General features: G+C 71.6%; 55 protein-coding genes (2 of these 55 only partly in view). 37 read left to right on the forward strand and 18 right to left on the reverse strand.

The genetic code is table 11. From position 1 onward, the window contains the following. Positions 1-2,309 carry the 3' portion of an FG-GAP-like repeat-containing protein gene (locus ABD205_RS18485; protein ID WP_344047368.1) on the forward strand. Its footprint begins 733 nt before the window's first position, so 2,309 of the gene's 3,042 nt are visible here — the last part of the coding sequence; the start codon falls outside the window, past its left edge; it ends in the stop codon at positions 2,307-2,309. A 7-nt stretch (positions 2,310-2,316) separates the two neighbouring features. Here the strand turns inward: ABD205_RS18485 and ABD205_RS18490 are convergent, their stop codons facing one another. Further along, positions 2,317-3,075 carry a TIGR03089 family protein gene (locus tag ABD205_RS18490; RefSeq protein WP_344047370.1) on the reverse strand — a complete coding sequence of 253 codons (759 nt, stop codon included), beginning with the start codon at positions 3,073-3,075 and terminating at the stop codon, positions 2,317-2,319. A gap of 51 nt (positions 3,076-3,126) precedes the next feature. Here ABD205_RS18490 and ABD205_RS18495 point away from each other — a divergent pair, with 51 nt between their 5' ends. Beyond that, entirely contained in the window at positions 3,127-4,227 is a 1,101-nt protein-coding gene (locus tag ABD205_RS18495) for a mannose-1-phosphate guanylyltransferase (RefSeq protein WP_344047372.1), read from the forward strand. 165 nt (positions 4,228-4,392) lie between these two features. On the opposite strand, the gene ABD205_RS18500 is transcribed toward ABD205_RS18495, so the two are convergent. The 3 genes from ABD205_RS18500 to cofD are packed head-to-tail and all read right to left on the reverse strand — an operon-like array spanning position 4,393 to position 7,197. Next, positions 4,393-5,154: a DUF3105 domain-containing protein gene (locus ABD205_RS18500; protein WP_344047374.1), complete on the reverse strand. Its 762-nt coding sequence runs from the start codon at positions 5,152-5,154 to the stop codon at positions 4,393-4,395. 49 nt (positions 5,155-5,203) lie between these two features. After that, complete coding sequence (locus ABD205_RS18505; RefSeq protein ID WP_344047376.1) at positions 5,204-6,172, reverse strand: coenzyme F420-0:L-glutamate ligase; 969 nt, start codon at positions 6,170-6,172, stop codon at positions 5,204-5,206. Continuing rightward, positions 6,169-7,197: a 2-phospho-L-lactate transferase gene (gene cofD, locus ABD205_RS18510; RefSeq protein WP_344047378.1), complete on the reverse strand. Its 1,029-nt coding sequence runs from the start codon at positions 7,195-7,197 to the stop codon at positions 6,169-6,171. Before cofD ends, ABD205_RS18505 begins: the two co-directional genes overlap by 4 nt. A gap of 225 nt (positions 7,198-7,422) precedes the next feature. Here cofD and ABD205_RS18515 point away from each other — a divergent pair, with 225 nt between their 5' ends. From ABD205_RS18515 to ABD205_RS18525, 3 genes are all read left to right on the forward strand, one after another. Then, entirely contained in the window at positions 7,423-7,677 is a 255-nt protein-coding gene (locus ABD205_RS18515; protein ID WP_344047379.1) for a WhiB family transcriptional regulator, read from the forward strand. 194 nt (positions 7,678-7,871) lie between these two features. Further along, entirely contained in the window at positions 7,872-10,751 is a 2,880-nt protein-coding gene (locus ABD205_RS18520) for a glycosyltransferase (RefSeq protein ID WP_344047380.1), read from the forward strand. Continuing rightward, complete coding sequence (locus tag ABD205_RS18525; RefSeq protein WP_344047382.1) at positions 10,748-12,145, forward strand: DUF5719 family protein; 1,398 nt, start codon at positions 10,748-10,750, stop codon at positions 12,143-12,145. The genes ABD205_RS18520 and ABD205_RS18525 overlap by 4 nt, the downstream gene beginning before the upstream one ends. Positions 12,146-12,155: 10 nt before the next feature. On the opposite strand, the gene ABD205_RS18530 is transcribed toward ABD205_RS18525, so the two are convergent. Then, positions 12,156-12,617 carry a metallopeptidase family protein gene (locus ABD205_RS18530; protein WP_344047383.1) on the reverse strand — a complete coding sequence of 154 codons (462 nt, stop codon included), beginning with the start codon at positions 12,615-12,617 and terminating at the stop codon, positions 12,156-12,158. A gap of 50 nt (positions 12,618-12,667) precedes the next feature. On the opposite strand from ABD205_RS18530, the gene ABD205_RS18535 reads away from it, so the two are divergent. The 15 genes from ABD205_RS18535 (at position 12,668) to secA (ending at position 30,475) form a co-directional block, all read left to right on the forward strand. Next, on the forward strand, positions 12,668-13,027 hold the full coding sequence (locus ABD205_RS18535) for a DUF3499 domain-containing protein (protein ID WP_344047385.1): 360 nt from the start codon (positions 12,668-12,670) through the stop codon (positions 13,025-13,027). 43 nt (positions 13,028-13,070) lie between these two features. Then, entirely contained in the window at positions 13,071-14,456 is a 1,386-nt protein-coding gene (locus ABD205_RS18540) for a phosphomannomutase/phosphoglucomutase (RefSeq protein WP_344047387.1), read from the forward strand. Between the two features lies 1 nt (position 14,457). Continuing rightward, the gene (locus ABD205_RS18545) at positions 14,458-14,664 is read left to right on the forward strand and encodes a Trm112 family protein (RefSeq protein WP_344047389.1); all 207 of its coding nucleotides are present in this window, start codon (positions 14,458-14,460) and stop codon (positions 14,662-14,664) included. Positions 14,665-14,675: 11 nt separating this feature from the next. Then, positions 14,676-15,704: an SIS domain-containing protein gene (locus ABD205_RS18550; RefSeq protein WP_344047391.1), complete on the forward strand. Its 1,029-nt coding sequence runs from the start codon at positions 14,676-14,678 to the stop codon at positions 15,702-15,704. Between the two features lie 58 nt (positions 15,705-15,762). Continuing rightward, a complete protein-coding gene (locus ABD205_RS18555) occupies positions 15,763-16,857 on the forward strand; it encodes an acyltransferase family protein (RefSeq protein ID WP_344047393.1) in 1,095 nt (364 codons plus the stop codon). A gap of 80 nt (positions 16,858-16,937) precedes the next feature. Beyond that, positions 16,938-17,891, forward strand: a complete 954-nt coding sequence (locus ABD205_RS18560) for a DUF808 domain-containing protein (protein WP_344047395.1) — start codon at positions 16,938-16,940, stop codon at positions 17,889-17,891. Between the two features lie 124 nt (positions 17,892-18,015). Continuing rightward, positions 18,016-19,443, forward strand: a complete 1,428-nt coding sequence (ahcY, locus tag ABD205_RS18565) for an adenosylhomocysteinase (RefSeq protein WP_344047397.1) — start codon at positions 18,016-18,018, stop codon at positions 19,441-19,443. Between the two features lie 96 nt (positions 19,444-19,539). Further along, the gene (mtrA, locus tag ABD205_RS18570) at positions 19,540-20,241 is read left to right on the forward strand and encodes an MtrAB system response regulator MtrA (RefSeq protein WP_344047399.1); all 702 of its coding nucleotides are present in this window, start codon (positions 19,540-19,542) and stop codon (positions 20,239-20,241) included. Positions 20,242-20,257: 16 nt separating this feature from the next. Continuing rightward, entirely contained in the window at positions 20,258-21,865 is a 1,608-nt protein-coding gene (gene mtrB / locus ABD205_RS18575) for an MtrAB system histidine kinase MtrB (RefSeq protein WP_344047401.1), read from the forward strand. Beyond that, on the forward strand, positions 21,862-23,610 hold the full coding sequence (locus tag ABD205_RS18580; RefSeq protein ID WP_344047403.1) for an LpqB family beta-propeller domain-containing protein: 1,749 nt from the start codon (positions 21,862-21,864) through the stop codon (positions 23,608-23,610). Before mtrB ends, ABD205_RS18580 begins: the two co-directional genes overlap by 4 nt. Before the next feature lie 66 nt (positions 23,611-23,676). Beyond that, positions 23,677-24,441, forward strand: coding sequence for a ComF family protein (locus tag ABD205_RS18585; RefSeq protein WP_344047405.1), 765 nt, complete (start codon positions 23,677-23,679; stop codon positions 24,439-24,441). Between the two features lie 426 nt (positions 24,442-24,867). After that, positions 24,868-25,497 (forward strand): ribosome hibernation-promoting factor, HPF/YfiA family, encoded by a 630-nt coding sequence (hpf, locus tag ABD205_RS18590; RefSeq protein ID WP_344047407.1) that lies wholly within the window; start codon positions 24,868-24,870, stop codon positions 25,495-25,497. 112 nt (positions 25,498-25,609) lie between these two features. Beyond that, positions 25,610-26,293: a response regulator gene (locus ABD205_RS18595; protein WP_344047409.1), complete on the forward strand. Its 684-nt coding sequence runs from the start codon at positions 25,610-25,612 to the stop codon at positions 26,291-26,293. A gap of 32 nt (positions 26,294-26,325) precedes the next feature. After that, positions 26,326-27,531 (forward strand): winged helix-turn-helix domain-containing protein, encoded by a 1,206-nt coding sequence (locus ABD205_RS18600; RefSeq protein WP_344047411.1) that lies wholly within the window; start codon positions 26,326-26,328, stop codon positions 27,529-27,531. A 67-nt stretch (positions 27,532-27,598) separates the two neighbouring features. After that, positions 27,599-30,475 (forward strand): preprotein translocase subunit SecA, encoded by a 2,877-nt coding sequence (secA, locus tag ABD205_RS18605; protein ID WP_344047413.1) that lies wholly within the window; start codon positions 27,599-27,601, stop codon positions 30,473-30,475. 129 nt (positions 30,476-30,604) lie between these two features. Here secA and ABD205_RS18610 read toward each other — a convergent pair whose 3' ends face one another. Next, a complete protein-coding gene (locus ABD205_RS18610) occupies positions 30,605-31,117 on the reverse strand; it encodes an Rv3235 family protein (RefSeq protein WP_344047415.1) in 513 nt (170 codons plus the stop codon). Next, a complete protein-coding gene (locus ABD205_RS18615; protein WP_344047417.1) occupies positions 31,114-31,695 on the reverse strand; it encodes a LysM peptidoglycan-binding domain-containing protein in 582 nt (193 codons plus the stop codon). Before ABD205_RS18615 ends, ABD205_RS18610 begins: the two co-directional genes overlap by 4 nt. 195 nt (positions 31,696-31,890) lie before the next feature. Here ABD205_RS18615 and ABD205_RS18620 point away from each other — a divergent pair, with 195 nt between their 5' ends. Together ABD205_RS18620 and ABD205_RS18625 are read left to right on the forward strand one after the other, a co-directional pair. Continuing rightward, positions 31,891-33,378, forward strand: a complete 1,488-nt coding sequence (locus ABD205_RS18620; RefSeq protein WP_344047419.1) for a hypothetical protein — start codon at positions 31,891-31,893, stop codon at positions 33,376-33,378. Further along, complete coding sequence (locus ABD205_RS18625; RefSeq protein WP_344047421.1) at positions 33,375-33,911, forward strand: hypothetical protein; 537 nt, start codon at positions 33,375-33,377, stop codon at positions 33,909-33,911. The genes ABD205_RS18620 and ABD205_RS18625 overlap by 4 nt, the downstream gene beginning before the upstream one ends. Positions 33,912-33,929: 18 nt before the next feature. On the opposite strand, the gene ABD205_RS18630 is transcribed toward ABD205_RS18625, so the two are convergent. The 4 genes from ABD205_RS18630 to ABD205_RS18645 are packed head-to-tail and all read right to left on the reverse strand — an operon-like array spanning position 33,930 to position 37,232. Then, on the reverse strand, positions 33,930-34,271 hold the full coding sequence (locus ABD205_RS18630; RefSeq protein ID WP_344047423.1) for a sec-independent translocase: 342 nt from the start codon (positions 34,269-34,271) through the stop codon (positions 33,930-33,932). A 3-nt stretch (positions 34,272-34,274) separates the two neighbouring features. Further along, a complete protein-coding gene (locus tag ABD205_RS18635) occupies positions 34,275-35,429 on the reverse strand; it encodes an Mrp/NBP35 family ATP-binding protein (RefSeq protein ID WP_344047425.1) in 1,155 nt (384 codons plus the stop codon). Positions 35,430-35,440: 11 nt separating this feature from the next. Next, positions 35,441-35,980, reverse strand: a complete 540-nt coding sequence (locus ABD205_RS18640) for a DUF1003 domain-containing protein (RefSeq protein ID WP_344047427.1) — start codon at positions 35,978-35,980, stop codon at positions 35,441-35,443. Further along, positions 35,973-37,232 carry a magnesium transporter MgtE N-terminal domain-containing protein gene (locus tag ABD205_RS18645; RefSeq protein ID WP_344047429.1) on the reverse strand — a complete coding sequence of 420 codons (1,260 nt, stop codon included), beginning with the start codon at positions 37,230-37,232 and terminating at the stop codon, positions 35,973-35,975. The genes ABD205_RS18640 and ABD205_RS18645 overlap by 8 nt, the downstream gene beginning before the upstream one ends. Before the next feature lie 144 nt (positions 37,233-37,376). On the opposite strand from ABD205_RS18645, the gene ABD205_RS18650 reads away from it, so the two are divergent. Further along, complete coding sequence (locus tag ABD205_RS18650; RefSeq protein ID WP_344047431.1) at positions 37,377-38,450, forward strand: endonuclease/exonuclease/phosphatase family protein; 1,074 nt, start codon at positions 37,377-37,379, stop codon at positions 38,448-38,450. A gap of 27 nt (positions 38,451-38,477) precedes the next feature. On the opposite strand, the gene ABD205_RS18655 is transcribed toward ABD205_RS18650, so the two are convergent. Further along, entirely contained in the window at positions 38,478-39,608 is a 1,131-nt protein-coding gene (locus ABD205_RS18655; protein WP_344047433.1) for an exonuclease/endonuclease/phosphatase family protein, read from the reverse strand. A 352-nt stretch (positions 39,609-39,960) separates the two neighbouring features. Between ABD205_RS18655 and ABD205_RS18660 the strand changes: the two genes are divergently transcribed. From ABD205_RS18660 to ABD205_RS18690, 7 genes are all read left to right on the forward strand, one after another. After that, a complete protein-coding gene (locus ABD205_RS18660; protein ID WP_344047435.1) occupies positions 39,961-41,175 on the forward strand; it encodes an acyl-CoA dehydrogenase family protein in 1,215 nt (404 codons plus the stop codon). A 39-nt stretch (positions 41,176-41,214) separates the two neighbouring features. Then, positions 41,215-42,231, forward strand: a complete 1,017-nt coding sequence (locus tag ABD205_RS18665) for a hypothetical protein (RefSeq protein WP_344047437.1) — start codon at positions 41,215-41,217, stop codon at positions 42,229-42,231. Further along, positions 42,228-43,331, forward strand: coding sequence for a hypothetical protein (locus ABD205_RS18670; protein WP_344047439.1), 1,104 nt, complete (start codon positions 42,228-42,230; stop codon positions 43,329-43,331). Before ABD205_RS18665 ends, ABD205_RS18670 begins: the two co-directional genes overlap by 4 nt. Positions 43,332-43,337: 6 nt before the next feature. Continuing rightward, positions 43,338-44,462, forward strand: coding sequence for a hypothetical protein (locus ABD205_RS18675; RefSeq protein WP_344047440.1), 1,125 nt, complete (start codon positions 43,338-43,340; stop codon positions 44,460-44,462). Further along, the gene (locus ABD205_RS18680; protein WP_344047442.1) at positions 44,459-45,376 is read left to right on the forward strand and encodes a glycosyltransferase family 2 protein; all 918 of its coding nucleotides are present in this window, start codon (positions 44,459-44,461) and stop codon (positions 45,374-45,376) included. The genes ABD205_RS18675 and ABD205_RS18680 overlap by 4 nt, the downstream gene beginning before the upstream one ends. A gap of 85 nt (positions 45,377-45,461) precedes the next feature. After that, on the forward strand, positions 45,462-46,496 hold the full coding sequence (locus tag ABD205_RS18685) for a MaoC family dehydratase (protein WP_344047444.1): 1,035 nt from the start codon (positions 45,462-45,464) through the stop codon (positions 46,494-46,496). Between the two features lie 53 nt (positions 46,497-46,549). Continuing rightward, positions 46,550-46,714, forward strand: coding sequence for a DUF5302 domain-containing protein (locus tag ABD205_RS18690; protein ID WP_344047446.1), 165 nt, complete (start codon positions 46,550-46,552; stop codon positions 46,712-46,714). A 6-nt stretch (positions 46,715-46,720) separates the two neighbouring features. Here ABD205_RS18690 and ABD205_RS18695 read toward each other — a convergent pair whose 3' ends face one another. Next, positions 46,721-47,896 (reverse strand): MFS transporter, encoded by a 1,176-nt coding sequence (locus tag ABD205_RS18695; RefSeq protein WP_344047448.1) that lies wholly within the window; start codon positions 47,894-47,896, stop codon positions 46,721-46,723. 51 nt (positions 47,897-47,947) lie between these two features. Between ABD205_RS18695 and ABD205_RS18700 the strand changes: the two genes are divergently transcribed. The 4 genes from ABD205_RS18700 to ABD205_RS18715 are packed head-to-tail and all read left to right on the forward strand — an operon-like array spanning position 47,948 to position 50,681. Further along, positions 47,948-48,505, forward strand: coding sequence for a histidine phosphatase family protein (locus tag ABD205_RS18700; RefSeq protein ID WP_344047450.1), 558 nt, complete (start codon positions 47,948-47,950; stop codon positions 48,503-48,505). A 42-nt stretch (positions 48,506-48,547) separates the two neighbouring features. Further along, the gene (locus ABD205_RS18705; RefSeq protein ID WP_344047452.1) at positions 48,548-49,183 is read left to right on the forward strand and encodes a DUF6758 family protein; all 636 of its coding nucleotides are present in this window, start codon (positions 48,548-48,550) and stop codon (positions 49,181-49,183) included. A 26-nt stretch (positions 49,184-49,209) separates the two neighbouring features. Beyond that, entirely contained in the window at positions 49,210-50,085 is an 876-nt protein-coding gene (locus ABD205_RS18710; protein WP_344047454.1) for a PHP domain-containing protein, read from the forward strand. Beyond that, on the forward strand, positions 50,082-50,681 hold the full coding sequence (locus ABD205_RS18715; RefSeq protein WP_344047456.1) for a MarC family protein: 600 nt from the start codon (positions 50,082-50,084) through the stop codon (positions 50,679-50,681). The genes ABD205_RS18710 and ABD205_RS18715 overlap by 4 nt, the downstream gene beginning before the upstream one ends. Here the strand turns inward: ABD205_RS18715 and ABD205_RS18720 are convergent, their stop codons facing one another. Then, positions 50,682-51,440 carry an SDR family NAD(P)-dependent oxidoreductase gene (locus ABD205_RS18720; RefSeq protein WP_344047458.1) on the reverse strand — a complete coding sequence of 253 codons (759 nt, stop codon included), beginning with the start codon at positions 51,438-51,440 and terminating at the stop codon, positions 50,682-50,684. Between the two features lie 49 nt (positions 51,441-51,489). Between ABD205_RS18720 and ABD205_RS18725 the strand changes: the two genes are divergently transcribed. Next, complete coding sequence (locus ABD205_RS18725; RefSeq protein ID WP_344047460.1) at positions 51,490-52,266, forward strand: ParA family protein; 777 nt, start codon at positions 51,490-51,492, stop codon at positions 52,264-52,266. Positions 52,267-52,344: 78 nt separating this feature from the next. Here ABD205_RS18725 and ABD205_RS18730 read toward each other — a convergent pair whose 3' ends face one another. Further along, a complete protein-coding gene (locus tag ABD205_RS18730; protein WP_344047461.1) occupies positions 52,345-53,832 on the reverse strand; it encodes a DEAD/DEAH box helicase in 1,488 nt (495 codons plus the stop codon). A gap of 167 nt (positions 53,833-53,999) precedes the next feature. Here ABD205_RS18730 and ABD205_RS18735 point away from each other — a divergent pair, with 167 nt between their 5' ends. Continuing rightward, positions 54,000-54,692, forward strand: coding sequence for a ferritin-like fold-containing protein (locus ABD205_RS18735; protein WP_344047462.1), 693 nt, complete (start codon positions 54,000-54,002; stop codon positions 54,690-54,692). 94 nt (positions 54,693-54,786) lie between these two features. Here the strand turns inward: ABD205_RS18735 and ABD205_RS18740 are convergent, their stop codons facing one another. From ABD205_RS18740 to ABD205_RS18750, 3 genes are all read right to left on the reverse strand, one after another. Continuing rightward, positions 54,787-55,101: a hypothetical protein gene (locus tag ABD205_RS18740; RefSeq protein ID WP_344047463.1), complete on the reverse strand. Its 315-nt coding sequence runs from the start codon at positions 55,099-55,101 to the stop codon at positions 54,787-54,789. Positions 55,102-55,214: 113 nt separating this feature from the next. Next, the gene (locus ABD205_RS18745; protein ID WP_344047464.1) at positions 55,215-55,436 is read right to left on the reverse strand and encodes a DUF3107 domain-containing protein; all 222 of its coding nucleotides are present in this window, start codon (positions 55,434-55,436) and stop codon (positions 55,215-55,217) included. 29 nt (positions 55,437-55,465) lie between these two features. Beyond that, on the reverse strand, positions 55,466-56,101 hold the full coding sequence (locus ABD205_RS18750) for a TetR/AcrR family transcriptional regulator (RefSeq protein ID WP_425573074.1): 636 nt from the start codon (positions 56,099-56,101) through the stop codon (positions 55,466-55,468). Positions 56,102-56,241: 140 nt separating this feature from the next. Between ABD205_RS18750 and moeZ the strand changes: the two genes are divergently transcribed. Beyond that, positions 56,242-57,384 carry the 5' portion of an adenylyltransferase/sulfurtransferase MoeZ gene (moeZ, locus tag ABD205_RS18755; protein WP_344047466.1) on the forward strand. 72 nt of this gene lie beyond the right edge of the window, so 1,143 of the gene's 1,215 nt are visible here — the first part of the coding sequence; it begins with the start codon at positions 56,242-56,244; its stop codon lies off the right edge, out of view.

Below are 57,384 nucleotides of genomic sequence, written 5' to 3' on the forward strand. Positions count from 1 at the left end.
CGGACATCGACACCAGCAAGCTCCCGGTCATCCCCGACGCGGCTCCCGACGGCTCCGGTGACCTGGTGGACGGACGCACGGCGGTTCCGGCCGACCCGTCGAGCGACGTGCCTGTCGTGCCGGCCGACCCGGCCGCGAGCTCCGCCGCCACGACCGCCGACACGACGGGGGACACGACCGGCGACACGACCGGGGACACCGAGGGCGGGCTGACCCTGGCGGCCTCGCCGATCGTCGCGACGAAGCCCTACATCTACAGCCGCGCGCAGTGGGGCGCGAACGAGAAGATCCGCGAGCAGACGGCTCCGTCCTACGGCACCGTGCACGGCGGCTTCGTGCACCACACGGTCAACGCCAACGACTACACCGCCGCTGAGGTCCCCGCGATCATCCGGAGCATCTACACGTACCACGTCAAGAGCCGCGGCTGGCGCGACATCGGCTACAACTTCCTCGTCGACCGGTTCGGCCGGATCTGGGAGGGACGGTACGGCGGCGTCGACCGCAACGTCATCGGCGCCCACACCGAGAACTACAACCAGGACTCCTTCGGCGCCTCGGCGATCGGCAACTTCGACATCGCCGCCCCGCCGCAGCCCGTCGTCGGCGCGTTCGGTGCGCTGTTCGGATGGAAGCTCGCCATCAACGGGGTCTCCGCCGCGGCTCGCAACGTGAAGATCGGCAACCGGGTCTTCGCCTACTCGATCATGGGCCACCGCGACACCAAGTCGACGGCGTGCCCGGGCCGCTACCTCTATGCACGCATCCCCGACATCCGGACGATCGCCGCCGCGGCCCAGCGCCCGCTGTCCTACGCCAAGCGCAACACGAGCCTGGCCGGCACCGCGCACCCCGACATCATCGCCCGGCGCACGAGCGACAAGCGCGGCGTCATCATCCCGACGACGGGCTTCAGCGGCTTCACGGGCCGCACCAGCCTCACGGTCAAGGCGAGCAACACGCCCGTCCTCTCGCCCGACCTGACCGGTGACGGCCGCGCCGACCTGATGCTCGTGACGCGCAGCGGCAAGTCGGTGGTCCGGCCCGGCAACGGTGCCGGCGGCTTCGGCAAGGGCATCGCCCCGTCGACGCAGCAGGCGGGCCGGGACCTGATCACGGCCCTGGGCGACGTGAACGGCGACAGGCGCAACGACCTGCTCTCCCGCGACCCGAGCACCGGCAAGGTCGTGATCTGGCTCGGTCGAGGCAACGGCACGTTCGCCAAGCAGGGCCTCAAGGCCAGCTTCAAGGGCTACAACCTCGTCACCGCGGGCGACGTCGACGGTGACCACAGGGTCGACCTGCTCGCCCGCGACACGCACGGCATCCTCTGGCTCCTCCGTGGCAAGGGCAACGGCGGCTTCCCGAGCCGGCGCGCGCTCGGCACCGGCTGGCAGGCGTACGACGCCATCGTCGCGGGCGACTTCACCAAGGACGGCGTCGCCGACCTGATGGTGCGCGTCGCCGGGAGCAAGCTCGGCTACGTCCGCCCCAACCTCGGCGCCGGCGTCTTCGGCGCCCCGATCGGGCCGTACAACGCACTGCGCACCGTCGGCCGCGTGCTCGACGCCGCGAACGTGATGGGCGACTCCACGCCCGACGTCCTCGCCGCGACCGGCTCCCGCCTGGACGTCCTGCAGCGCGGCTCGGGCACCGACCTCGGTGTCCCGGTCGTCACGAACCTCGACCTGACGGCGGCCAACCTGGTGCTCAACGTCGGTGACTGGAACCGCGACGGGCACGGCGACGTGGTCTACCGCGAGACCTCCGGAGCGCTGTACCTGACGCTCGGCAACGGTGCCGGCTCGTTCAACGGTCGCTACTCGCTCGGCACCGGCTGGGGCACGGTCACGATGCTGGCCGCGGCGGGCGACATGAACGGCGACGGGGCGATGGACCTGATCGGGCTGCAGGGCGGCTCCATGAAGCTGTGGGCCGGCAACGGCGCCACCGGCCTGGGCGCCACGACGGTGATGTACGGCGCCGTCCCCGGGCAGGCCCAGACCGGCGCCGGCGCCTGGGACGCGAACGCGACCAACGACGTCCTCGTCCGCAACGGCAACGCGCTCCAGCTCTACCCGGGCAACGGGCCGGCCGGACTGTCGGCGCCGCGGACCATCGCGGTGGACCTGGCGCCGTACGACTGGGTGATCGGCGTGGGCGCACTCGACATCACCGGCCACCCCGACCTGATCGCACGCAACCGCTCGAACGGTGCGCTCTACGCGCTCCAGGGCAACGCCGACGGCAGCCTCCAGGCGCCCAAGCTGCTCGGGAGCGGGTTCGGAGGTTACGACCTGGCCGGCTGAGCCGGTCTCAGGAGTCCTCGGCCCCCACGCGTGGGAAGCGGTCCGTGACCTGCTCGGCGACAGCGATCGCCTCGAGTCGGTCGGGACCGGCGTGGACGACCAGGACGACCGAGCCGCCCGTTGCGAGCGGCCCGGTGACGGAGGAGAGCCCCGGTGGGGAAGCCGGGTTCACCTCCGAGAGGAGGCGGTCGCCGCCGAGGGACCCGAGAGGGATCCCGGCGGCGGCCGCCTCCCACAGCTCGTCCTGGGTCTGCCGGACCGTGCCCAGGGCGACGGCAGGGTCCTCGCCGGCGGGCGCGTCCCACGGCACGAACGAGTCGGGCTGGGACCAGATCTCGATCCCGACGTCGTGCACGTCGGGCGGCAGCGGTTCCGCGAACCGGACGCCGAACGGCAGCAGCGAGCAGGCGAGGACCGGCCTCTCCGCGGCGTACGACGACCACGCGGCCAGCCCGTCGGGGCCCGTCACCACGGCGTCCGGCCGCCCGCCGTCGGCCGGCTCGTCGGTCACGACGAGCCCCGTGCTCCACGCCGCGCCGAGGAAGACGACCGTCAGCCAGTGGGCAGGCAGGTCGATCCGGAGGGTGTCGCCGCGCTCGAGCCCGAGCTCGTCGACGAGCAGCGATCCCGCCTTGGCGACCCAGTTGGCGTAGGTCGCGACCGACAGCTCGGTCCGCTCGCCGGTCGCCTCGTCGTAGAACGTGACGAGCGGACGGCCGGGATCGTGGCGCAGCAGGCGGGTGAGCACCTCGGTGAAGACGGTCACGGCCCGACCATACGGGCCGGGCCGCGCCGGGCCATCGCCTACCCTGTGCCTGTGATCGGCAAGCTCAACATCGACAACTTCTGGGCCGTCATCCCGGCCGGCGGCGCAGGCACTCGCCTGTGGCCGCTGTCGCGCTCGACGACCCCCAAGTTCCTGCGGGACCTCACCGGAAGCGGCCGCTCCCTGCTGCAGGAGACGCACGACCGCCTCGTCCCGCTGGTGGGCGATCGCTTCCTGGTCGTCACGGGCGCCGCACACGAGGAGGCTGTCCTCGAGCAGCTCCCGGGACTGGTCGGTGGGGGAGTGCTCGCCGAGCCGAACCCGCGCGACTCGATGGCCGCCATCGGCCTCGCCGCCGCGGTGCTCGAGCTGCGCGACCCCGATGCGGTGATGGGCTCCTTCGCGGCCGATCACGTGATCACGCGCGCCAAGAAGTTCACCGAGGCGGTGCACACCGCGGCCGCCGTGGCCCGTGAGGGCTGGCTGGTGACGATCGGCGTCCAGCCGACGTTCGCCTCCTCCGCCTACGGCTACGTCCACGAGGCAGGTCCCCTGGAGGGCCACCCGGGCGTCGGTGTGGTCGACAGCTTCGTGGAGAAGCCGGCGGCCGACGTCGCGCAGGGCTACCTCGCGTCCGGTGGCTACCGGTGGAACGCCGGCATGTTCGTCGTGCGGCCGACGGTGCTGCTCGACCTGCTGGCGACCTGGCACCCGCAGTTCGCGGAGCGACTGCGTGAGATCGCTGCCAAGCCCGAGTCCATCGCGGACGTCTGGCCGACCCTGCCGAAGATCGCCCTGGACAACGCCGTCGCCGAGCCCGCGGCCGCCGTCGGGCGGGTCGCCGTCGTGCCGGCCGAGTTCGGCTGGGACGACGTGGGGGACTTCGACTCGCTCGCCACGCTGCTCGACGCCGCGCTCACGGTCGACAACGAGGGCCCGACGGTGCTCGGCGACCACCATCTGGTGAAGGCGATCGAGAGCAGCGGCCTGGTGGTGCCCAACAGCGGCCGCGTGATCGCGGTCGTCGGGGTCGAGGACATCGTCGTGGTCGACACCCCCGACGCCGTACTCGTCACCACCCGCGAGCGGGCCCAGCAGGTCAAGCAGCTCGTCGCCGGCCTGCAGAAGGACGGCGCCGTCGACCTCACCTGACGCCCGCCGAGACGTCAATCCGTCGGGTCCGAGACGTCAATCCGTCGGGTCCGAGAGGTCAATCCGTCGGGTCCGAGACGTCAATCCAAAATGGCCGAGAGGCCAATCCGTTCATTCGACACGGACGGATTGACCTCTCGGACCCGACGGATTGACGTCTCGGCGTCACATGGCGGCGGGCTCGGGGGAGTCCGTGTAGGGGTACTTCGTCATGAAGTCCTTCAGGGCCGCGCCCGACACGGTGCTGCAGTACTGGAAGACGCCGACCTGCTTGGACGTGTCGGTCTGGCCGTTGCCGCCCGCGGACCAGTGCGAGATCGCGATGTGCTTGCCCGCGGGGAACTTCTTGCCGCCCTCGTCCGTCGGCAGCCACGGCACGATCTTCAGCTTGTAACGGAAGTTCGAGGCCCCGGGGAACTTGTTGCCGATCGCGCGCAGCTGCGCGATCTCCTTGCTGTCCTTGTTGGCCGTCTCGTCGTACCAGACGATCGTGTAGCCGTGCTCGAGGTTGTGCACCAGCGCCTCGAGCTCCGGACGCTCGCTCCACGCGTAGAACTTCTTCTCCATCGCGACCGGCGCGACGCCCGCCTCGTTCCAGTGGGCGCCGAACGCCGGGGGAGCGGTCGTGTAGTCCACCGGAGTGCCCGTCGGCACGTGCTGCTGGTTGCCGTCGGCGGGCTTGGTGGTGATCTTGGTGCACGCGGACGCCGGTGCGCCCACCTGGGCGAGGTCGACGCCGTTGAACTGGCGCTCGTCCCACCAGTCCTTGATCGGTCGGAAGGCGGCGGCCCCCACGATCAGGATGGCGATGGCGGCGCAGACACCGACGATCGCGAAGCCACGGCGGCTCTCGGCGCCCTTCTGCTTCTTGCGGATGTCGTCGATGACAGCCCGACGGTCGTTCTGGGCGGCGGTCTTCTTGGCCACGATCTCGGCGTTCCTCGGTGCAGGTCGGGTAGTGCAGGTCGCGCAGAGTCTACGGAGTCGGCGGGCACATGAGTGAAAGACCGTCCGATCGGGCGCTCAGCACCCACCCGAAAGCGAAGGCCAGAGCCCGCAGTGCCGCGTCGTCGCCGGCCGGGACGAGCAGCCCGTCGCCGTCGGGTCGCGGCGCGACGCCCGTCACCTCGGCGACCGCCTCGGCCAGCTCCTCGCGACTCGCCGGAGCGCCGAACGGCGCGCGGTCCACGGGTCGCCCGGCAAGAGCGCGTACGACGGCCTCGCGGGCGCCGTACCCGAACAGGTCGGCCCCCTCGGGTCGCACGAGCGTCGCCGCGCCCGGGCCGTGCTCGCCCACCGGGAGCACGAGGTCCGCGCGCCCCCGGATGACTGCGAACGGGCGACTGCTCAGCTTGCCCTGAGCCAGCTCGGCCGTCGAGGCGATCTCGTCGGCGACGGCCGGAGCGGTCACCAACAGGGGATTGCCGTGGGCGTCGGTCCGACCCGCGAACGACTGCAGGACGGTCAGCCCGGCGGCGCCGATCGCGATGTCGGTCTGGCCGTCGCGCCAGGCCCGGCCGGCCGTGTCGGTGACCACGACGCCGACGTTCGCGCCGGTGTGCTCGTGGAGTGCGACCCGGATCCGGCGGGCCGAGGCGTCGGGGTCCTCGGGGAGCAGCAGCACGGTCCCGGCGGCGACGTTGGAGGCGTCGATGCCGGCGGCGGCCATCGTCAGGCCCAGCAGGTTGCGCACGATCGTGGTCGGGCCGCGCCGGGCGACCACCCGCTGCGTCTGGCCGGGCAGCTCGGCGTCCCGCGTCGAGCTGCGAGCCCGGCCCTCGGCCTTGCTGACGACCTTGCTGGTGACCGCCACGACGTCGCCGTCACGCAGGCGACGGCCGGTGTCGGCCGAGTCGGTCGCGCCGAGTGCATCGAGGAGTGCCGTCGCGACGTCGTCGCCCACGCCGATCTCGCCGACGCCGTCCGGCGCCCAGACGGTGATCACGGCGCCGGCTCGCCGTCGGCGACGAGGCCGATCGCGGCGGCCGCCATCGCGGCGGTCGCGTCGCGGTCGCTCATCCACAGCGGCACCGCGATGGCGGGCAGCCCTGCCTCGGCCAGGCGCGCCACGGCCTCGGTGTCGTCGGCGTCGACGAGCCAGCCGTCGAGCACGCCTCCGGAGGAGCGCGCCCCGTAGTGGAGGCCCACGCCGGCCGCGCTGACCTCGACGCCGATGGAGGTGAGCATCTGCTCGGCCATGCCGCGGACGTGGTGGCCCCCGATGATCGGCGAGATGCCGACGACGCGGGCCCGCGTCGAGGAGACGGCGTCGCGCACGCCCGGGACGCCCAGGATCGTCCCCACCGACACCACGGGGTTGGACGGCGGCAGGATCACCAGGTCAGCCCCGGTGATCGCGTCGACGACCCCGGGGGCCGGGGTCGAGTCCTCGAGCCCGACGAAGACCAGCAGCTCGGCGGGGACGGCCGCCCGGAGCCGGACCCAGTACTCCTGGAAGTGGACGACGCGTCGCCCGCTGGGTGCGTCCGGATCGGCGATCGCGACGTGGGTCTCGACCCGGTCGTCGGTCATCGGGAGCAGGCGGACGCCGGCGCCGTACCGCGGGTAGAGCCAGCGTCGGCAGAGGGCGTGCGTCACCTCGGAGAGCGGGTAGCCGGCGTCGAGCATCTGCGTCCGCACGAGGTGGGTCGCGACGTCGCGGTCGCCCAGGTTGAACCACGTCGGCTCCACGCCGTACGCCCGCAGCTCCTCCATCACGCTCCACGTCTCGTCGGCGTGGCCCCACCCTCGCTCGAGGTCGATGCCACCCCCGAGCGTGTACATCACGGTGTCGAGGTCGGGGCAGACCTTGAGCCCGTGGGCCCACAGGTCGTCGGCCGTGTTCGCGACCACGGTGACCTCGGCGTCGGGGTCGATCCCGGGTAGCGTGCCGGCGGCGATACCGTGCAGCAGTCCCTCGAGGAACCGCGCGCCGCCCACGCCGCCGGACAGGACGGTGATGTTGCGCATGACCGTCATCGTTCCCTATGTGCTGTAGCACGAGTGCAAGAGGCCCGCGACCTTGGTCCCCGTAGCAGATGACGGGCTTGACTTGTCGGTACGACAGGCATGTAATTCCCACAGTGTTGTTTTTCCTTGATCCGGCGAGTCGCACACCGATGAGTGGGTCACCAAGGGGTCAGGGAATGAAGTTCCGACACAGGGTCGACAACACAGGGTCGAAAGGGCGATGACGTGAGAGAGCTATTTCTCCTCGAGCCGGACGCCGAAGAGGGGGGCTGGCAGGAGCGCGCACTGTGCGCGCAGACCGACCCGGAAGCGTTCTTCCCCGAGAAGGGCGGATCCACCCGCGAGGCGAAGAAGGTCTGCCAGACCTGCGAGGTGCGCGACAGCTGCCTCGAGTCCGCGTTGATGAACGATGAGCGCTTCGGCATCTGGGGCGGTCTCTCCGAGAGGGAGCGCCGAAAGCTCAAAAAGCGCGCCGTCTGACTGGCTTCAGCACGCCCCTGGCTGCGTTGTCGGCCCTCGTCGGCCGGCTCCGCCCAGAAGGCCGCCTTCGGGCCTCCGCCTTGCCAGCGACGCACTGAAGCCAGTCAGATGTGACAAGCAGAAGACCCCGGGGGCCCCACCTCGGGGTTTCTGCTTTTCCGGGGCCCTGGGGCGGCCCGTTAGGGTTTCGGATCGTGTCTCAACCTTCGGTCGCCCTGCTCGTCGTCAGCCATGACGGCTCCCGCTGGCTGCCGACGGTGCTCGAGGGCATCCGCTCGCAGACGGTCGCTCCCACGCGCGTCGTCGCGATCGACACCGGCAGCAAGGACGAGAGCCCGCAACTCCTGAGGGAGGCCCTCGGTGAGCTGCACGTCGTCAAGAGCTCGACGACCTTCCCGGAGGCGGTCGACCTCGGCCTCGAGCTGCTCAGGGACGACCCGGCCGGGTGGCTGTGGATCCTGCACGACGACTCCACCCCGGACCCGCGGGCGCTCGAGTGGCTGCTCACCGCCGCCGAGGCCGACCCGTCGTTCGACATCCTCGGGCCGAAGCTGCGCGAGTGGCCGTCGCTGCGCCGGCTCCTCGAGCTGGGCGTGACGATCTCCGGCACGGGCCGCCGCGAGACCGGCCTGGAGCGCGGCGAGTACGACCAGGGGCAGCACAACGACGTACGCACCGTGCTGGCCGTCAACACGGCCGGCATGCTCATCCGCCGGGAGGCGCTGGAGCGGCTCGGTGGATTCGACCCGCAGCTGCCGATGTTCGGCAACGACATCGACCTCGGGTGGCGGGCGGCCCGGGCCGGCATGCGGACGATGGTCGTGCCGGACGCGGTCGTCTTCCACGCCGAGGCGGCCCACCGCGGCGCCCGCAGGACGCCGCTGACCGGTCGCCACACGCACTACCAGGAGCGTCGTGCCGCGCTCTACACGCTGCTGGTGAACGCTCGCGCCCGGGCGCTGCCCTTCCAGGTCGTCAGGCTGTTCTTCGGGACGCTGCTGCGGATGGTGGGCTTCCTCCTGGTCCGCTCGGTCGGCGAGGCCCTCGACGAGCTGGCAGCCCTCCTCAACGTCTACGTCAGGCCCGGCCCGGTCCTGGCGGCCCGGCGCGCCCGGCGCGCGCTCGACGTCGCGGACCCTCGCGAGGTCCGGCGCCTGCTGGCACCGCCGTGGCTGCCGTACCGCCACGGCCTCGACTTCGTCGGCGACGTCGCCGGCGCACTGACCAACCAGGCCTCCGACGTCGCCGAGCGTCGCCGGGCCGCGGCGGCCGAGAGGGACCCCGCGTCCTTCGCGGCGCGGCGGCAGGCGGAGATCGAGGCCGGCGACGCGTACGACGGCGATGCCATCCTGCGCGACACCGGCGTGGTCGCCCGGTTCCTCACGAACCCTGTCGCGCTCCTGCTCGCGGTGGTGGTGATCGCCCTCCTCGTCGCGACGCGTACGGCGTTCGGCACCGTGGTCGGCGGCGGGCTGTCGCCCACGCCGGACGGCGCCGGCCACTGGTGGCGACTGATCGTCGAGTCCTGGCACCCGATCGGCCAGGGGAGCGAGGTGCCGGCGCCGCCGTACCTCCTGCCACTGGCGCTGCTCGCCACGCTGCTCGCCGGGAATCCGGACCTGGCCGTGACGGCCGTCCTCGTGCTGGCCCCACCCGTCGCCCTGTGGGGTGCCTGGCGACTGCTCCGGGTGGTCGGGCGGCTGTTGTCGATCAAGGGCTCGCCGCGCTGGCTGGTCCTGTGGGGCGCGACCTCCTACGCCCTCGTCCCTCTCGTCGCCGGCGCCTGGGGCGACGGCCGACTCGGCCCCGTCGTGGCCGCCGCCACCCTGCCGTGGGCCGCTCACGCGGCACTCGGCTTCGCAGACCCCGTCGCCGACCGCCGGTGGCGCGCTGGCTGGCGCAGCGGTCTACTGCTGGCGCTGATCGTCGCGTTCACCCCCGTCGCCTGGTTGTTCTGCGTCGTCCTGGCCGGCGTGGTGCTGCTGGCAGCCCGATTCCTGGTGCGCGGTGGCGGCATGCTCGGCGACCGCTCGGTGTGGGGACCTCCCGCCGTCGCGCTCGGCGTCCCCGTCGTGCTCTTCGCGGCGTGGTGGCTGCCGGCCCTGCTGCACGGCGCCGGCCACGGCCTCCTGCTGGACGCCGGCATCCCGCCCACCCCCGCACCCTCCGGGTGGGGTCTCGCGCTCGGACGGCTGCCCGACCTCGGCGCGCCGTGGTGGCTCGGTCTCGTCCTGCCCGTGCTCGCGGTGGTGGCGCTGGTGCCGGCGCGCACTCGTGTGCCCGTGCTCGTCTGCTGGGTCGTCGGCCTCGTCGCAGCCGCCGTCGCGCTGGTCCTTTCGCTGGTCACCTTCAACCTGGGTGCCGAGACCTCTCCGGCCGCGACGTCCTTCCTGCTCGTGCTCGTCCAGGGCGCGGCGGTGGTCGCCATCGTCATCGGTGCGCAGGGCGCGCTGGTGGGCCTGAGGGGCCCGCTGCGGGCGGCGGCCGCGGGGCTCGCGATCGTCGCGCTGGTCGTGCCGCTCGGCGGGCTCGCCTGGGCCGTCGCCGGCGACCACGGTGCGCTCGGCGACGCGCCGCCTGCGGACGTGCCGGCGTACATGCTGCAAGCGGCTGCCGAGGGACCCGAGCACGGCATCCTCGTGCTCCACGGAAGCGTCGCGGCCGGCGTCCGCTACAGCGTCGTCCGGGGTGACGGCGTCACGTTGGGCGAGGACGAGATCCTCGCGCTCACGCCGGAGGACACCGGGTTCAGCACGCTGGTCCAGGAGTTCGTGTCGCGACCCGACCAGCACACGGTCGACGGGCTGGCCGCCGCCGGCATCCAGTACGTCGTCCAGCCGGCCCCCAGCGACCCCGCCGTGTCGGCGGCGATCGACGCCGCGAGCGGAGTCACGCAGGCCAGCGCCCAGCGCCGGAGCACGCGCGCCTGGCAGCTCGGCACCGAGCCCTCGGCAGACGCCCTGCAAGGCTCGACCTCGTGGCTCCACGTCGCGCTCGTGGCCGTCGAACTGGTGGGTCTGATCGCGGTCATCGTCCAGTGCGCGCCCACCGTCGAGCGGAGGAGGAAGGCATGATCCCCGACACCCCCGCGGGCCGTGGTGACACTGCGCACCGCAGGTTCGACCTGACCACCGTCGTGGCGATCGCGCTCCCGCTCGTCGTGGCGCTGCTGCTGGTCGTGGTCCGGCCGGACGCGCCAGCGCTCGAGCGGACGCCACCGACCACCAGCGCGCTGACCACCAGCTCGGTGGTCTGTCCCAGCGCGCTCGACGGCAGGTCGGGCAACGAGTCGACGCTGGGTGTCGCCAGCGCCTCCGGTGCCAGCGGGACGCTGACGCTGACATCCGGGGCCGGTGCGTCCACGGCATCCGTGGCGCCCGGCAGGGTCGCCGATGTCAAGGGTCAGGACGCGCCCGTCGTGGTCGCCGGCCAGGGGGACCTGGCGCCGGGAGTCGTCGCCGGGATCTCGTCCTCCAAGCCGCTCACCGCTCTTGACTGCGCCCCCGTCTCGGCGAGCCAGTGGTTCACCGGCGTCGGAGCCGGACCGACGCACGCGTCCGTGCTGGAGCTGGCCAACCCGAACCCCGGTCCGGCCGTCGCCGACGTCGCCGTCCTGAGTGACGAGGGCCCGTTGGAGGTCCCGGCGCTTCGCGGCATCGCCGTGGAGGGCAGGTCGCACGTCCGGCTCGACCTCGGCACCGTCGTGCCACGCACCGGCGACCTCGCGCTGCACGTCGTCGTCGAGCGCGGCCAGCTCGGCGTCGCGATCCGCGACCGCGGCGAGAAGCTGACCGGGGGCACGACGACCGAGGACTGGCTGCCCGCCCAGGCGCGCCCGTCGCGTCGCAACCTGCTCCTCGGCGTCCAGCCCGGATCCGGACGGCACACCCTGACGATCGCGAACGACTCCGACGGCCAGGCCACCGCGACCCTGCGACTAATCACCGCCGGCTCGGTGTTCTCGCCGGCCGGCGCCAAGCCCATCACCGTCCCGCCGCACGGCGTCGCCCGCACCTACCTCGACGACCTGCTGAAGAGCCCCACGGCCAAGGACGCGATCGGAGTGGAGGTCGATGCCGACCAGGCGGTCACCGCCTCGTTGCGCTCGGTGGTCGACGGAGACCTGTCGATCCTCACGCCGGGGCGCCGGGTGTTCAACCCGACGACGGCCGTGCTCCCGGGCGGCAAGAAGCGGCTGGTCCTGGCCGGCGCGGATGCGGTCGGCGTGGCGACGGTCGTGGCACGCGCCGCCGACGGCACCGAGCTGCTGAACCAGCGCGTGTCCCTCCAACCCGACGAGGGTGCCTCGCTCGACCTCCCGGACCGGGCGGCGTCCGTGGAGGTCACGCCCCAGCGCACGGCGCTGCGAGGCGCGGTGCTCGTGCAGGACGGCGGCTCGGCCGTCGTACGGCTGCGCGAGCTGGTGCGTGCCGGCGCCGTGCCGGCCGTCGCGCCTGGACGCCGCTGACCAGGAGGGGTCAGTCCCGTTCGTAGCGCGGGTCGATCACCGACGGCTCCACGTTGAGCAGCTCGGCGATCTGCTCGACGACGACCGTCAGGATCATCGCCTCGAGGTCGGACCGGGTCTCGCAGCGGTGCTCGATGGGGCGCCGGAAGAGCACCAGCCTGGTCGGCGTCGCGCCGGAGCCGCGCACGAGCGACGACAGCGGGACGGTGTCGACGGACCAGTCGTCGGGCAGCTGGGGTGCGTCCTCGACGGCGTACTCCACGAGCCCGAGGCGGTCCGCCCACGCCGCGTCGACCTCGCTGATGATGCCGAGGGCGAGGTCGTCGAAGCGCTCCCTGGCCGTGCGCAGCTCCGGCACTCCGGGCACCTGGGGCGCGACGCCGGGCCCGCGCATTCCGCGGCCTCGGCGGTCCCTCCGGCCACGCTGTCCCGCGCGACGCCGGCCGATGTCGATCACCAGTTCCGCCAGCACATCCGCGAGCCTAGTCCGCGTGACCCCCGACGGGCGGTACGGTCTGCCTCGTGAGTCCCGCCCGTCGCTGTTCACGTACGGCCTGTGGCCGCCCTGCGGTCATGACCCTGACCTACGTGTACGCCGACCAGACAGCGGTCCTGGGTCCGCTGGCGACCTACGCCGAGCCGCACGCCTACGACCTCTGCCCCGAGCACAGCGAGCGGCTGTCGGCCCCGCGTGGCTGGGAGGTCCTCCGGCTCGCGACAGGGCCCATCGACCCCGGCCCGTCCAACGACGACCTCCTGGCCCTGGCCGACGCCGTCCGCGAGGCGGGGCGCCCGGTGCAGCCCGCGCCGCGGCCCGTCGCCGAGACGGGTTCGCGCGAGACGCACCGCAAGGGTCACCTGCGGGTCCTCACCAGCGACTGACCGGCTGCTCCGCGCGACCGCGCATCCTCTAGGGTTCTGGACCATGGCCTCGTCCCTCGACCCCGCGAACGTCTCCGCCGTCTTCAAGGCCTACGACGTCCGCGGCACCGTGCCGGACCAGGTCGACGAGGACCTGGCCCGCGCGACGGGTCGAGCCTTCGTGGAGGTGCTCGGTGGCCCGCAGGGTCCGGTGCGGCGGATCGTGGTCGGTCACGACATGCGGCCGAGCTCGCCGTCGCTCGCGCGCGCCTATGCCGATGGCGCGAACGAGGCCGGCGCGGACGTGGTCATGATCGGCCTCTGCTCCACCGACCAGCTCTACTTCGCCTCCGGTCACCTCGGCCTGCCCGGTGTCATGTTCACCGCCAGCCACAACCCGGCGCAGTACAACGGCATCAAGCAGTGCCGCGCGTTCGCCGCGCCCGTCGGCATGGAGTCCGGCCTGGCCGAGATCCGCGACCGTGTGCTGCAGGGCTCGGCCGCAGGCGAGCAGCGCACCGGCACCATCGAGGAGCAGGAGACCCTCGACGACTACGTCGACCACCTGCTCGGCCTCGCCCCGGTCTCCGGGCGTCCGCTGAAGGTCGTCGTCGATGCCGGCAACGGCATGGCCGGCCACACCGCGCCGGCCGTCTTCGCGAAGCTGCCCGGCATCGACCTGGTGCCCCTCTACTTCGACCTCGACGGCTCGTTCCCGAACCACGAGGCCAACCCCATCGAGCCGGAGAACCTGCGCGACCTGCAGGCGAAGGTGCGCGAGACCGGCGCCGACGTCGGGCTGGCCTTCGACGGTGACGCCGACCGGTGCTTCCTCGTCGACGAGCGGGGCGAGCTGGTCTCGCCGTCGACCCTGACGGCGCTCATCGCAGCCCGCGAGCTCGCCAAGTCACCCGGCAGCGCGGTCATCCACAACCTGATCACCAGCCGGGCGGTCCCGGAGATCGTGAGCGAGCTCGGCGGCACGCCGGTGCGCACCCGCGTCGGGCACTCCTTCATCAAGGCCACGATGGCCGAGACCGACGCGGTCTTCGGCGGCGAGCACTCGGGTCACTTCTACTTCCGCGACTTCTGGCGGGCCGACTCGGGCATGCTCGCCGCGCTCCACGCGATGGCCGCGCTCGCGGAGACCGACGGCACGCTCAGCGCGCTCCTCGCGCCGTACGAGCGCTATCCGCTGTCGGGCGAGATCAACTCCACCGTCGCCGACCAGCAGGCCGTGCTCGAGGAGATCGAGCGCGCCTACGCCGATCGCGAAGCGGTGAGCTTCGACCGGCTCGACGGGCTCACGGTCAGCACCCCTGACTGGAGCTTCAACGTCCGCGCCTCCAACACCGAGCCGCTGCTGCGGCTCAACGTCGAGGGCAAGGACACCCCCACCATGGAGCACCTCCGCGACGAGGTGCTCGCGATCATCCGGAAGGACACCTGACATGGCCACCACGCTCGGCCTTGACGAGAAGCTGCTGGAGATCATCGTCTGCCCGCAGTGCCACGGCGCCCTGCTGCCCGTGGAGACGAGCCCCGGGGACCCGGCTCAGGGAGGCGAGCTGGTCTGCCAGGGCAGCTGCGGCAACGCCTACCCGGTCCGTGACGGGATCCCCGTGCTCCTGGTCGACGAGGCCCGGAAGCCGGCCTGAGGCACGGTCCGATGGCCACCTGGTTCGACGAGTCACGGCTCGACGACGAGCAGGCGCTCGCCGGCGCCGACGTACGGCTGCGCTGGCTCGCCGAGTCAGGTGCCCGCGTACGGCGGGAGGCGGCCGAGGCCGCGACCGCGCTCGACCTCGCCCTCGAACGCGCGGCGTCCTCGGGCCGGCCGCGTGCCGTCGTGGCCGCCGGGCCTGACTCGCGCCTGGTCCGCGCGGTCCTGGAGCCCTCGTGCCCGGTGCCCTTTGTGGCCTGGCCGTCGCCGAACCTGCCCGGCTGGGTCGGCAGTCTCGACCTGGTCGTGGTGCTCGCCCCCGACGGCGGAGACGCCGGCACGGCCAGCGCCGTGGCGGAGGCAGTGCGGCGCGGCTGCCAGGTGGTGGTCGCCTGCCCGGAGCGGTCCCTCGTCGCCGAGCACGCCGTGGGCCGTGACGCCACGGTGCTGCCGGTCACCACCCGCGACCAGCTGGCCGTCGCCGTCCTCATGCTCTCCTTCCTCGATCGCACCGGGCTCGGTCCCAGTGCGGACCCCGAGGACGTCGCGACGGCCCTCGACCAGGTGGCGATCGCCTGCTCGCCCCACCGCGACGTCTCGGTCAACCCCGGCAAGGTGCTCGCGCTGACCCTGGCCGACTCCCTGCCCCTCGTCTGGGGCGGCTCCGTGCTGGCCGCCCGCGCTGCCCGCCGGGTCGCCGAGTCGATCCGGCTCGCGAGCGGACGGGGCGCCCTCGCGGGCGACGCCGAGCACCTGCTGCCCGTGATCGAGGCGGCCCGCCAGCACACGGTCTTCGACGACCCGGTCGACGGTGAGGGGAGCGCGCGCCCCGTGCTCGTGGTGCTCGACGACGGCGCCGACGACCCGGTGCGGCACGAGCAGCGCAACGCGCTGACCAGGGCGGCCGACGAGCGCGGCGTCCGCGTCGAGGTGGTGGCGGCCGAGGCCGCGGGCGAGGTCGCGCGATACGCCGAGCTGCTGCTCTCGGGCACCTACAGCGCGGCGTACCTGCGCATCGGTCTCGTGGAGGACTGAGGAGCACCTCACAGCGCCCTCGCGTGTCTCTCCGAGGGTCGTTGGGTACCCAGGTCCGGTGAGATCTCTGCGCGATCCCCGCCTGGACAACGCCAAGATGCTGCTGGTGACGCTCGTCGTCGTCGGCCATTCCTGGACGATGCTGGCCGACAACGCGTTGGACAACCACCTCTACGACTTCCTCTACACCTGGCACATGCCGGCGTTCGTCCTCATCACCGGCTACCTGTCCCGCGGGTTCGAGTGGACCGGGCCGAGGCTGTGGTCGCTGGTGCGCTCGGTCGCGGTGCCGTACGTGATCGTGGAGGCCGCGCTCGCGATGTTCCGGCTGTGGGCCGGCGGCGAGCACCTGCAGCACCTGTGGATCGATCCGCACTGGCCGCTCTGGTACCTCCCCGCCCTCTTCATCTGGCGTCTGGCGAGCCCGCTGCTGCGCTCGCCGTGGATCGCCCTGCCGGTCGCCGTCGTCGCCAGCCTGCTCGGTGGCCTCGTCACCGACGCCACCCTCGACCTCGCCCGTGTCCTGGGCTTCCTGCCGTTCTTCGTGCTCGGCCTGCACGCGACCCCCGAGCGTCTCGCCTGGCTGCGGACCACGACCGCCCGGTACGCCGCCGTCGCCGTGATGATCGCGATCTGGTTCCTGAGCGGCCACCTGCGCTCCTGGGCCGGAACGGGGGAGTGGCTCTACTACAACGACACCTACACCGCGATGGGCGCGAGCCCGACCCATGGCTACGCCACCCGTCTGATCGTGCTGGTGGCCGGTGCGATCGGTGCCGTCGCGCTGCTCGCGCTGATGACCTCCAAGACCGGCTGGTTCACGCGGATGGGGTCGATGACGCTGGTCGTCTACCTCTGCCACGGCTTCTTCATCAAGTCGCTGCACTACGTCGGCTACGCGGGCTGGGCGCACGACCACGGCGTCCTCGCGCTGATCGTCACGAGCGCGATCTCCGTCGCGATCGCGCTGTTCCTGGCGTGGCGGCCGGTGGCCGGCACGCTGCTGCGCGTCATCGACCCGCTCGGCCATGCCGAGAAGCGGCTGCGCCAGGCCACCGAGCTCGCCGTCGTCGCGGCCAACGCGGAGGCCGAGACGGATCGGCGCCCGATGCACCCGACCACCGATCGCGACCCGGTGCCCGCGTCGCACTAGCCTTCCCGCATGACCACCCGACCGAGTTCTGCGCTCCACCCGCTGCGCTCGCTCCACACAGAACTCGGTGGGGACCCCGGATGAGCGCGGGGCTGTTCGGCCTGCTGGACGACGTCGCGGCGATCGCGAAGCTCGCCGCGGCCTCGGTCGACGACGTCGGCGCGGCCGCGGGCAAGGCGACCGCGAAGGCGGCCGGCGTGGTGGTCGACGACACGGCGGTCACCCCCCAGTACGTCCAGGGCATCGCCGCCGAGCGCGAGCTCCCGATCATCAAGAAGATCGCGATCGGCTCGCTGCGCAACAAGCTGCTGATCATCCTGCCGGTCGCGCTGGTGCTGAGCCAGTGGATGGAGTGGCTGATCGCACCGATCCTCATGGTCGGCGGTGCCTACCTCGCCTTCGAGGGTGCGGAGAAGGTCTGGGAGCGGCTGCGGCACCACGACGACGTCGTCGGTGACCTGCCGAGTCCGCATCCCGACGGCAAGGACGAGAAGACGCTGGTGGCCAGCGCGATCCGGACCGACCTGATCCTGTCCACCGAGATCATGGTGATCGCCCTCAAGGAGGTGGCCGACCAGTCCTTCTGGGCGCGGCTGGCGATCCTCGTCGTGGTGGCGATCGCGATCACGATCGGGGTGTACGGCGTCGTCGGGCTGATCGTGAAGATGGACGACGCCGGACTCAGCCTCGCCCAGCGCCGCTCGCGGTTCAGCCGCGCGGTCGGCCGCGGTCTGGTCGCGGCGATGCCGAGACTGCTGGCGGTCATCTCGGTCGTCGGTGTGATCGCCATGCTGTGGGTCGGCGGGCACATCCTGCTCAGCAACGCCGCAGAGGTCGGGTGGCACTGGCCCTACGACACCGTGCACCACGCGGAGGAGGACATCCACCACCAAGTGCAGGGGGTCGGCGCCCTGGCCGGGTGGCTGTTCAACACGCTCGTGTCCTTCGTGGTCGGACTCGTGGTCGGTGGCCTGATCGTCGCTGTGACGCACCTGCTGCCGTTCGGGCGTCGGCACGGCGCGGAGGCGCACTGACCGGTCGCGCAGATTCAGCCGGTCGGCGTACCCGCTTGTAGTCTGCTCTGGAACGTCATGCGCGGGAGATCCCGGAGGAGCGCAGATGCGCCGCAGACGTCGACTCCAGCACAAGGAAGTTGTCATGGACTACAAGGTTGCTGACCTGAGCCTGGCCGAGTACGGCCGCAAGGAGATCGCCCTCGCCGAGCACGAGATGCCCGGCCTGATGGCTCTGCGTGCGCGCTACGGCGACACCAAGCCGCTTGCTGGCGCGCGCGTCGCCGGCTCGCTCCACATGACCATCCAGACCGCGGTCCTCATCGAGACGCTGGTCGCCCTCGGCGCCGACGTGCGCTGGGCCTCCTGCAACATCTTCTCGACCCAGGACCACGCGGCCGCGGCCGTCGTCGTGGGCCCGAACGGCACCGTCGACGCCCCGCAGGGCACGCCGGTCTTCGCCTGGAAGGGCGAGACCCTCGCCGAGTACTGGGACCTCGCCGAGCAGGTCTTCGACTTCGGCGGCGAGGGCCCGAACATGCTCCTCGACGACGGCGGTGACATCACGCTCCTCGTCCACAAGGGCGTCGAGTTCGAGAAGGCCGGCGCGGTCCCCTCGCCGGACACCACCGACAACCACGAGTTCAAGGAGGTGCTGCGTGTCCTCGGTCGCTCGATCGAGAACGACCCGCAGCGCTGGACGACGATCGCCAACAGCATCAAGGGCGTCTCCGAGGAGACGACCACCGGCGTGCACCGCCTCTACGAGCGGTTCAAGGAGGGCTCGCTGCTCTTCCCGGCGATCAACGTCAACGACTCCGTCACCAAGTCGAAGTTCGACAACAAGTACGGCACCCGCCACTCCGCCATCGACGGCATCAACCGCGGCACCGACATCCTGATCGGCGGCAAGGTCGCCGTCGTCTGCGGGTACGGCGACGTCGGCAAGGGCACGGCGGAGGCGCTGCGTGGCCAGGGCGCCCGCGTCATCGTCACCGAGATCGACCCGATCAACGCCCTGCAGGCCGCCATGGACGGCTACGCCGTCAAGCGCCTCGAGAGCGTTGTCGCCGAGGGCGACATCTTCATCACGACCACGGGCAACTACAACATCATCACGGTCGAGCACTTCGCCCAGATGAAGCACAACGCGCTCGTCGGCAACATCGGTCACTTCGACAACGAGATCGACATGGCCGGCCTCGCCGCCGTTCCGGGCATCGTCCGCGACAACATCAAGCCGCAGGTCGACACCTGGACCTTCCCCGACGGCAAGTCGGTGATCGTCCTGTCCGAGGGTCGTCTCTACAACCTCGGCAACGCGACCGGTCACCCGTCGTTCGTCATGTCGAACTCGTTCACGAACCAGGTGCTGGCTCAGATCGAGCTCTTCACCAAGACCGACGAGTACCCGGTCGGCGTCTTCGTGCTGCCGAAGATCCTCGACGAGGAGGTCGCCCGGCTGCACCTCGACGCCCTCGGCGTCGAGCTCACCGAGCTGACCACCGAGCAGGCCGACTACATCGGTGTCCCGGTCGAGGGCCCGTACAAGCCGGAGCACTACCGCTACTGATCCACCCCCTCTCGGACGTCATACGGGTCGGCGGCTACGCCGACCGATCCGTATGACGTCCGCGGCATTTACGACCGCTAAGGCAGAATCGATCCCATGAGCACCACGGTGGACCCGGGCACGAAGGGTCGCATCCTCGTCGTCGACGACGACGCCTCTCTCGCCGAGATGCTCTCGATCGTCCTGCGCCAGGAGGGATTCGACTCCGAGCTCTGCGGCCGCGGCGACGAGGCGATGGCGACGTTCCGTGACTACCGTCCGGACCTCGTCCTGCTCGACCTGATGCTGCCCGGTCTCGACGGCATCGAGGTGTGCAAGCAGATCCGCGCCGAGTCCGGCGTACCGATCGTCATGCTCACCGCCAAGGGCGACACCGTCGACGTCGTCGTCGGCCTCGAGTCCGGCGCCGACGACTACGTCGTCAAGCCGTTCAAGCCCAAGGAGCTGGTCGCCCGCATCCGAGCCCGGATGCGCAAGTTCGACGACGCCGACTCCGAGGCGCTCGCGATCGGCGACCTCGTCATCGACGTCGCCGGCCACACCGTCACCCGCGACGGCTCTCCGATCGCGCTCACGCCGCTCGAGTTCGACCTGCTCGTCTGCCTGGCGCGCAAGCCGCACCAGGTCTTCTCCCGCGAGATCCTGCTCGAACAGGTCTGGGGCTACCGGCACGCCGCGGACACCCGGCTGGTCAACGTGCATGTCCAGCGACTGCGCTCCAAGGTCGAGCACGACCCGGAGAACCCCGAGATCGTGGTGACCGTCCGCGGTGTCGGCTACAAGGCCGGCAGCCAGTAGGGCGAGGGACCACCAAGTGCTGAGGCGCGTCCTGACGGTGTGGCGCCGGTCGATCCAGGCCCGCGTCGTGGTGACGACCGTGCTGCTCTCGGCACTCGCCGTCTCCGCCGTCGGGTGGCTGCTCCTCCAGCAGGTCCGCGACGGTCTGCTCCAGCACCGCGTCGATGCGGTGCTCGCGGAGTCCGCGACGGAGGTCGCCGACGCCCGCGACCGACTCTCCGCCGCGTCGTCGGTCGACGTCGACGCCTCGGGACAGCAACGCGACCTGGTCGAGCCGATCATCCAGCGCGGGGCCACCCGTGGCTTCGACGTCGTGATGGCCGGGCCGATCAACCGTGACGGCGAGAACCCGGGCGGACGGATCGCCGACGGCGGCGCCGAGTTCTCCCCGGGCCTCGACACCGCGAGCGTGCCCGTCAGGCTCGAGGACCACTTCGCCCGCCGGGACGGCACCGCCTGGACCTACACGACGATCCGCTCCACCGACGGGGACACCGTGACGTCGGTGCCGGGGATCGTGGTCGGCTCCCAGGTCGAGCTCCCCGCCGACGGCCTGACCTACGTCCTCTACTTCCTCTACCCGCTCAACGAGGAGCAGGAGACGCTCGGCCTCGTCACCCGGGCCCTGCTCGCCGCCGGTGCGTTGCTGCTCCTGCTCGTCGCAGGCGTCACCTGGCTGGTCACGCGCCAGGTGGTCACTCCCATCCGACTCGCCCGCCAGGTCGCCGAGCGGCTCGCCGCGGGCCAGCTGCAGGAGCGCCTCCGCGTCCACGGCGAGGACGACCTCGCCCGGCTCGCGATCTCGTTCAACCAGATGGCCAGCAACCTCCAGCGCCAGATCCGGCAGCTCGAGGAGCTCAGCCGGGTGCAGCGTCGCTTCACCTCCGACGTCTCCCACGAGCTGCGCACGCCTCTCACGACGGTCCGGATGGCCGGCGACGTGCTCCACGACGCACGCGGGCGCTTCGACCCGGCCGCATCCCGTGCCGCGGAGCTTCTGCAGACCGAGCTGGACCGGTTCGAGCGGCTCCTCGTCGACCTGCTCGAGATCAGCCGCTTCGACGCGGGCGCGGCCGTGCTGGAGACCGACGACGTCAACCTCGTCGACGTCGTCCACCGCGTCGTGGACGCCGCGCAGCCGCTGGCCCGCAAGCGCGGGGTCGAGGTCGCCGTACGGGCTCCGGACCGGCCCTGCCTGGCCGAGGCCGACGTACGTCGGGTCGAGCGGATCCTGCGCAACCTGGTGGCCAACGCGATCGACCACGCCGCCGCGCCGCCGACACCCGGGGTGCCTGCCATCGTGGTCAGCGTCGACGCCGACGATCAGGCGGCCGCTGTCGCGGTGCGCGACTACGGCGTCGGCCTGGCGCCGGGGGAGTCGGCGATGGTCTTCAACCGATTCTGGCGCGCCGACCCGGCCCGTGACCGCTCCAGCGGTGGCACCGGTCTCGGCCTCGCGATCTCGCTGGAGGACACCCACCTGCACGGCGGCTGGCTGCAGGCCTGGGGCCGTCCCGGCGGCGGCGCCCAGTTCCGCCTCACCCTGCCGCGCCGGGTCGGGGGGCCGCTTCACCACAGCCCGCTGCCGCTCGTGCCGACGGACGCCGGGGAGCGTGTGTCATGAACCGCCGCCTGTTCTCAGTCCTCGCCGCGTCGGCGATCCTGTCCGCACTCACCGGCTGCGGCGTCGGCATGCCCGTGAGCGGGGACGTCATCGAGGCCGGTCCGGATCCTCAGACGACTCGCGTGCCCGGGATCTCGATCGATCCTCGGCCGCCGCAGCCCGGCGCCTCGCCGACCGAGATCGTGCAGGGCTTCCTGGACGCCATGCTCGCCACACCGACGCAGACCCGCTCCGCGCAGCAGTTCCTGACCAAGGGTGCGCGGACGTCGTGGGACCCCGCTCGGTCGACGGTCGTCTACGGGGAGAAGGGCGTGCCGCGCGGCGGCGCGACCGGTGTCAGCGTGGACCTGACCCAGGCCTATCGCCTCGATGCGCGTGGCGCCTGGCGGGGTGCGCTTGCCGCCCCCGACCGCCGGATGGCGTTCCGGGTCGCGCGCGAGAACGGGCAGTGGAGGATCGCGTCCGCTCCCGACGCCCTGGTCGTGCCGATCTCCTGGTTCGAGGCCCGCTTCGTGCAGCTCTCGCTCTACTTCTTCGACGCCACCGGTCGGGCGCTGGTGCCCGAGCCGGTGTTCGTCCCGCGTGGCAACCAGCTGGCCACGACGCTCGTGCGAGACCTGGTCGCGGGTCCGCCGCCCGAGCTCTCCGGCGTCGTCAGGAGCTTCCTGCCGCCCGGCGTCGGGGAGGGTCTCTCGGTCCCCGTCAACGCGCACGGCACCGCCGAGATCGCGCTGACCGCGGGGCCGGACCAGCCGGCGCAGCCGACGCCTCAGGCGCTCACCCTGCTCACGGCGCAGCTCGGATGGACCTTGCGGCAGGACCCGTCCGTGACCTCGATCAGGCTCTCCATCGGCGGACGCCCCGTGCAGCTGCCGGGCGGTCGAGCCGAGTTCAGCGTCTCGGACGGACCCGAGTACGACCCGGCCGGCTACCAGACCAGCGCGCAGATGTTCGGCCTCGACGCACACGGCCGCCTGGTCTCGGGCCAGCCGCCCACCCTCACCCCGGTCTCCGGCGTGTTCGGCACGCGGCCCGCGGGGCTGCGGGCCGTCGCCGTCGACCTCGACGGCGAGCGGGCGGCGGGGGTGACGGCGGCCGGCACCGCCGTCCAGGTGGCCGACGTGCGCGAAGGCGCGACGGCGACGACGGTCGCCCGGGGGCGGGACCTGCTGCGGCCCGCGTGGGACATCGCGGGTCGCCTGTGGCTCGTCGACCGCACGCCCGCAGGCGCCCGGATCTCGTACGTCGAGGGCGACGGCGCGCCCCGCCCTGTCGAGGTGCCCGGCATGACCGGCGCTGACATCGTCCGGTTCCTCGTCTCGCGCGACGGCACCCGCATCGTCGCGGTACGGCGCGACGAGACCGGCGACCGGCTCGTCGTCAGCCGTCTGCGCAGCGACGACGAGGGGCGTGTCGTCGCGGCGAGCGCGGCGGTCCAGATCTCACCTGCCGAGAGCTCGCCGACGCGGATCAAGGACATCGCCTGGGACTCGCCGACGACGGTCCTCCTGCTGCACCGTCTCTCCGGCGCGACCCAGCTGCGCCCAACCGCGGTCGACGGGTCGAGCGCGGCGTTCCCGGCCCAGCCGATCGTCGTCGCCGACAGCGTCGACGCGGTGCTGAGCTCGCCCGTCAACGGGCAGGGGGCGTACGGCGTCTTCGGCACCCAGATGCGCGGCCTCACCGGAGACACCCGCGACTCGGTGCTGGACGGGCCGGTCACCTCCCTCGGCTTCGTGGGTTGAGAGCGCCTTCCACAGCCGCCTGGTCGCGGCCTTGCTCGGTCCCGCGCCCGCATGTCGGATGGTGCCGTGCCGACCAGCCTCCGCGACGCCTGGGCCGACCTGCTCCTCGGGGCGACCTGCGTCGGGTGTGCCCGGCCTGGTCGCCTGCTCTGCCGGCCCTGCGAGTCGGCGCTCCCGCGCGCCGCTCGGCAGGCCTGGCCGTCGCCGACCCCGCCCGGCCTCGTGCCCCCTTTCGCGGCCGGACCCTATGAGGGGACCGTTCAGCAACTCGTGCTCGGCCTCAAGGAGCACCGCCTGCTGGCGCTGCGCCGACCGCTCGGGAGCCTCCTCGGCGCCGCGGTCGGTGCAGCCCTCACGGCCGTCGACGGTCCGGTCGCGCTCGTCCCGGTGCCGTCGCGTCCGAGCAGCGTCCGGCAGCGCGCACTCGACGCGACGTACGACGTGACGGCGGTCGCGGCCCGTGACCTCCGTGCCGCCGGGATGGACGTGACCGCCGTCCGGCTCCTGCGGACGCGGCCCGGGCTGCGTGACCAGGCGGGCCTCACGGCGACCGACCGGGTGGCCAATCTCGCGGGCTCGATGACCTGTCCTGCCGGCGGACTGGTCCAACTGGCGAGACGACTGCCGAGGGCTCGCGTCGTCATCTGCGACGACGTGATCACCACCGGCGCGACGGCCCGAGAGGCGCAACGAGCCCTGCAGTGCGTGGGTCTCGAGGTGCTCGCGGTGGCGGCGGTGGCGGCGACGCGACGTCGGCTCGGGAGGGGGCCCGAGTGCATTTCAGGGAAGTCTTCACGCCCCGCCCTTGGCCCGTCAGGGGCAGGGGTCTAACGTCTCTGTATGGAGTCCGTCCGGGTCCGTGGTTGCGTCGTCCAGACGTCCGGGCACCGGGCGCCTGAACGACTAGCCGATGCCAGTCGCAGGCGAAGCGGCCCACGTAACCCGAGCGATCGGGGATCACGGTGCGGCTTAGACATAAGTCCTGCCCCGGGTCTGCCGTCAGATGCGGCACGGCCTCGGGAGAAGGTGGAGTGGCACCGAGCCGCGAGCCCTCAGCAGGCGATTGTGGGGACGAAGACCAGGTCGGCCGGGCGGACTCCTCCCCGGCCCCCCGACGCGCACGTGGCTGGGTCGGTATCTCTCGACGACCGCTCGGAACCAGGGTCGCCGGTGAGTCGCCGGCTCGTCAGGCACGCGCCGGGAGACCGGAGAACACTCCCCGAAATGCCCCTCTAAAAGCACGGGAGGTAACCACCCATGGAAGTTGTTGTCACCGGACGCAACTGCGAGGTCTCCGACAGGTTCCGCACCCACGCCACCGAGAAGCTCGGCAGGCTGGAGAAGCATGACCACCGCATCATGCGGGTGCACGTGGAGGTCGACTGCGAACCCAATCCGCGGCAGCACAAGGGCGCGATCCACGTCCAGCTGACCGCGTTCTCGAAGGGGCCGGTGATACGCGCCGAGGCGTGTGCTGAGGACAAGATGGGGGCGCTCGATCTCGCGCTCGACAAGATGGCCTCGCAGATGCGGCGGGCGGCAGACCGTCGGCGGGTCCACCGCGGCCGGCGTACGCCCGTGTCCGTCGGGCAGGCCTTCGCCGATCTGCCGGTCGACGAGCCGGAGGCCGGGGGCGAGTCGTCCGACGAGCGCGCCGTGGAGCGCCAGGTCGGGCCGATCACGGTGACCGGCGACGGTCCACTGGTCGTCCGCGAGAAGGTCCACGCCGCCTCGCCGATCACCCTCGACCAGGCGCTCTACGAGATGGAGCTCGTCGGCCACGACTTCTTCCTCTTCGTGGACAAGGACACCAAGCGTCCGTCTGTCGTCTACCGCCGCCGCGGCTACGACTACGGCGTGATCGGGCTCGACCTCGGCGACGACTGACGTCCTGCGACCGCCCTGACCGGGCCGGGATGGTCCACTTGGACCATCCCGGCCCGTTCGACATCACCCCGTCGGCAGGGCAACGGTGACCCGGACGTGCCATGATCTACCCGTGTCCGCTGCTAAGAGTCCGTCCGAGAGCGAGCCCATCCGCGTGCTCGTCGTCGATGACCAGGAGCTGTTCCGCCGCGGTCTGACCATGCTGCTCACCGCTGAGCCCGGCATCGAGGTCACCGGCGAGGCCGGCGACGGCGACGAGGGGACCGCCCTCGCGTCCGCGGTTGCCCCCGACGTGGTGCTGCTCGACATCCGGATGCCCAAGCGCACCGGCATCGAGGCGTGCGCCTCGATCAAGCAGGCGGTGCCGTCCGCGAAGATCATCATGCTCACCGTCTCCGACGAGGAGGCCGACCTCTACGAGGCGGTCAAGTCGGGCGCCTCGGGCTACCTGCTCAAGGACTCCTCGATCGAGGAGGTCGCGCAGGCGGTCCGCGTCGTCGCCGACGGCCAGTCGCTGATCAGCCCGTCGATGGCGGTCAAGCTGATCGACGAGTTCAAGCAGATGTCGCGGCCCGAGCGTGACCACGTGCCCGGCCTCAGGCTCACGGAGCGGGAGCTCGAGGTGCTCCGCTTCGTCGCCAAGGGCCTCAACAACCGTGAGATCGCGAAGCACCTGTTCATCTCGGAGAACACGGTCAAGAACCACGTCCGCAACATCCTCGAGAAGCTGCAGCTGCACTCGCGAATGGAGGCGGTCATGTACGCCGTCCGCGAGAAGCTCCTGGATCTGCCGTAGCACTGTCGGAGGCCGGGCCTAGGGTCTCCCGCGTGGAGTCGTTGTCCCTGCCGCAGGCACGTCGGATCGCACTGGCCGCGCAGGGCTTCGCGGACACGGTGCACGAGAGCCCGACCATGCGGACGTTCCAGCGCACGCTGGACCGCACCGGTGTGTTGCAGGTCGACAGCGTCAACGTCCTGCAGCGGGCGCACTACATGCCGCTCTACTCGCGCATGGGTCCGTACGACGTCGACCTGCTGCGCCGCGCGAGCGAGACGCGCCCGCGCCGGATCGTGGAGTACTGGGCGCACGTCCAGGCCTTCATGCCGGTCGAGCTGTGGCCGGTGATGCAGCACCGGATGGACCACTACCGCGGCAAGCGCGGCAAGTGGTCGATCGTCGAGGCGGAGCCCGGCCTCGAGCAGAGCCTGCTCGCCGAGATCCGCGAGCGCGGCGCCTCGACCGCGCGCGAGCTCGACGACGGGCTGCCCCGGCAGAAGGAGCACTGGGGCTGGAACTGGTCGAACAGCCGCCGGGTGCTCGACTACCTCTACACCTGCGGCGAGCTGGCGATCGCCGGCCGCAACGGACAGTTCGAGATCCGCTACGACCTGCCCGAGCGGGTCATCCCACCGTCGGTGCTCGCGCTCCCGACGCCGACGTCGGACGAGGCTCACCTCGAGCTGGTCCGGCGGGCGGCCCGCAGCCACGGGGTCGCCACGGTGCAGGACCTGCGCGACTACTATCGGATGTCTCCTCCGGACACGGCTCGGGCGGTGGCGACCCTGGTCGAGACGGGGGAGCTCCAGCCGGTGTCGGTCGACGGATGGCGCCGGGCGGCGTACCTGCATCGGGACGCCCGGCTGCCTCGCCGGATCCGAGCCAGGGCGTTGCTCAGCCCGTTCGACCCCGTGGTGTGGGAGCGGGCGCGCACCGAGGCGCTCTTCGACTTCTTCTACCGCATCGAGATCTACGTGCCCGCCGACAAGCGGGTGCACGGCTACTACGTCCTGCCGTTCCTGCTTGGCGACCGGATCGTGGCGCGCGTCGACCTCAAGGCGGACCGGCGCTCGGGGCGGCTGGTCGCCAAGGCGGCGTACGCCGAGCCGGCCGCGCCGCCCGAGACGGCGGGGGAGCTCGCCGCGGAGCTCGGACGGCTCGCCGGCTGGCTCGGGCTCGACGAGATCGTCGTCGAGCCACGCGGTGATCTGAGCGGATCGCTGGCTGCTGAGGTCTTGCTCGGTTCCCGCAGGTAGAGTTTCACCGCCTGCAACATGTCTTCGCCCGGATCGCCCGGGAACCTCTGCTAGGAGTCGAACCACCGTGGCCATTCTCGACAAGCTTCTCCGCATCGGCGAGGGCAAGATCCTCCGCCAGCTCGAAGCGATCGCCAAGGCCGTCAACGCCATCGAGGACGACTTCGTCAAGATGAGCGACGCCGAGCTGCAGGGGCTGACGGCTGAGTTCAAGCAGCGGCTCGCCGACGGCGAGACCCTCGACGACCTCATGCCCGAGGCGTTCGCCGCCGTCCGCGAGGCGGCCAAGCGCGTCCTCGGCCAGCGGCACTACGACGTTCAGATCATGGGCGGCGCGGCGCTCCACCTCGGCAACATCGCCGAGATGAAGACCGGTGAGGGCAAGACCCTGGTCTCGACGCTGCCGGCGTACCTCAACGCGCTCGCAGGGAAGGGCGTCCACGTCGTCACGGTCAACGACTACCTGGCGCAGTACCAGTCCGAGATGATGGGCCGCATCCACCACTTCCTCGGGCTGACGGTGGGCGTGATCCTGCCGGAGATGACGCCGGACGAGCGCCGCGCGGCCTACAACGCCGACATCACCTACTCGACCAACAACGAGCTCGGCTTCGACTACCTGCGCGACAACATGGCGTCCTCGATCGAGGACTGCGTGCAGCGCGGCCACTTCTACGCGGTCGTCGACGAGGTCGACTCGATCCTCATCGACGAGGCGCGCACGCCGCTGATCATCAGCGGCCCCACCGACGACGACGTGAAGTGGTACGACGAGTTCGCCAAGATCGTCGCCAAGATGGAGCGCGACGTCGACTACGAGGTCGACGAGAAGAAGCGCACCATCTCCGTCCTCGAGGGCGGCATCACCAAGGTCGAGGACCACCTCGGCATCGACAACCTCTACGACTCGGTCAACACTCCGCTGATCTCGTTCATGAACAACGCGATCAAGGCCAAGGAGCTCTTCCACAAGGACAAGGAGTACGTCGTCATCAACGGCGAGGTGCTCATCGTCGACGAGCACACCGGCCGCATCCTGGCCGGTCGCCGCTACAACGACGGTCTCCACCAGGCCATCGAGGCGAAGGAGGGCGTGGAGGTCAAGGAGGAGTACCAGACCCTCGCCACCGTCACCCTGCAGAACTACTTCCGCATGTACGACAAGCTCTCCGGCATGACCGGCACGGCGATGACCGAGGCCAGCGAGTTCGACAAGATCTACAAGCTCGGCGTCGTCCCGATCCCGACGAACAAGCCGATGATCCGCATGGACCAGGCCGACCTCGTCTACCGCACCGAGGAGGCGAAGTACGAGGCAGTGGTCGACGACATCGCCGAGCGGCACGCCAAGGGCCAGCCGATCCTCGTCGGCACGGTGTCGGTCGAGAAGTCGGAGTACCTCTCCGCCCTGATGAAGAAGAAGGGCATCCCGCACACGGTCCTCAACGCCAAGGTGCACGCGGACGAGGCGAAGATCGTCGCGCTCGCCGGTCACAAGGGCGCGGTCACGGTCGCCACGAACATGGCAGGTCGAGGCACCGACATCATGCTCGGTGGCTCGGTCGAGTTCCTCGCCGACCAGGAGCTGCGCAAGCAGGGTCTGGAGCCGGCGGGCGAGACCGCCGAGGCCTACGACCAGGCGTGGCCGGGCATGGTCGAGGCCATCAAGGGGCGCGTCGCCGCCGAGCACGACGATGTCAAGGAGCTCGGCGGGCTGTACGTCGTCGGCACCGAGCGTCACGAGTCGCGACGCATCGACAACCAGCTGCGCGGTCGATCCGGCCGTCAGGGCGACCCCGGTGAGTCGCGGTTCTACCTGTCGCTGCAGGACGAGCTCATGCGCCTGTTCAAGTCCGACTGGGTCGACCGGGTGCTGCGCGTGCTGCGGGTCCCCGACGACGTCCCGATCGAGGCGAAGAACGTCACCAACGCGATCGCCAACGCCCAGGGCCAGGTCGAGTCGCAGAACTTCGAGTCCCGCAAGAACATCCTCAAGTACGACGACGTGATGGACCGCCAGCGCAAGGTGGTCTATGCCGAGCGCCGTGAGGTGCTCGAGGGAGCCGACATCGAGGAGCAGGTGCGCGGCTTCATCGACGACGTCGTCGCTGGCGTCGTCGGCGCACGCACCCAGGAGTTCGCGGAGGAGTGGGACCTCGAGCAGCTCTGGACCGACCTCAAGCAGCTCTGGCCGGTCGGCGTGGACCACGAGCAGCTGGCCGAGGAGGCCGGCGGCAAGGCCCACCTCGACCGCGACGAGCTGATCGAGGCTCTTCGCCAGGACGCGCAGGCGGCGTACGACGTGCGCGAGGCGGAGGTCGGTGAAGAGGTCATGCGCGAGCTGGAGCGCCGCGTGCTGCTCTCCGTGCTCGACCGCAAGTGGCGTGAGCACCTCTACGAGATGGACTACCTGCGCGAGGGCATCTACCTCCGGGCCTACAGCCAGCGCGACCCGCTCGTGGAGTACCAGCGCGAGGGCTTCGAGATGTTCGGCGCCATGATGGACTCCATCAAGGAGGAGGCCGTCGGGTTCCTCTTCAACCTGGAGGTCCAGGTCGAGGAGGAAGAGGAGGTGTTCCACTACCACCCGGACGGCACCCGCCACGCCGGCCCGATGCACGAGGGTGCGCTCGCGGAGCCGCCCGTCCAGGTCGGTGCCGACGGCGCGAACCTCTCGGACATCGCCGCAGCCCTCAAGGCCGCGTCGCCCCAGATCAAGGCGAAGGGCCTCCAGGCTCCGACGACCCCACAGCACCTCTCCTACTCGGCTCCGGACGAGCAGGGCGGCCAGGCGGTCAAGGCCGCCCCGGCGAGCAACGCCGCCGACCCGTACGCCGGCGTCGGCCGCAACGAGCTGTGCCCGTGTGGCTCCGGCAAGAAGTTCAAGCAGTGCCACGGCCGTCCGGGAGGGCCCACGGGTCTCACCACCCGCGTCAACGGCTGACCCTTTGAAGGCGCCGAGACGTCAATCCGTGGGGTCCGAGACGTCAATCCGTCTCCGTCGGCAACGGCGGTGCCGTTGCCGGACGAGACGGATTGACGTCTCGGACCCCACGGATTGACGTCTCGGCGGTCAGGCGAACTCGAGGGCGGTGCAGACCCAACGATCGCTGCGGCGCTCGAAGCGGGCCGCGACGGCGCGGGATCGCTGCCCGTAGCGGATGTGCAGACCGGCCTCGACGACGCCCCTGTCGACGAAGCAGGTGCGTACGCCGACCACGCGCGGTCGGACGGGCTGCACTCGTGCATGACCCGGCTGGTGGCCGCCGGCGCGGGCGACGAGCTGTGCGCGGCGATTGAGGTCGGCGTACACCTCCGGTGAGGTCCAGCGCAGCAGCTGGGTCGCGGGCCTGTCGCCGCCGACGATCTCGACCGCGGCCTGGGCGAAACGGCACGACCATGCCTCCAGCTCGCGGCGTGCCCGCCGCGCGATGCTCACGACGTCGGCGCCGCCCGCGGGTGTCGCCACCCGCACCGCGGGCGGGTCCTGACGCGGCTGGATCGCGAGTGCGAGCGTCCCCTGCACGCACGCGATGGGAGCTGGCGGCGCGATCCCGACCACGGTGCTGTTGGACGGTTCGGTCATGACGGCTCCTCGAGATGGTGGGGCAGCACCAGCTGCTGCCCTGGTCGGATGAGGGCGGGGTCGTCCCCGATGACGGCCTTGTTGCGCGCGTACAGCTCCTGCCAGCCCTCCGAGATCTCCCGATCGCTCGCACCCGCGGCGAGCCGCTGTGCCGTGATCGCCCACAGCGAGTCGCCGGGACGTACGGCGACCACGTGGTGCGTCTGCGCCGGCAGGTCCATCGCTCGCGCAGGGAACGGCAGTCCCGCGACCGTGACCGGCATGCTCTGCACCGGGTCGGCACCCGGCGTCGCGAGCGCCGGCGCGGCTGCGGTCGAGAGCGCGACCCCGCAGGCGGCGAGCACGAGCCTGCGATAGGCGGCGGGGACGCCCGGCGTCGACCGCGGTCCCGCTCGGATGCCGAGACACAGTGCCTCGACGACCACGGCCACGGCGCTCAACCAACCCCAGGCCGTGCAGGCGGCGGCGGCGAGCGCACAGCCTCTGACGAGCTCGCCCTCGAAGCCGGGTCCCTGAGTCGCGACACTCGGCACCAGGAGCCGCATGGCCACGGCGGCAATGGCCGTGGCAGCGAGCATGACAACGCAACAGCGCAGCAGTCGCATGGAAAGTCCCCCCGAGATCCTTGCGTTTGCTTGTGTTTGCCATTGAAGGCGGACCGTCACCCGGTGTCAACCGCCCGCGCCGCCGCCTGTGGATGCGACGGGATCCGTCGGTCCGAAGCGGCATCGGGTTCAGGTTCCGTTCATGCGCGTCGACGTACGGTCGGAACCATGCGACGCAGGGAGGTGCCGGCTCGCGACGCGGACCGGGTCCGGCGGCGGACCAGTCCCTACCTCCCGCTCGTGCTTGCCGTGCTGGCCGCGGCCGTCCGGCTGCCCCTGCTGGCGCGCCCACTCTCGCCCGACGAAGGTGGGTTCCTCCTGCTCGCCGCCCAGTGGGCGCCCGGGTCGTCTGTCTACGGTGACTACTGGGTGGACCGGCCACCGCTGCTGATCGGGCTCTTCGGACTGGCCGACCAGCTGGGCGGCGCCGTCGGGCTCCGCGTGCTGGGGATGGTCGCCGTCGCGGCCTCGGTGGTGCTGGCCGGAGCCATCGGACGCGTCGCCGCGCCGGGTCGTCGTTGGGCGCCGACACTCACCGCGGCGACCGCGGCGGTCTTCCTGTCGACGCCTCTCTTCGGCACACGTGAGGTCAACGGCGAGCTGCTGGCGTCCCCCTTCGTGCTCGGCGGCCTGCTGGCGGTGTTCCTGGCGGTCGCCGGACGAACCACCGCCTGGTGGGCGGCGGCGGGCGTGCTCGCGGTCTGCGCCATGGCGGTGAAGCAGAACATGGCCGACGTCGTGGTCGCCGGCGTGATCGCCCTGGCTTGGCAGCTGCGGGTGCAGGGCGTCCGGCGGGCGGCGTACGGCGCTCTCGCGGCCGTGGCCGGCGGCGCTGCTGCGATCGCCGCGCTCCTCGTGTGGGCGGAGCTGCGCGGGACCGAGCCGCGGGAGCTCTGGGACGCCGTCGTGGCGTTCAGGTTCCAGGCGGCGGCCGTCATCTCCGCCGCCGAGCCCTCGTCGGCCAGCAGTCGGCTCCACGGCATGCTGCGCGCGTTCGTGCTGAGCGGGGCGCCCCTGCTGTTCCTCCTGCCGCTGGTGCCGGCCCGTCGTGCGCGCGAGCGCGGCTGCCTGCCGCTGGTGGCCGCAGCGGTGTGCCTGTGGGAGGTGTTCGGCGTCGCCGGCGGCGGGAGCTACTGGTGGCACTACCTCGTCGGCCTCGTCCCCGGGCTGGTCCTCGTCGTCGCGGCGATCGCCCGGCACCGACCCGGCCTCCAGGCGGCGGTGGCACTGGTGCTCGTCTGCGCGACCGTGAGCGGACTGCTGAGCGCCGCCGCGCATCCGATGACGACCGGCTCGGTGTCGGAGGACGAGCGGGCCGCCGACTACGTCGCGGCCCACGCGCGTCCGGGCGACACCGGGCTCGTCGCGTTCGGCGTCCCCTCGATCCTGCAGAAGGCGGGGCTGCACAGCCCGTACGAGTACATCTGGAGCCTCCCCGTGCGGGTGCGCGACCCGAAGCTGACCGAGCTCACGGGCGTCCTCAGCGGGCCGCACCACCCGACCTGGGTGGTCGTCTCGGGCGCCAGCCTCGACACGTGGGGCGTGGACGCCACGAGCGCCCAGCAGGTGCTCGACGCTCGCTACCGACTGGTCGGCGTCGTCGGGCAGTGGCGGTTCTTCCACGCGCTCGACGGGCATGGCACGCTGACCCCGTGACCTGGGAGAACGATCTGTTCGAGCTCTTCGACGACCTCGAGAGCCAGGCGGCGGCGTCCTTCGCGCTGGAGCGTGAGGCCGAGCTCGCGGACCGCAGGCGCGCCGAGTACCAGGAGGTCACCCTGGCCGCCCGGTTGATGGCGTCGGTGGGCCGCGGGCTCACCCTCGAGGTCAACGGCATCGGCGCTGTGTCCGGCGTTCTGGAGCGCGTCGCCACCGGCTGGCTGCTGCTGCGTGGCCCCAGCCAGGACTGGGTGATCAGGGAGCCGGCCGTCACCGCCGTGCGTGGTGCGAGCGAGAGGGCCGTGCCTGCCGTCGCCTGGCCGGTGGTCGCGAAGCTGGGGCTCGGGTCGGCGCTGCGCGGGCTCGCCGACGCCGGCGAACGGTGTGTCTTCCACGTCGCGGACGGCAGCAGGCACGAGGGCGTGGCACGGCGAGTGGGTGCCGACTTCGTCGAGGTCGCGACCGGGGAGGCCGGCCAGATCGTGCTGGTCCCGTTCGGAACCCTGGCGGCAGTGCAGAGCCGAGGCTAGGCCCCGGCACCTCGGAGGTCAGGTCGCGTCGGCGTCGTACGGTGGTCGCTCGCCGTCGCGCAGCTGCTGCTGACGCGCGCTCGCCCGCGCGGCGGCGACGTCGACAGCGTCGGCCTCGGCGAGGGCGGCGTCGATCTGCTTGCGGACGAAGACGCGCGGGTCGAGGTCGCGCAGCTCCAGGTCGGCGTACTCCGGCCCGAGCTCGTCGCGCAGCTGGTCGCGAGCGCCCTCGGCGAACTGCTTGGCGCGCCGGACGAACTGGCCGGCCTGGCGCGCGAACTCGGGCAGCCGCTCCGGCCCGAAGACGAAGATCGCCACGATCGCGATGACCGCCAGCTCAGGCAGCCCGATTCCGAACACAGGCTAGAACTTACTCGTCGGCGTGAGCCCCAGCTGCATTCCTGCCAAACCTCGCGAGCGACCGCTGAGCCGCTGTGCCACGCCGATGAGCTCCGCGGCCGCGGCGGCTGTCGGGTCGGACTCGACGACAGGCTTGCCGGCGTCGCCGCCCTCTCGCAGCGACGGCTCGAGCGGGATCTGGCCGAGCAGCGGCACCTGCGTGCCGAACCGCTTCGACAGCGTGTCGGCGACGCGGGCGCCGCCGCCGGATCCGAAGACCTCGATCTTGTGCTCGGGACCGCAGTGCGGGCAGACGAGGTAGGACATGTTCTCGACGACGCCGACGACGCGCTGGTGCATCATCTCGGCCATCGTGCCCGCCCGCTCGGCGACCTCGGCCGCGGCCTCCTGCGGAGTGGTGACGACGAGGATCTCGGCGTTCGGCAGGTGCTGGCCGAGCGAGATGGCGATGTCGCCGGTGCCGGGAGGCAGGTCGAGCAGCAGCACGTCCAGGTCGCCCCAGTAGACGTCGGCGAGCATCTGCACGAGCGCCCGGTCGAGCATCGGGCCGCGCCACGCGACGACCTGGTCGCGACGCGGCTTGAGCATGCCGATGGAGATGACGGACACGCCCGAGGCCGTCGGCACGGGCATGATCAGGTCGTCGACCTGGGTCGGCCGCGAGTCGGCGACGCCGAGCATGGCGGGCACCGAGTGGCCGTAGACGTCGGCGTCGACGAGGCCGACCTTGAGCCCCTCCGCCGCCATCGCGACGGCGAGGTTGACGGTGACCGTCGACTTGCCGACACCGCCCTTGCCGGACGCGATCGCGAAGACCTTCGTCAGCGACCCGGGCTTGGCGAACGGGATCTCCCTCTGCGCCGCTCCGCCGGAGAGCGAGTCGCGCATCGCGCCGCGCTGCTCGGCCGTCATCACGCCCAGCTCGAGGTCGACGCCGGTGACGCCCTCGACCTTGTCCAGCGCGGCGGTGACGTCACGGTTGATCGTGTCCTTGAGCGGACATCCGGCGACGGTGAGCAGGACCTTGGCGTGGACGACGCCCGCGTCATCCACCGTGACGGTGTCGACCATGCCGAGCTCGGTGATGGGGCGCTTGATCTCAGGATCGTTGACGGTCGCCAGGGCGGCGCTGATGCGGTCGAGAAGGGTGCTGCTCACGAGGCCCAAGCCTACGTGGTGGGCGTTTCCCGCTCCGCGTCAGTCTCGGCACCGGCGTCGTCGGCTCCGTCACGTCGCTCGTCGAGCTCCTGCAGCAGTGCCCGCAGCTCCGAGCGCAGGTAGTCGCGGGTCGCGACCTCGCCGAGCGCCATCCGCAGCGAGGCGACCTCGCGGGCGAGGAACTCCATGTCCGCCTGGGCCTGCGCGTTGACCCGGCGGTCCTGGTCCGCGATCACGCGGTCGCGGTCCTCCTGCCGGTTCTGCGCGAGCAGGATCAGCGGGGCGGCGTACGACGCCTGGAGGCTCAGCATCAGGGTCAGGAAGATGAACGGGTAGGCGTCGAAGTGCCCCGGGGTCAGGTTGTAGACGACCCAGATGATGACGAAGGCCGTCATCCACAGCAGGAACCGTGCGGTGCCCATGTAGCGCGCGAACTTCTCCGCGAAGCGTCCGAACGCATCGGGGCTGACGCTCGGGCGCCGGACGAGCGGTCGGCGGACGTCGCGCGGGGTGTCGAGCCGCACGCGCGGCTCGGGACGGGGCTCAGGCATGCCGCACCGCCCGGTCGCGCCAGTTCTCCGGGAGCAGGTGGTCGAGCAGGTCGTCGACGGTGACGGCGCCGACAAGGTGGCCGCCCTCGTCGACGACGGGCGCCGCCACGAGGTTGTACGTCGCGAGGTGGGCCGCGACCTCGTCCAGGGTGTTGTCGGGGCGCAGCGACTCCAGCTCGCTGTCCAGCGCGCCCGCCACCAGGCTCGACGGTGGCTCGCGCAGCAGTCGCTGGATGTGGGCGACGCCGAGGAACTTGCCGGTCGGGGTCTCCAGCGGCGGCCGGCAGACGTAGACGAGAGCCGCGGCCGCGGGGGTGAGCTCCGGGTTGCGCACGTGCGCGAGCGCATCGGCGATGGTCGCGTCGGGGCCGAGGATCACCGGCTCGGGCGTCATCATCGCGCCGGCGGTGTTCTCCGCGTAGGACATCAGCCGCCTGACGTCCTCGGCCTCCTCGGGCTCCATCAGCTCGAGGAGCGTGGCAGCCGTCTCCGGCGGGAGGTCGGCGATGAGGTCGGCCGCGTCCTCGGGCGACATCTCCTCGAGGACGTCAGCGGCGCGCTCGGAGTCGAGGTGCTCGAGGATCTCGACCTGGTCGTCCTCGGGCAGCTCCTCGAGCACCTCGGCGAGGCGCTCGTCGTCGAGTCCGGCGACGACCTGGCGGCGGCGCTCCGGCGGGAGGTCGTGGATCATGTGAGCGGCATCGGCCGGGCGCATCTCGTTGATCGCGTGCAGCAGGTGGGTGGCCCCCTGCGTGGGGGAGCGCCGGGTCAGCCCGACGACGTCGTTCCACTCGGCGATGTGGGTCGGGCCACGGCGGCGCAGCGCCGCCCGCCCCTTCGACGCCTGCTCCTGGACGGCGACGCGGGAGAGCACCCAGTCCCGGTTGCGGGCCTGCTCCATCGCGACGTCGTAGACGGTGCCCGTGACGCCGGTGCTGCTGATGGTGACCTGCCGGTCGAGCATCTGTCCGATCACGAGCGTCTCGGTGGAGCGCTGCTCGAAGCGGCGCATGTTGAGCAGGCCGGTCGTGTAGACCTGCCCGGCGTCGACGTTGGTCACGCGCGTCATCGGGAGGAAGACCCGCCGGCGCCCGAACACCTCGGCGACGAGCCCGAGCACACGCGGCTGGCTCCGCTCGGCGCGCAGCGTGACCACCACGTCGCGCACCTTGCCGACCTGATCGCCCTGGGGGTCGAAGATCGGCAGCCCGGCGAGGCGGGCGAGGAAGACGCGGGACGGGGTGGTGCTCACAGGTGAACGCTAGCGGTCCGGATCACGCCGGTGACGGAGACGTTGCGATCATGCGTGGGCGTGTCCGGCTGCCCGAGGTGGGTGGAACAAGCGCGCCGAGCACCCCTGATCGCTCCACGACCGTCGATCGGTGACAATGAGGCAGTGCTGCGCCCCTCGCGTCCGGTGATCCTCGACGTCCTCGTCCTCGGGGCGATCGCGGCCGTCATCGCGGGACTGGTCGTGCTGCAGGTCAAGGGCAAGCCCGGAGAGGACCGCGCCGCGCCGTCCGCGCACCGGACGGGCGGCCCGGTCACGGACTCCTCGCTCGGCCCGAGCCCGACACCCGGCCCGACGACCGGCCAGCCCACCGCGTCGACGACCGGCCCCGCGTCGCCGGGCAGCGGCGGAGCCGTCGTACCGCAGCCGGGGTCGGAGGCGTCCGGCCTCGCCCAGTCGGCGCAGTCCCTCGCGGCGGCCCCGTCGATCTTCCGGATCGCGACGTTCAACGTCCTCGGCGCCTCGCACACCCGCAAGGGCGGCGACTCGTTCATCAAGACGCCGTACCAGAAGCGGATGGGGTACGCCGTGCGGGTGCTCGCCAACCATGCCGTCGACGTCGTGGGATTCCAGGAGTTCGAGCCGCCGCAGGCATCCGAGTTCGCACGCCTCATGGGTCCGGCGTGGGGCATGTTCCCGCGCCCGGGCAGCGGGCAGGCCGACGGCCGCCAGACGATCGCCTGGCGCGCCCAGACGCTGGAGCTGGTGCAGGCCAGCACGGTGACGTACCCCTACTTCCACGGGCAGGTCATCCACACGCCGGCCGTGCGGCTGCGGCTGCGCGGGACCGAGGACACGTTCTGGGTCATCAACGTGCACAACCCGGCCACGGGCTGCGCCGTCTGCGGCGGCAACAACGACCGCTGGCGCAACCAGTCGGTCGCCCGTGAGATCGCCGCGATCAAGCAGCTCAGCGCGGACGGGACGCCCGTCTTCCTCGTCGGCGACATGAACTCCAAGGGTGCCTTCTACTGCGACATGACGAGTGCCCTGCGGGTCGTCTTCGCTGCCGGCGGCGGCAGCGGGGCGGCAGGCTGCCAGCCGCCGCGGCCGACGCCGATCGACTGGATCCTGGCGACCAGGGGCGTCGCCTTCTCCGGCTACCTGAGCGACGACAGCGCACTCGTCGACGCGGCCTCGGACCACCCGGTCAACTCGGTCACCGCGATGCTGCCCTGAGCTGCCGGGCTCGCCGGGCCGCCTGGCCTAGGCAGGAGGGTCGGGGCAGAACCAGTACTTGTCCCCGTGCCGGGTGTAGCTCTTGCACTGCTCCGCAGCCGGCGCGATCGTCGCGCTTGCCGTGATGATGGGGTGGTCGGAGATGCGCGGCCCGTTGCGGGTCACGTAGTCGCGGTTGTAGTCGGCGAACGTGACCTGGGACGAGCCCCAGATCCAGTCGATCCACTCGTTGCCGGGCAGGTGGCACGAGCTGCCGACCCGGCGTACGCCGTCCGCGGAGTGCAGCCCCGAGGTGGCGTACCGGCACGCGTAGCTGCCGCGGTCGTTCATGTCGCCGGTGGTGAACATCGGCGTCCCGCCGGCGGTCAGCTGCCTGGCCAGCGCGATCTCGCGCTCGGTCGCCGCGGCCCGGTGTCCGCCGCACTTGCAGCCGAACACGTCGGCGGGGTTGTGGAAGTTGGAGAACCACGCCAGCCGGGTGGTGTGCAGGTTGCGCAGCAGCACGTACGGCATCTGGCGGGGCTTGCCGAAGAAGTACGGGATCGAGACCGTCCGGCCCTCGACGAGCGACCAGTCGCTCGGGTCCCAGGCGATGGAGTTCTCGCCGTTCAGGCTGCCCTGGCTGGTGCCCGGGTAGACGTCGAAGCCGCCTGCTCCGGACAGGAACGCGCCGACCTGGTTGGACTGGAACTCCTGCAGGCCGACGACGCTGACGCCCTTGCGGCGTACGAGCGCCCCCGCCCGGGCTGCGCGGGCGGGGCCGGCGGCGGCGCCCGACTTGCCGGTGTGGCTCGAGCCGAGGACGTTCATCGAGGAGATCGTGAACGTGGTCGGCTCCGTCGGATCGGCCTCGACGAGGTGCAGGCCCTGCTTCGCGAACTTCGCCTTCATCTCGGGCAGCGTCAGGATGCGGTCCTTGAAGTGGACCGCGGGCACGACCGACTGCGGGAGCGCCGCGGCCGAGGTGGCCTCGGTCGCCCCAGTCGCCCCGGCCGACCCAGTGGTGCCGGCCGACCCGGTGGTGCCGGGTCCGGAGGCTGGGCCGTGCGTCTGCTCCTTCGCCGGTTGCGAGCCGGCGTCGAGGAGGGAGAGCGCGCCGTCCTGGACGCCGAGGTTGACCCCGACGACGACTCCGACGGCGAGCAGTGCGACGGCCACTGCCGCGGCGCGAAACCGGCGGCTGAACCGTTCGGTGGCGGTGCGCGAGCGGCGGCGTCGAGCCGCCTCGTGTGTCGCGTGGGGGTGGTGGTGCGAGTGTCCGCGGGCAGCGTGCGACGCTCGGCGTGCGCCTTCTCGCCGACCCACCTGCTGACCTCCCCTGCTCCCGCTGACACGCCGGAGCCGAGGTGTGATCCTAGTCGAGCGGCCATGCCCCGCCGGAATCCTCCGAACGGGCATGACGGCACGGTCCGGCACCGGGACCGTCTCCGTGTGAAGGACGCCACACGCCACCGACCGCTACCGACCGGTAGCCTCGGCCGGGTCCGACCGCCGAACGCTGAGGAGCATCATGGGTCGCCTTGCCCAGACCGAAGGTCTCACCGATGTGCAGGACGAGATCCTCAAGACGATCCACCAGTTCGTCGAGGACAAGATCATCCCGGTGGCGCAGGAGCTGGAGCACTCCGACACCTACCCCACCGAGATCATCGAGGGGCTCAAGGAGCTGGGCGTCTTCGGTCTGACGATTCCCGAGGAGTTCGGTGGCCTGGGCGAGTCGCTGCTGACGTACGCGCTGGTGGTCGAGGAGATCGCCCGCGGCTGGATGAGCGTCTCGGGTGTGATCAACACGCACTTCATCGTGGCGTACCTGCTGATGCAGCACGGGACGGATGAGCAGAAGCAGAAGTACCTGCCGCGGATGGCGACCGGTGAGGTCCGGGGTGCGTTCTCGATGTCGGAGCCGGGTCTGGGCTCGGACGTGTCGGCGGTCTCGACCAAGGCCACGAAGCTCGAGGACGGCTCGTACTCCATCACCGGGCAGAAGATGTGGCTGACCAACGGCGCCACCTCGACGCTGGTCGCCCTGCTGACCAAGACCGGCCCAGAGGATGGACAGAGTGGGAATGACTCGGTCTACAAGCAGATGACGACGTTCCTGGTGGAGAAGGAGCCCGGCTTCGGCGAGACCGCGCCGGGCGTCACCGTGCCCGGCAAGCTCGACAAGATGGGCTACAAGGGCGTCGAGACCACCGAGCTCATCCTCGAGGACCACCGCATCGGTGCCGACCAGATCCTGGGCGGGGAGCCGGGCAAGGGCTTCTTCCAGATGATGGACGGTGTCGAGGTGGGCCGGGTCAACGTGGCCGCCCGCGCGTGTGGCCTGCAGATCCGCGCGTTCGAGCTCGGTGTCGCCTACGCCCAGCAGCGCAAGACGTTCGGCAAGCCGATCGTGGAGCACCAGGCGATCCTGTTCCGGATCGCGGAGATGGCGACCAAGGTCGAGACCAGCCACACGATGATGGTCCGCGCGGCGCGCCTGAAGGACACCGGCCAGCGGATGGACGTCGAGGCCGGGATGGCCAAGATGGTCGCCAGCGAGTACGCCAACGAGGTCGTGGAGGACTCCTTCCGCATCCACGGCGGCTACGGCTACTCCAAGGAGTACGAGATCGAGCGGCTGTACCGCGAGACCGCGTTCATGCTCATCGGCGAGGGCACCAGCGACATCCAGAAGATGATCATCGGCCGCAGCCTGCTCAAGGACTACGGGCTCAAGGGCTGAGCCCGCTCGCGGAGGAGCCGTTCGCTAGCCTGACCCATCATGGCTGAGCGCGTCGTCCTCCATGTCGGGCTGATGAAGTCCGGCACGAGTCATCTCCAGGCGCGCCTCGCCGGCGCCCGGGAGGGCCTGGCGTCGGCCGGCTTCCTCTTCCCCGGCGCGAGCTGGCGCGACCAGGTGAACGCCGTCAGCGACGCGCTGGGCAGGCGGCAGCGCGCGCACGGGGAGTTCGAGGGCGTCTGGGAGCGGATGGTCCGCGAGATCGACGACTTCGACGGCACCGCCGTCATCTCGATGGAGTTCCTCGCCGCAGCGGGCGCCGACAAGCTGCGCGACGTCGTCGAGTCGTTCCCGTCGGCGCGCGTCGAGGCGGTCCTGACCGTGCGCGACCTCGGTCGCACGGTCCCGTCCATGTGGCAGGAGACCCTGAAGAACGGCCGCACCTGGCCGTGGCGGGACTACGTCGACGGGATCCGCGCCCGAAGTGGCCCCGGCGAGGTCTTCTGGCGTGAGCAGGACGCGGTCGAGGTGGCCCGCAAGTGGGCTGACCTGATCGGCACCGACGCGGTGACCGTCGTGACCCTGCCGCGCACGGCCGCCGACCCCGAGCTGCTGTGGCACCGTTTCTGCGAGGCGACCGGCCTGCCGCCGGACGCCGCCGCACCGCCGGAGAGCGGCAACGAGTCGCTGGGAGCCGCCTCCGCGCTGCTCATGGAGCGGCTCAACCATCGCGTCGGGGACCTGGCCTGGCCCGACTACTCGCGCCACGTGAAGTTCGGCGTCGCGAAGACGATCCTGCCGCGACACCGCCGTGACGAGCCGGCGATCGGGTTCAGGACCAGCCGATGGGTGCGCCGCGCCGCCGAGGAGCAGCAGGCCGGGCTGCTCGCGACAGGTGTCCGCGTCGTCGGCGACCTGACCGACCTCGAGCCCGTGGCGGTCCCGGGGGAGAGCCCTGACCGGATCCCGGTCGAGGCGCAGCTCGAGGCCGCCCTCCACGCGATCGAGGAGCTGGTCCGGCGCAACGTGCGCGACGACCGTCGAGGGGCCCAGCAGTGACGCGACCGCTCTTCGTCCACCTCGGTTGCAGCAAGACCGGCACCTCGTCGCTCCAGGCGGGGATGTGGCGCTCCGTGGACGCGATGCGGGCCGTCGGCGTCGGCCTCCCCTTCACCGACCGCGACGAGCACATGGCCCAGCTGGTGCGGCCGCTCGGCTGGCAGCCTGTCGAGGGGTTCGTCGGCCAGCCAGACGAGGCTCGGCTCGCGCGCGCCGCCGATCGGCTGCGATCGACGCCCGGAGAGCGGGTGCTGGTCAGCAACGAGGATCTCGCCGAGCTCACGCCCGGGAGCGCGGCACGCCTCGCGGAGCTCGCCGCCGAGGCGGGTCTCGACCTGCGCCTCGTGCTCACGGTCCGGGGCTGGGCGGACCAGCTGCCGTCGGAGTACCAGCAGTTCCTCAAGCACCGGATGACGCTCACGTATCCCGACTTCGTCCAGTCGGTGCGCGATCGCGCCGGCGAGTGGGCCGAGCGGTTCTGGCGCCGGCAGGACCCGGTGCGTGTCCTCGACGCGTGGAGCGGCCTGGTGCCGCCCGAGAAGGTGCACGTCATCGGCGTGCCGTCGTACGCGAAGGATCCCGACGGCGTCTTCCGGATCATGGGGGAGACCGTCGGCTTCGACCACACGGTCGTGGCGCGCCCCGCAGGGGCGCTCAACTCCTCCTTCGGCGTTGTCGAGGCCGAGGTCTGGCGCCGTGTGAACGTGGCCCTGGGCGACAGGCTGCCCCGGTTCACGAGGGAGTACGGCGCGTCGCTGCGGCTGCCCTTCGAGCGCGGGGTGCTGCCGAAGCTCGCCAGCCCGCGGATCGGGCTCCCCGACGACGTGGTGCCGTGGCTGCAGGAGCACGGGCGGGGCAACGTCGCGACCCTGCGCGAACGCGGCTACGACCTGGTCGGCGACCTCGACCGGCTCGTCCCGGACGACGACGCGGGTCGTCCGGTCGTGGTCCCCAGCGAGCGCGAGGTGGCCGATGCCGCGGCCCGGGCGCTCGCCGACCTGGCGGTGCGCCACAACGAGCGGGTGACGACGATCCGGGCCAGGCTGACGGCGCCACGGGCGGAGGCCCCGCGCTCACGCTGGCTGCGACGGTCCCGGTGACGCGTCGTGGCTGACCGTGTGGTCCTGCACGTCGGGACGATGAAGTCGGGCACCACCAGCCTCCAGGAGCTGCTCTTCGCCAACCGGCCGGCGCTCCAGTCTCAGGGCCTCCTCGTGCCGGGGCACACCTGGGGCGACCAGGCCCGTGCGGTGACCGAGGTCGCCCGGACGGCTCGCGTGACCGGCGCGCTCTGGTCCGCGCTGCGCGACGAGATCGCCGCGCACGACGGTCCGGCGGTCGTGTCGATGGAGTATCTCGCCCCGCTCCCGCCGGCCCTCGTCGCCGCCGTCGTCGCCAGCCTCGGGGACACCCGGGTGGAGGTCGTGCTGACCGTCCGCGACCTGAACCGCACCCTCGTCTCGATGTGGCAGGAGACGATCCAGAACGGGCGCTCGTGGACGTGGGCCGACTACCTCGACGGCGCCCGCCGCGCCCGTCCGCGTCGCCGTGTGCCGCGTGTCGTTCCCGAGGCTGGACGCACGTTCTGGAAGCAGCAGGACGTCGTCGGCCTCGTGCGGACCTGGGGGGCCGCGGCCGGACCGGGGTCGGTGAGCGTGGTGACGGTGCCGCCGCCCGGCGCGCCGAGGGACGAGCTGGCCGCCCGCTTCGGGCGGGCCGTCGGGTTCTCCTCCGATGGGCTGCTCTCGGGGGAGTCGGCCAACGCCTCGCTCGGGCTGACGTCGGCCGTGCTGCTGCAACGCGTGAACGCCGAGCTCGCCGACCGGGGCGTGAGCCTGGACGCCGGCAAGCGCCTGCGCAAGCGGGTGCTCGCCAAGCAGATCCTCGCGGCGCGCGCCGCGACCGAGCCCCGCATCGGTCTCCCCGTGGAGCGCTGGGTCAGGTCGTACGCCGCCGGCACGGTGCGTCGGCTCGCCGCCGAGGTGCCCCGACTCGAGGGCTCGTGGGCCGACCTGACCCCGGTCGACGTGCCCGGCTCCGTGCCCGCGACGGTCGACGACACGGCTCTGACAGACACCGCCGGCCGCGCGTTCGCCGAGCTCCGCACGGTGCTCGCCGAGCGCGGGGTCACCCCGCCTGAGGAGTGGCCGGTGGGCGCCTCCGGCGATCGGGCCGTCGCGGCCCTGGCCGGTTTGGTGGCGGCCGGAGTGCGCGCGGGGGTGACGGCATGACCGGGCTCCGCGGCCTGCTCCGGCGCCGGGGTGGCGGTCGGCGTACGGGTGTCGCGGCGGTGACCGTGGTGCGCGACGAGCCCGAGATGCTGCCCCGGTGGGTCGCCCACTACGGCCGCGAGGTCGGCCTGGACCACCTGGTGGTCGTCGACGACGGGTCGAGCGACGGCTCGACGGACGGACTGCCGTGCCGGGTGGTGCGCAATCCCGGGTTCCCCGACGGTGACTTCGAGCGCGCCCGGATGAGACTGGTCAGCGAGCTGGCCAGCGACCTGCTGCGCACCCACGAGGCGGTGGTGTTCACCGACGTCGACGAGTTCCTCCTCGCCGACCCGGCCCGGCACGACGGCCTCGCCGGGCTGCTCGAGGCGCGGCCGGGCGTCGATGTGCTCGCCGGGCTCGCCCTCAACGTCGTCCACCACGTCGGCCACGAGCCGCCCCTCGACCCCGCGCGGCCCGTGCTCGGCCAGCGTCGTCTCGCGGTGTTCGTCCCGACGCTGTGCAAGCCCTCGCTCAAGCGCGTCGACGCGCCGTGGCGACGAGCCTCGCACGGCATCGCAGCACCGTTCACCCCCGACCGCGACCTCTTCCTGGTCCACCTCAAGTACGCCGACGCCGATCTCCTGCGCGCCACGGCGGACCGGCGGCACGCCGTCCACGAGCGGTCGGGGCTGACCGAGCAGAGCGCGTGGGCACGCACCGGCGACGAGCTGGTGGCCGAGCTCGCGACGTTCGTGCCGGACAGCCTCGGGAGTCCGGAGGACGTGCCCGAGTTCGACCCCGGATCGGTCGACCTCGGCGCACTGGTCGAGCAGCGCGGCGAGACGTTCCTGGCCGTCGGACGTCGCCAGCTCACGGTGATGCGCGCGGGACACGTCGTGCGCGTGCCCGACCGGCTGCTCGGCCGGGTATGAGTTTTCCCACGGGCGCGGCTGTTCCACCCGGCTCGCGGGTTGGCCATCATGGGGCCGGCTACTGCCAGGTGATGCGGAGGACGACGTGACCAAGACCAACCCGGGCAACTACTTCGAGGACTTCGCCGTCGGCCAGGTCATCGAGCACGCGACGCCGCGCACGGTCACGGAGGGCGATCGGGCGCTGTACGGCGCGATCTACCCGACCCGGTTCGCGCTGCCGTCCTCGGCGGCGTTCGCGCGGGCGGTCGGCCTCGACCCGCACCCGGTGGAGGAGCTCGTCGCGTTCCACATCGCGTTCGGCAAGACGGTGCCCGACATCTCGCTCAACGCGGTCGCCAACCTGGGCTACGCCGAGTGCCGCTTCCACCGGCCCGTGGTGCCGGGCGACACGCTCTCGACGCGGTCCGAGGTGATCGGGCTCAAGCAGAACTCCAATGGCAGGTCGGGCGTCGTCTACGTGCGCTCCACCGCCACCAACCATCGCGGAGAGGTCGTCATCGACTGGGCGCGCTGGGTGATGGTGCACAAGCGCGACGCCGCCTCGCCGGCCCCGGAGACGGTCATCCCCGAGCTCGCAGCGGCGGTCGCGCCCGAGGACCTGGTCGTGCCTCCGGGCATGAGCTTCACGGCGTACGACTTCGCGGCGGCGGGCGAGCCGCACCGGCTCGACGACTACGAGGTGGGCGAGCGCATCGACCACGTCGACGGCGTCACGATCACCGACGCCGAGCACATGATGGCGACCCGACTGTGGCAGAACACCGCCAAGGTGCACTTCAACACGCAGGCACGGCCCGACGGCAACCGGCTCGTGTACGGCGGCCACGTGATCTCGCTGGCCCGGGCGCTCTCGTTCAACGGCCTCGCCAACGCCCAGCTCCTCGCCGCGATCAACGCCGGCTCCCACGTCGCGCCTGCCTTCGCCGGTGACACGGTCTACGCGTGGAGCGAGGTCCTCGACAGGGCGGAGACGGCCGTGCCGGGGGTGGGTGCGCTGCGGCTGCGCCTGGTGGCCACCAAGGGGCGTGACGAGTCGATGACGCTGCGGGGCGAGGACGGCACGTACGCCGACGGCGTGCTGCTCGACCTGGACCACTGGGCGCTCGTGCCGCGCTGAGCGCAGGACGAACCGCCGGCGCCGCGCGTGGCCGGGTGTGACAGTGTGGGCGCATGACCGAATCGAGCAACGACGACATCAAGGCCAAGATGCGCGAGGCACTCGACAAGAAGCAGGCCAACGACCGCGGCGTCGACCACGCGGACCACGACCGCGGTCGGTCCGAGGAGCACGGCCCCGCCGGCGGGAAGCGCGTCCACCGGCGCAAGTCGGGCTGAGTCGCCCTACCGGGTGCCGACCCCGCTCCGGGAGGCGCCCGTCAGCGCGACCGGCGCGAAGAATCGCGCCAACGGCAGCATCGCGAGCAGCAGCACCATGGGCACGGCGAAGCCGATCCGCAGGCTGCCCGCGCCCACGAGCCCGGTGAGCACCGACCCGAGCAGCGCGCCGACGTAGTTGAACTGGTTGAAGCGCGCGATCACGGCGTCCACGCGTGCCTGCTGTCCGCCGGCGATCCGAGCGGCGGCTGAGAAGCTCAGCGGCGCGATCACCGCGACACCGGTGCCGAGGATGGTGAAGCCCAGCACCGCCACCGGCCAGGTGGGCGCGAAGACGACGACGGCCAGCGCGGCGCTGCCGATCAGCGCCCCGACGCGCAGCACCGGCACGGCGCCGTACCGCGCCACGAGGCTGTCGCCGGCCACACGCGTGACCAGACTCGCGATCAGGTAGGGGAACGTCGCGAGCGCGACCAGCCGGTGCGGGGTGTCGAAGACGTCGTCGAGGTAGGTCGGCCCCCAGGTCTGCGCGGCGGTGTCGACCATGTAGAAGAGCACCATCCCGAGGCCGACCATCAGGATCGGTCGCCAGGGGATCTCACCGGCCGCACCGGTGTCCACGACCGTGTGGTCGCGGGGGAGGTACGGCGCCAGGGCGACCGCGACCGGCACGACGGCGACCAGCCCGGTCAGCGCGAGGGGAGTGTCGCCGGCGGCGAGCGCCAGCCCGGCGCCCACCACGCCGCCCATCGTCCACGCCCCGTGGAACGACGGCAGGATCGGCCGGCCGTAGCGGTGCTCGACGGCGACCCCCTGCATGTTGGTCGCCGCGTCGACGACACCCAGCGCGACGCCGTACACCGCGAGGCCGCCGACGAAGAACCCGAACGCGGGAGCGCCCGCGGCGACCGGCACCGACACCGCGATGCCGAGCAGCCCCACGCGAAGCAGCCCGGCACTCGGCGCGCGCCGCGCCAGCTGCTCCGCGACGACCGACCCGACGCCGGCCAGCAGCACGATCATCAGCAGCACCAGCGAGAGGCCGACCTCACTCAGATCCCAGTGGTCGCGGAACCTCGGCAGCCGCGTCGTGAGACTGACGAACACCAGTCCCTGGGTGGCGAAGGCGGCGGCGACGGCGGCACGGTGGCGGCCCAGACCGGGAGTCGTGGCCAAGGTCATGGGCAGAGACTGCCAGACCCGGTGCCCGCCGCTCTGCCAAACTGGGCCGCGATGACGGATCTCTACCTGGTCCGGCACGGCGCCACCGAGTGGAGCATCGCCGGCCGGCACACCGGAACCACCGACCTGCCGCTGCTCCCCGAGGGCGAGGACACCGCTCGCGCCCTCACCGAGCGGCTCCGCGACGCCGACTTCGGGCTGGTGCTCACCTCGCCCCGGCAACGCGCACGACGCACCGCCGAGCTCGCCGGCTTCCCCGACGCTGTCGTCGACGACGACCTCGCGGAGTGGGACTACGGAGACTACGAGGGGGTGACCACCGAGGCGATCCGCGAGAAGGACCCCGGCTGGACGATCTGGAGCGGTGTCACGCCCGGCGGGGAGACCCCGGAGCAGGTCGGTGACAGGCTCGACCGGGTGATCGAGCGGGTGCGCGCGACCCACGGCGACGCCCTCGTCTTCGGCCACGGCCATGCGCTGCGGGCGCTCGCCGCCCGCTGGCTCGGCCTGCCGGTGGCCGAGGGCCGGCTGCTGAAGCTGGACACCGCCACGCTGTCCGTGCTCGGGTTCGAGCGCGAGCAGCCGGTCGTCCTGCGCTGGAACTCCTGATCGGGTCTTGACGGTCCTCTCCGAGGCGGCCACCGTGGGCGGGTGACGCCCGGCTGCCCGCGTTGCCAGACCCCGGTCGCCTCGGTCGAGGGATCCGGCGGCACGTGGTCGTGCCCCGAGCACGGATCGGTCTCCCCGCTGTGGCGGCCCGGCGAGGCGACGTACGACGAGTTCGCGGCCCATCTCGAGCTCGCGGGCACCTTCCCGACGTACCTGCCCTGGCCGCTGAGCCCCGGCTGGCGGCTCACCGACTTCGGCGTCGTGGAGGGCGAGGCGACCTACACCTGCGTCTCCGGCACGAGCGAGCTCGACGGGCCGGTCGACGTCATCGTCGTCGCCGAGGAGCCGACGACAGGACTCGGCTCGCGCTGCGCGGGCACCGTGCACGACGACCCCGGGCACGAGCTCGGCGACGGTCCGCCGGCCTCCAAGGTGCGCCTCGACGGCCAGCCGGTGTCGCTGTGGCCGGTGTCGACGAGCGACGCCGGCACGGGGACGGCCTCGGAGTGGGACAGGTCGGTGCTGGCCGGCGAGGGCGGCGGCCGGTGGCTGTGGATGGTGATGAGACCGGCCTCCGCGCTGCTCCTGCTGCGTGATCCGTGGCTGCTGCGCGACGTGTCGACCCTCGGGCCGGCCCTGCTCGACGTGCCGTTCGGGGGCCCGGCGCCGTCCTGGTGACCGGCGACCACCACTATCCTCAGCGGGTGCGCATCGACCTCCACACCCACTCGCGGGTGAGTGACGGGACCGACTCGCCGGAGGAGCTGGTGCGCGCGGCCCGGGCGGTCGGGCTCGACGTGGTCGCGTTGACCGATCACGACACCGCCGCCGGGTGGGACGAGGCCGCGGCAACCGCCCACGAGATCGGCATCGAGCTGGTCCGCGGCATGGAGATCAGCACTCTGCACCAGGGCAGGAGCGTCCACCTGCTGGGCTACCTGCCGGACCCGACGTACGAGCCTCTCGACCGGGAGCTGCGGCACATCCTGGACGGGCGGGGACAGCGGCTGCCGATGATGGTCGACCGGCTGCGCGGCCTGGGCATCGCGATCACCGTCGACGACGTGCTCGCAGTGTCGCAGGATGCCGCCGCCTCCGGCCGGCCGCACGTCGCGGACGCGCTCGTCCGGCAGGGCGTCGTCGCCGACCGCGACGAGGCGTTCGACACGCTGCTCGCGGCCGGTCGGCCGGCGTACGTCGGGCGCTATGCCGTCGCGCTGGACGAGGCGATCCGCCTGGTCACCGCGGCGGGTGGTGTCTCGGTCATCGCCCACGTCTGGGGCCGGAGCCGCTCCGAGCACCCCGACGAGGCCGAGCTCGCCGCCCTCCAGGAGGTCGGACTGACCGGCCTCGAGGTCGACCACCAGGACCACGCCCCGGAGCGCCGCGAGCGACTTCGCGGCATCGCCCGCGACCTCGGCTTGGTCGTCACCGGCTCGAGCGACTACCACGGCACCGGGAAGACGCAGCACGACCTCGGCATCAACACGACCGCCCCGGAGGACTACCACCGCCTGCTCGAGGCGGCCGCGGCGGCGTCGGCCGCGAGCGGGCGAGAGACCCCGGAGGTCGTCAGGTGAACGTCACCCTCATGGTCGAGGTCTTCGTGACCCTCTTCGTCATCATGGACCCGGTCGGCACCGTGCCCATCTTCCTGTCGCTCACCTCGGGCCGCTCAGCGGCCACCGCTCGTCGCGCTGCCTGGCAGGCGGTGCTCGTGGCGTTCTTCGTGATCGTCGTCTTCGCCGTGTTCGGGCAGGGGATCCTGGACTACCTGTCGATCTCGCTGGCGGCGCTCCAGTGCGCGGGCGGCCTGCTGCTCCTGCTCGTCGCGCTCGAGCTGCTCACCGGCAACGACGAGGAGCCGACCGCGACGACCGGCACCAACGTCGCGCTCGTGCCACTGGGCACGCCGCTCCTCGCGGGTCCCGGCGCGATCGTCGCGACGATGGTCTTCACGCGGCGCGTGCACGACGTCGGCGACCTGGCGGCCGTGGCGCTCGGCATCATCGGCGTGCACATCGTCCTGTGGGCGGCGATGCGCTTCTCGCTTCCGATCCTCCGGCTCATCCGCGAGAGCGGCGTCATGCTCGTCACGCGGATCGCGGGTCTGCTCCTGTCGGCGATCGCCGTGCAGATGGTCGCCGACGCAGTCCGCGCCTTCATCGAGAGCTAGCTAGCGGCGGCCGAGCCCCTGGAAGCGCTGCAGCAGACGGGTCGGGGTCGCCCGCGCGAGGGTCGCGATCACCTTGTACTGCGGCGACGGGATCGAGAAGACCTTGCCCTTGTCGTAGTCGGCCAGCGCCTCGCGCACCAGGTCGTCCACGTCGAGCCACATCCAGTCCGGCGCGGACCCGCGCTGGACGCCCATCCGCTCGTGGAACTCGGTCTTGGTGAAGCCCGGCAGCAGCGCCGTCACGGTCACGCCCTGCGGTCCGTACTCGTGGTGGGCCCACTCGGTGAAGCTGTTCACCCAGGCCTTGGCGGCGCTGTAGGTCCCGCGCGGGAGGTACGACGCCACGCTGCCGACGTTGATCACGCCGCCGGTGCCCCGCTCGACCTGGGCGCCGAGCGCCGCGTGGCTCAGCCGCAGGGGAGCGATGACCAGCAGGTCGGTCATCGCCGTCTCGTCGTCGGCGGAGTTGTCCAGGAACCGCTTCTTCAACCCGAAGCCGGCGTTGTTGACCAGGAGGTCGACCGGCCGCTCGCGGCTGGCGAGCCGCTCCTCAACGATCGCGAGGTCGGCGCGGTCGATCAGGTCGGCGGGGAGCACCTCGACGGAGACGCCGTACGTCGTCCTGAGCTCGTCGGCGACCTCCCCGAGCCGCTCCGCGTTGCGCGCGACGAGGACGAGGTCGTCGCCGCGATCGGCGAGCTGGCGGGCGAAGGCGAGTCCGATGCCGGCCGTGGCGCCGGTGACGAGTGCGGTCGACATGGGTCACAGTCTGGCGCACGGGTGAGGCGCGTCGGGCATGATGGCCCCGATGACCATCACGCTCGCGGTCGCCAACCAGAAGGGCGGCGTCGCCAAGACCACCTCCGTGGCCTCGATCGGCGCTGCGCTCGCCGAGCTGGGCCAGAAGGTGCTCCTCGTCGACCTCGACCCCCAGGCGTGCCTGACCTTCTCGCTCGGCATCGACCCGGAGGACCTGGAGCTGTCCGTGCACCAGGTGCTGACCAAGGGTGTCGATGTCGAAGCGGTCATCCTCGAGACCGAGGACGGCGTCGACCTGCTGCCGGCCACGATCGACCTGGCTCGCGCGGAGGCTGATCTGCTCACCCGCACCGGTCGTGAGCATGCGATCAAAGCGGCCCTGGAGGGCGTCGTCGACTACGACTGGGTGCTGCTGGACTGCCCGCCGTCGCTGGGTGTTCTGACGGTCGCCGCACTGACCGCGGCCGACGGCGTGCTGATCCCGCTCCAGTGCGAGACCCTCTCGCACCGTGGCGTCGGACAGCTGCTCGACACGGTGCACGACGTACGCCGCTTCACCAACAAGGGGCTCGAGGTGTGGGGCGTCCTCCCGACCCTCTATGACGGCCGGACGACCCACGCCCGGATGGTGCTCGACACCATCGCGGAGACCTACGACCTCGACGTCATCGAGCCGCCGATCCCGAAGACGATCAAGTTCGCCGAGGCACCGGCGGCGGGTCGGTCGATCCTGGCGACGGCCCGCTCGAGCAAGGGGGCCAAGGCCTATCGCGAGGTGGCCGCGAACCTCGTCGCGCGCGGCAAAGCGGGCCCGCCGATCCGCTGAGACGAGAAGTGGCGACCTCGGCCACGCCCTGGTGTCAGGACGCGGCCGAAGTCGCCACTTTCAGACGTGCTGCTCTGCTCAGCTCTCGACGGTCGCGGTCGCAGCGCCGGTGTCGGAGCCGCTGCCCGAGGGGCGCCGGCGACGGCGCCGGTTGCGCGACGCCGGCTTCGACTCACCGTCGGCCGGAGCCGAAGCAGTGCTCGCGTCGGTCGTCGCCTCGGTGTCCGCGCCGCCCTCCACGGGGCGCCCGCCGCGGGAGCGGGTACGGCTGCGGTTGCGGTCACGCTCGCGCGGCGCGCGCTCGGAGCGCTCGTCGCCGGACCTGCCCGCGGGCTTGGTGGAGGGCTTCTCCGAGGGGGGCTTGATCCGGCCCTTGGTGCCCTTCGGGATGCCCATCTCGTGGAGGAAGTGCTCCGAGGAGGAGTAGGTCTCGACCAGCTCGTCGAACGGCAGGTCGAGCGCCTTGTTGATCATCTTCCACTTGTGGATGTCGGCCCAGTCGACCAGCGTCACGGCGATGCCGGAGGCGCCGGCACGGCCGGTGCGGCCGATCCGGTGGACGTAGGTCTTCTCGTCGTCCGGGGTCGTGTAGTTGATGACGTGGGAGACGCCGGTGACGTCGATGCCGCGAGCCGCGACGTCGGTCGCGACCAGGACCTGCACCTTGCCGTCGCGGAAGCGCTGCATCGCCTTCTCGCGTGCCACCTGCGCCATGTCGCCGTGCAGGGGAGCGGCCGGGAAGCCGCGGTCGGCGAGGTCCTCGGCGACGCGCTGGGCCTGCCGCTTGGTCCGGGCGAAGACGACGACCTTGTCGACGTCCTCGGCCTGGAGGATGCGCCCGATCATCTCGGGCTTGTCGAGGTCGTGCGCCTGGTAGACGAACTGCGCGGTGGCAGGCACCGTGGCGTTCTCGTACGACGACTCGGCGCGGATGTTCATCGGGTGGCGCATGTACATGCGCGCCAGCGACACGATCGGTCCGGGCATCGTCGCCGAGAAGAGCATGGTCTGGCGCGTCTCGGGGGTCAGCTTGATGAGCCGCTGGATGTCCTCGAGGAAGCCGAGGTCGAGCATCTCGTCGGCCTCGTCGAGGACGAGCGCGTGCACGTGGGACAGGTCGAGGAGCCGGCGGTTGGCGAGGTCGATGAGGCGACCGGGCGTGCCGACGACGATGTCGACGCCGGCCTGGAGGGCCTCGATCTGCGGCTCGTAGCCGACACCGCCGTACACGGTGAGGACGCGGAGACCGCGGTCCGCGGAGGCGATGGCGAGGTCGCCGGAGACCTGGAGCGCGAGCTCACGGGTCGGCGCGACGATGAGCGCCTGCGGCTTGCCCTGCGGCAGCTCGGTGTAGTCGGGGTCCTTGGGGGAGACGCTGCGCTGCACCACGGGGATGCCGAAGGCGAGCGTCTTGCCGGTGCCGGTGCGGGCCTGACCGATCAGGTCGGTGCCCATCAGTGCGACGGAGAGGGTCATCTCCTGGATCGCGAACGGTGTGGTGATGCCCTTGCGTTCGAGCGCGTCACAAATCTCGGGGTGCACCCCGAGCTCTCGGAAGGTGGTCATATTTCGCTTTCGTATGCCCGGCCGTCTCGCCGGGTTGCTGGTCCGTGCGGCGGAGGCACTCACAGCTTCGAAGCGATCAGCGCTGCGCCGCGCACATACAGGCCGCGCCGTGTTGCGGAAGGGCACAGCCGATCAATCGTCGGCCATTCTATCGGTAGGGTGACACCGTGCCTGCATCGGTGGATCCCGTCACCTTCCCGGACCCCGTCTACCGCGAGGCGGTCATCGACCTCCTGGCCGCGGTCGGGTACGGCGAGGTGAGCGCCTTCGAGCGACTGGCCGAGGACGCCAGGCTGGCGCCGACCCTCGAGGACAAGGTCGCGCTGGGCCTCTTCGCCTCGGCGCAGATCGGCAAGGTCGAGCCGATCCGGCTCCGGCTCACCGAGCTCGGCGCGGACCCGTTCGCAGCGATGGAGGCGTTCCGCGACGGGTTCGAGTCCTTTCACACCCACACGGCGCCGAGCGACTGGTGGGAGGGCCTCGTCAAGGCGTACGTCGGCGACGGGCTGGCCAACGACTTCTACCGCGAGATCGCGGCATTCCTCGATCCGCAGACCCGCGACCTCGTCCTGACCTCGCTGGAGGACGCCGGCCACGCCGAGTTCGTCGTCGAACGCGTCCGTGCCGGCATCGAGGCCGACCCCCGGCTCGCCGGGCGGCTGGCCCTGTGGGGCCGCCGGCTGATGGGGGAGGCGCTCACCGAGGCCCAGCGGGTCGCCGCCGACCGCGACGCGCTGTCCGCGCTGCTCGCGGGGGGCACCGACATGCCCGGACTCGACCTCGCGGCGATCGGGCGGATGTTCACCCGTCTGACGGAGCGGCACGTGGAGCGGATGACGGGCCTCGGCCTCGAGCACTGAGCAACGCCGACTCGGCGCTTGTGCACCGACATGCACCCGAGCCCGCGGCCGGACGGCCGCGGGCTCGGGTGCACAAGCGCCGACTCGGCGTCGGTCAGGCGCGCCTGTCGCGCCCGGTGACGAACGACGCGGCCATGACGGCCAGTGCGGCGACGACGATCTGCCAGACGTGGCGCCACCAGTCGATGCCCTTGGTGGTGTTGTCCCAGCCGTAGTCGGGGTTGCCCTTGACGTTGTTCGCAACGCCGAAGAGCGCGTAGTAGAGCACGCTGCCGACCAGCATCCCGACGATGCCGCAGACGACGACGAGCCAGAACGGGATGTTGTCACGGTGGCCCGGGGCGAAGAACTTCCCGAGCGACCCGATGATCACACCTCCGACGAGGGTGACGATGATCGTCCAGAGCATGGGGCTTCCCTTCGGTGGTCGACGGAGGCAGCGGCGTCTGCCGCTCCCTCACTGATCCTGCACCTGCTGGGACGCGATTGCACGGACCCCATGACGCGGTCCGCGCGGCGTGTTCAGCTGCGGAAGCCGACGTGGCCGGTGGTGCCCGTGCCGAGCTCGATGTAGGCGATCTTCTCCGCCGGGATGAACATCTTGCGACCCTTGGTGTCGGTCAGGCTGAGCAGTCCGCCGGCGGCGAGGGCGTCCGCGACCTGCTTCTCGACGGACTCGGCCGTCTCGTCGGTCTCCAGGACCAGCTCGCGCTGCGCGTGCTGGACGCCGATCTTGACCTCCACGGGAACTCCTTCTTGTGGCTGGGGGTGGTTCAGTGCTCGTCGGTCTTCGGGTAACCGCGGATGCCGCGCCACGCGAGGCCGGCGACCAGAGCCGCTGCCTCGTCGCGGCCGATGCCGCCGTTCTCGTCCAGCCAGAACCGCGAGCTGACCTGCGCCATTCCCACGAGGGAGACGGCGAGGAGGCGAGAGGCGACGTCGGGCAGGCCGGTGTCGTCGTGGATGACCTCCGCGATGGCCTCCGCGCACTCGTTGGTGACGCGGTCGACCTGCTGGCGCACGGCCGGCTCGTTGGTGAGGTCGGACTCGAAGACCAGTCGGAAGGCGCCGGACTCGCTGGCGACGTACGAGTAGAAGGCGTCGATCGTCGCCGCCACCCGCTGCTTGTTGTCGTGGGTGGAGTCGAGTGCGTCGCGGCACTTGCGGATGATCGTGTCGCAGGACTGCTCCAGGAGCGCGAGGTAGAGCTCGAGCTTGCCGGGGAAGTGCTGGTAGAGCACGGGCTTCGAGACTCCGGCCTTGTCAGCGATGTCGTCCATCGCCGCGGCGTGGTAGCCCTGGGCGACGAAGACCTCGAGCGCGGAGTCGAGCAGCTGAGCCCGGCGCTCGCGCCGCGGCATGCGGCCGCCGCGGGGGCGGGCGGCCTCGAGGTCGTAATCCGTCGTCACGCGGCGAGACTACTCCGCAGTCACCTGCGTCCGGATGACGGGATGCGCGCGTCGGCGCGTTGGTGGGCGGGGAACATGGATCGCGGTGCCCGTGTTGCACCCCCAGGATCGCCGACAGACCAGACGAAAGGGAGACCACCGTGTCCTTCCCACCGCTCGTGGAGCCCGCCGAGGAGCTCACGATCGACGAGGTACGCCGCTACAGCCGGCACCTGATCATCCCGGATGTGGGGATGTCCGGTCAGAAGCGCCTCAAGAACGCCAAGGTGCTCGTCATCGGCGCCGGCGGTCTGGGCAGTCCTGCGCTGCTCTACCTGGCCGCGGCCGGCGTCGGCACGATCGGCATCGTCGAGTTCGACGAGGTCGACGAGTCGAACCTGCAGCGCCAGATCATCCACCGGCAGTCCGACATCGGCCGCAAGAAGGCCGACTCGGCGCGCGACGCGATCAACGAGGCGAACCCGTACGTCAACGTGGTCGTCCACGACGAGCGCCTGGACAACGACAACGTCTTCGGCATCTTCGAGGGCTACGACCTGATCGTCGACGGGACGGACAACTTCGCGACCCGCTACATGGTCAACGACGCGGCGTACTTCCTGGGGATCCCGTACGTGTGGGGCTCCATCTACCGCTTCGACGGCCAGGCGTCGGTCTTCGCGCCCAAGCAGGTCGAGGGCGCGCCCTGCTACCGCTGCCTCTACCCCGAGCCCCCGCCGCCGGGCATGGTGCCCTCCTGCGCCGAGGGCGGCGTGCTGGGCGTGCTGTGCGCGAGCATCGGCTCGATCCAGGTCACCGAGGCGATCAAGCTCCTCACCGGCATCGGTGACCCGCTGGTCGGCGAGCTGATGATCTACGACGCCCTGGAGATGTCCTACCGCAAGCTCAAGGTGCGCAAGGACCCCAACTGCGCCCTGTGCGGCGACGCCCCGACCGTCGACTCGCTCATCGACTACGAGGTGTTCTGCGGCGCGGTGTCGCAGGAGGCCGCGGACGCCGCCGTCGGCTCGACCATCTCGGTGGTGCAGCTCGAGCACATGCTCAAGGAGCGCGCCGAGGGCGCCCGCGACTTCGTCCTCGTCGACGTGCGCGAGCCCAACGAGTTCGAGATCAACAAGATCCCCGGCTCGGTGCTCATCCCGAAGGGGGAGTTCCTCAACGGCAACGCGATCGCCCAGCTGCAGGAGCTCACGGCCGACGGTGGCAAGCAGCTCGTGCTGCACTGCAAGTCGGGTGTGCGGTCCGCGGAGGCACTCGTGGTGGCGAAGGGCGCCGGCTACTCC

The sequence above is a fragment of the Nocardioides panacihumi genome (genome assembly GCF_039530925.1).
Taxonomy (GTDB): domain Bacteria; phylum Actinomycetota; class Actinomycetes; order Propionibacteriales; family Nocardioidaceae; genus Nocardioides; species Nocardioides panacihumi.

Coding starts and splice junctions, on each gene's coding strand:
- ABD205_RS18725 (WP_344047460.1), top strand. CDS start 51,490: ATGACCATCACGCTCGCGGTCGCCAACCAGAAGGGCGGCGTCGCCAAG.
- ABD205_RS18545 (WP_344047389.1), top strand. CDS start 14,458: ATGGCCACCACGCTCGGCCTTGACGAGAAGCTGCTGGAGATCATCGTC.
- ABD205_RS18680 (WP_344047442.1), top strand. CDS start 44,459: ATGACCGGGCTCCGCGGCCTGCTCCGGCGCCGGGGTGGCGGTCGGCGT.
- ABD205_RS18665 (WP_344047437.1), top strand. CDS start 41,215: ATGGCTGAGCGCGTCGTCCTCCATGTCGGGCTGATGAAGTCCGGCACG.
- ABD205_RS18610 (WP_344047415.1), bottom strand. CDS start 31,117: ATGACCGAACCGTCCAACAGCACCGTGGTCGGGATCGCGCCGCCAGCT.
- ABD205_RS18615 (WP_344047417.1), bottom strand. CDS start 31,695: ATGCTCGCTGCCACGGCCATTGCCGCCGTGGCCATGCGGCTCCTGGTG.
- ABD205_RS18690 (WP_344047446.1), top strand. CDS start 46,550: ATGACCGAATCGAGCAACGACGACATCAAGGCCAAGATGCGCGAGGCA.
- ABD205_RS18560 (WP_344047395.1), top strand. CDS start 16,938: ATGAGCGCGGGGCTGTTCGGCCTGCTGGACGACGTCGCGGCGATCGCG.
- ABD205_RS18660 (WP_344047435.1), top strand. CDS start 39,961: ATGGGTCGCCTTGCCCAGACCGAAGGTCTCACCGATGTGCAGGACGAG.
- ABD205_RS18540 (WP_344047387.1), top strand. CDS start 13,071: ATGGCCTCGTCCCTCGACCCCGCGAACGTCTCCGCCGTCTTCAAGGCC.
- mtrA (WP_344047399.1), top strand. CDS start 19,540: ATGAGCACCACGGTGGACCCGGGCACGAAGGGTCGCATCCTCGTCGTC.
- ABD205_RS18580 (WP_344047403.1), top strand. CDS start 21,862: ATGAACCGCCGCCTGTTCTCAGTCCTCGCCGCGTCGGCGATCCTGTCC.
- ABD205_RS18730 (WP_344047461.1), bottom strand. CDS start 53,832: ATGACCACCTTCCGAGAGCTCGGGGTGCACCCCGAGATTTGTGACGCG.
- ABD205_RS18740 (WP_344047463.1), bottom strand. CDS start 55,101: ATGCTCTGGACGATCATCGTCACCCTCGTCGGAGGTGTGATCATCGGG.
- hpf (WP_344047407.1), top strand. CDS start 24,868: ATGGAAGTTGTTGTCACCGGACGCAACTGCGAGGTCTCCGACAGGTTC.
- ahcY (WP_344047397.1), top strand. CDS start 18,016: ATGGACTACAAGGTTGCTGACCTGAGCCTGGCCGAGTACGGCCGCAAG.
- ABD205_RS18720 (WP_344047458.1), bottom strand. CDS start 51,440: ATGTCGACCGCACTCGTCACCGGCGCCACGGCCGGCATCGGACTCGCC.
- ABD205_RS18640 (WP_344047427.1), bottom strand. CDS start 35,980: ATGCCTGAGCCCCGTCCCGAGCCGCGCGTGCGGCTCGACACCCCGCGC.
- cofD (WP_344047378.1), bottom strand. CDS start 7,197: ATGCGCAACATCACCGTCCTGTCCGGCGGCGTGGGCGGCGCGCGGTTC.
- ABD205_RS18620 (WP_344047419.1), top strand. CDS start 31,891: ATGCGACGCAGGGAGGTGCCGGCTCGCGACGCGGACCGGGTCCGGCGG.
- ABD205_RS18695 (WP_344047448.1), bottom strand. CDS start 47,896: ATGACCTTGGCCACGACTCCCGGTCTGGGCCGCCACCGTGCCGCCGTC.
- ABD205_RS18700 (WP_344047450.1), top strand. CDS start 47,948: ATGACGGATCTCTACCTGGTCCGGCACGGCGCCACCGAGTGGAGCATC.
- ABD205_RS18525 (WP_344047382.1), top strand. CDS start 10,748: ATGATCCCCGACACCCCCGCGGGCCGTGGTGACACTGCGCACCGCAGG.
- ABD205_RS18550 (WP_344047391.1), top strand. CDS start 14,676: ATGGCCACCTGGTTCGACGAGTCACGGCTCGACGACGAGCAGGCGCTC.